Here is a 45,883-nt window from a genome sequence, read left to right as displayed (position 1 = left end):
TTAACGCTTTCGGCTCCGGCCGTTCGTCTTTTACAGGAGTTTATTCGTCATAAAGGGCGCGACCTGAGCCGGGAGGAGTTGATCACTCGCGTGTGGGAGGAGTTCGGCTTTACGCCGTCGGGAAATAACCTCAATAAGGCGGTAAGTGAATTACGCAAAAGCTTCCACGCCCTGGGCGACAGCCACGACTATATCGTGACCGTGCCCCGGTTTGGATTCCGCTTTGACGCCGACGTTATTTTTAAGCCCGCAGAGAGCGTTACGCCCGAAGTATCTCAGCCGTCCGTTGAGCAGCCGTCAGGATATAAGCGTTTATCCAAAAAGTGGTGGCTGGTTTTAGCGGTATTAACGACGTCAGTCGTGGGGTTTAGCCTGTTTTTTAGCCGACAGCTTGAGATAACCGTACCCGCAACACTCAAACCCGTTAAGGAAAAAATAGCTGGCTGTCGGCTCTGGGTGATCAACGATCATGGCCGACCGCTGGTGTTATCAAAATTGGCCGAGCTGCTGAAGAAAAATAACGTCGCGTGCGAGCGCGAGGAGTACAACATTTATTATTTCAGCGCCCGCTTTTCGCTTGCCGCCGCCGATGAGGTTTTCATCGGCGCCTGCCCGGTGAGTGAAGCCAGCCTGTGTAAAACTATTCGCTATAAAAGCGGGGCGGAAGAATGAAAAACAGACTTCTGTTCGGACTGGGTGGCGCAGTCGTTGGCGGGGCGTTTGCGCTCTTTATCTACACCGGCGGAGCCTATAAGCGCGATGCGCTGGCCTGCAGCACCGAGTTTAATTTTACGCGCAATCAAGGAAAGGCAAATGAAGTGAAGGTCAATGCCGTTGCCCAGTTCTATTTTCATCGTAACGGCACCGGCCTGACCACCTACAAAGGCGCTGCAAAGGCTGAAGGTAAGAGCCTGATCGTTGACAGGGACGTGGATTTTACGTGGGAGCGACGGGACGATGATAAGGTAATTGTCCTGAGCTACACCAAGACCTGGCGTCGACACAATGACAACACCCCTGATGCCCAGTGGGGAAGCTTTGCCAGCCCGACCGCACGCTACTATCTCACGATCTCTGAACTCTCGCCTTCCGTATGGCTGATTCAGGACCGGCGTTACCCCACCTATATTTGCCGGGGTGATTAAGGCATAAAAAAAGGAGAATGCCGGGGGCATTCTCCTTTTTGTTTCAGCAGGTCAGCTTAGTCGCGGCTGGCGAAGCCCAGGATGCTCAGCAGGCTGACGAAGATGTTGTACAGCGAAACATACAGGCTCACGGTGGCGCGGATATAGTTCGTCTCACCGCCGCGAATGATGTTGCTGGTTTCAAACAGGATCGCGCCGGAAGAGATCAGAATAAATACGGCGCTGATCGCCAGGTGCAGAGCAGGCAGCTGCAGGAAGATGTTGGCCACCATACCCACCAGCACCACCACAACACCCGCCATCAGCATGCCGCCGAGGAAGGACATGTCCTTACGCGTGGTCAGCACGTAGGCCGAGCAGCAGAAGAACACCAGCGCGGTGCCGCCCAGCGCCATACCAATCACATCGCCCATTCCGGCGGACAGATACGCGTTCAGGATTGGCCCCAGGATGTAGCCCAGGAAGCCGGTGAAGGCAAACGCGGACAGAATACCGACCGGTTTGTCAGCGGTTTTGTAAGTCAGGAACATCAAACCATACATACCCACCAGGGTCAGGATCAGTCCCGGAGACGGCAGCATCAGCACGGTGCTGGCGGTGGCGGTGATCGCCGAAAACGCCAGCGTCAGGCTGAGCATGAAATAGGTATTGCGCAGCACCTTGTGGGTGCTGAGTAGCGATGTGCGGTCGCGTGAGGAAGTAATTATACGATCCATGAGTCACTCTCTTATGACAGATGTAATTAACGGAAAGAATAGGAAACGGCGCGTCACTCTCAAAGTGGTTTTACCCATCTTTACTCAGCAGGTTAGCGCGGGACCTGGTTGTTTCTTCTGCATAAATACGTTTCACCAGTATGAACAGCGGTTTGACGCGATTAATCAGATCAACCTCTTATAGGTTACTGAAAATTATTGCGTTATTACCATAAGGCCGCTAAGAGTTATTTCCGGATCGTCACAAAAACAGACAATAAGGCGAAGGACATGAAACCACAAACACGCACGCGCTTTACGCTCTCTTTACTTACCGCCGGGATCCTGTGCGCCAGCACGGCGACCTGGGCGGCTAACGTGCCGGCAGGAACCGCGCTGGCCGATAAACAGGAACTGGTCAGGAATAATGGCAGTGAACCGGCTTCGCTCGACCCGCATAAAGTCGAAAGCGACATCGAATTCAATATTATCAGTGATTTATTCGAAGGTCTGGTGAGCGTTTCCCCGTCGGGTGACGTCCAGCCCCGGCTGGCGGAAAAATGGGAGAACAAGGACAACACCGTCTGGACGTTCCATCTGCGTCCGGGCATTACCTGGAGCGACGGCACTGCAATCACCGCGGAAGATGTGGTCTGGAGCTGGCAGCGTCTGGTTGATCCTAAAACCGCTTCACCGTATGCCAGCTATCCGGGCAACATGCATATCGCCAACGCGGCCGATATCGCTCAGGGGAAAAAAGCGCCCGATACGCTGGGCGTGAAAGCCATTAACGACACCACCCTGGAAGTGACGCTCACCCAGCCAAACGCGGCGTTCCTCGCCATGCTGGCGCACCCGTCGCTTGTGCCGGTGGATAAAGTGCTGATTGGCCGTTTCGGCGAAAAGTGGACCAAGCCTGAGCACTTCGTCAGCAGCGGGGCGTATAAGCTGTCGCAGTGGGTGGTCAACGAACGCATCGTGGCGGAGCGCAACCCGCGCTACTGGGATAACGCGCACACCGTGATTAACAAGGTGACCTACCTGCCCATCACGTCCGAGGCCTCGGATGTGAACCGCTATAAAGCGGGCGAAATCGATATTGTCTACACGGTGCCGATTAACCAGTTCGCTCAGCTCAAGAAAACCCTGGGCAGCCAGCTGGATGTCTCTCCGCAGCTGGCGACCTATTACTACGAATTCAATACCACCCGACCGCCTTTCAACGACGCGCGGGTGCGTAAGGCGCTGAACATGGCGCTCGACAAAGACATCATTGCCGGAAAAGTATTGGGGCAGGGGCAGCGCCCGGCGTGGCTCATCAGCCAGCCGGACATCGGCGGCGTTAAGCTCCAGAACCCGGATTACGCCAGCTGGCCGCTGGACAAGCGCATCGCCGAGGCGAAAAAACTGCTGAACGAGGCCGGATATAACGAAAGCCATCCTCTGAGCTTCAACCTGCTCTATAACACTTCTGAATCGCACCAGCGCATCGCGATTGCCGCCAGCTCCATGTGGAAGAAAAACCTCGGCGTGGACGCGAAGCTGCAAAATCAGGAGTGGAAAACCATGCTGGATACCATGCACACCCACAACTTTGACGCGGTGCGTTACGCCTGGATTGCCGACTACGACGACGCGGCGACGTTCCTGAACAACTTCCGCACCGGCGACAGCGAAAACACCAGCCAGTACAGCAATCCGGAATACGACCAGGCGCTGGTGAATGCCGCAAAAGCCAAAACAACGGAAGAGCGGGGTAAGTTCTACCAGCAGGCGGAAGATCTGCTGGGACGCGATGTGCCCGCCATTCCGGTGTATCACTACGTCCGTACGCACCTGGTTAAACCGTGGGTGGGCGGCTTTACGCCGGATAAGCTGGGGTACTATTACACGAAAGACATGTACATCAAGAAACACTAGGCCTGTGCTGATAAAATCGTCGATGTGTTGTCAGTTCAACCGATTAAACACGTTTTGACTATTTTTACAGCGAACGATTGCTGGCACTCTTTACAGCACGCGGTGAGGTGTTTATAGTTCGCCTCACTCAGGAAGTGTGGCCGAGCGGTTGAAGGCACCGGTCTTGAAAACCGGCGACCCGAAAGGGTTCCAGAGTTCGAATCTCTGCGCTTCCGCCAGATATAAACCCCAGGTTACTCGTTGACCTGGGGTTTTTCTTTTGGATTAGCCGATCCGCCTCACATTTTTAAGACCCGGTTATTTCCCTGTAAAACCCCGGCGTTATCATTCACCCCCTAAATACCTTTTCATCGCTTACCGAGGCTTTGATGCTGGAGAATGTTTTCATCAGATAATCAGCTTCCCGCCCTTTTCAGGACGGACTGGTTATCGCTGCGCTTAAACCTTACGCACGCACCTGCGGGTGTGGGCTCGTTTTTACGCATGATGATTACACAGGTTTTCCAGTATGAATTTATCCCGTCAGGAACAACGTACCTTACACGTTCTCGCCAAAGGTGGGCGTATCGTGCACGTCCGCGACAGTTCCGGCCGCGTTACGTCCGTAGAGTGCTATACCCGTGAAGGGCTGATACTGAGCGACTGCACGCTGAACGTCTTCAAAAAACTCCGCGCCAAAAAGCTGATCCGATCCGTGAACGGGCAGCCTTACCGCATCAACACCACCGGGCTGAACAACGTTCGCGCCCAGCTGGATAATCGCTAAGCGGAATAAACAACGCCACCCTCGGGTGGCGTTCATGCATTGAGCGGGATATCGTGGCGTAGGCAGGGTAAGCGCAGCGCCACCCGGCAAGAAAAGCGGCGTTATGAGCGAATAAAGGCCAGTATGTCCGCGTTGATAGTATCCGCATGGGTGGTATGCATCCCGTGCGGGAAGCCCGGATAAATTTTCAGCACGCTGTTCGCCAGCAGCTTGTCCTGGAGAAGGGCGGCATTTTTATACGGCACAACCTGATCGTCATCGCCCTGCAGCACCAGAACGGGAACGGTGATGGTTTTCAAATCTTCCGTCTGGTCGGTCTCTGAAAACGCCTTAATCCCCTCATAGTGGGCTTTGGCGCTTCCAATCATACCCTGTCGCCACCAGTTCTGGATCGTACCCTGCGAAACGTCGGCACCATCGCGATTAAAACCGTAGAAAGGACCGCTGGCAACGTCGAGATAAAACTGGGCGCGGTTAGCCGCCAGCGCTTTGCGGAAGCCGTCGAAGACCTCGATCGGCGTTCCGCCGGGATTCGTCTCCGTTTTGACCATCAGAGGCGGGACGGCGCTGACGAGCACCGCTTTGGCGACGCGCCCCTGCGGCTGGCCGTACTTCGCAACATAGCGGGCGACCTGGCCGCCGCCGGTGGAGTGACCGACGTGCACGGCATTGTGCAGATCAAGGCTTTCAACCACGGCTGACGCATCGGCCGCATAATGATCCATGTCGTGGCCTTCACTCACCTGATCCGATCGTCCATGTCCGCGGCGATCGATAGCGATAACGCGATAGCCTTCTGCCAGGAAGAAGAGCATCTGGTTATCCCAGTCATCGGCACTCAACGGCCAGCCGTGGTGGAAGACAATAGGCTGAGCCTCTTTCGGACCCCAGTCTTTGTAGTAAATGTTGACGCCGTCTTTCGTGGTTACGAATGCCATACCGCAGACTCCTCTGTTAAGAACAACACGACCCCTAAAGTGTAGGAGAAATCCCAAAAGCGGTTGGTTTAATTCCGGTGAAGGATATTCATTTTGCGTCTGGGCTCTGGCGCGATGCGCCAGAGCCTTCAGGACAGGATTAACAGCAGGGGCGTTTAGCGGTTTTCTTCAATATAGCGGGCCAGGTCCGCCGGGGTTTTCAGCACCGTCGCCACGTCTGTCGGCGGGATCATGCAGCCGTAAACGTCCTGCACTTCCAGCACCATATCGACCGCCAGGATGGAGTCGAGAATGTCGGATTCAATCAGCTCATCGTGAAAGCCCACCTTACGGGATAACACTTTTTCGAACAGGGCGAGAATTTCTTGTTCCATAATTTTTCCTGGAGTCATTAATTTGTGCGGGCGTAAGCGTCCAGCAGCTTGCGGTCAATTTTGCCGTTAGGATTCAGCGGCAAAGCGTCTTTTACGATAATTTGTGACGGCACCATGTAGTGGGGGACTACCTTCGAGAGCGAGGTTTTGATGGTATCCGGCGCCAGTTCCGTCACGCAGAACGCGGCAATGCGCAGCACGCTGCCGCAGGGTTTCATCAGTGGCATCACCACCGCTTCGTTAATCCCGGACATCGCCAGCAGGCGGTTTTCAATTTCGTTGATTTCAATACGGTAGCCATTCAGTTTGACCTGGCTGTCGTTGCGTCCCTGGCAGTAGATAAGCCCCGCTTCATAGCCCAGATCGCCGGTCCGGTAGCCGCGAAATGCTTCATTTTCCCGACGGAGTAATTTTTCTGCGTTCTCCTGCGGCAGGCCGAGGTAGCCGCGCATGACGTTTTTACCCCAGATAATCAGCTCGCCCTCGGCGGAAATTTCCATTCTGCTCTCAGGCATCATGACCCCCACCGGCAGCACGGCGCTGTCGCTGTTCATGATCGCATCCGTGATCTCGACCACGGTGGTCGCGATGGTCGCTTCCGTTGGGCCATAGGAGTTAATAATTTTGGCCTGCGGGAAGCGGCGGCGAAGCTGTTTAACCAGCGCTTTATTCAACACTTCACCAATGAAGATAAAGACGTTGAGTTCAGGTAAATACTCGCTGTTGAACTGCGGGGAAAGCAGCTGCTGGTAAGCAAAAGAGGGGGTGGAAACCCAGGCGGAGACGGCGTTGCTTTTCAGTCGCTCCAGCCAGTTCGCTTTCTGAATATCGTCTTTGGCGTTCAGCACGATGTGTCCACCCATCGCCAGATTCGCCAGCAAAGGGATCAGGGAGAGGTCAAAACTGAACACCGCGTGGTTCATCAGGACCGGTTTTTCCGGCAGCGAAAAGTCCTGGCTGACCCATTTCATGAAGTGCCACACGCTTTCACGCCCAATCTGCACCCCTTTAGGCTTGCCGGTGCTGCCGGAGGTAAACATGATGTAGGCCAGATCCTGCTCCTCCAGCACCTTGCCCGGTTCACCCGTGGCGATGAACTGCCGGGTCGCGACGTCGTAATAGTAAGGGGCGCTGGCCAGGTGGCAGATCTCCCGCAGGCGCTCCTGCGGGTAAATGCAGTCCACCGGAATGTACGGAATGTTGTGCAGCAGGCAGCTATAGATCGCCACGGCGAACTCGGCCTGCTGGTGTCCGTACAAGACGACCGGCGTACCGGCAACAGGCTGGCTACGCTGATAGCGCTGCGCCCAGTCCGTCACGGCAGCGGAAAGCTGCAGCCAGCTTAAGGCTTCGTCGCTGCCGCTGATGGCCAGCTGCTGCGGGGAGGCGGGATCGCATAATGCCGCACGCAAGAAATCCTGCAGTTCCTGAAGATCGGAGAGATTTTTCATAGAGGTGACATTCCACTAAAGATGTAAAGGGCGCCCGCGGCGCTTCCCAGCGTCAGAATGCGTCCCAAAAACGCAACAGCCGGATACTGCAACCCGCGGTGTAACGCCGGGCTGCGTTTGGCTGACCACAGCAGCATGTTGTGCGCGACAGAAATGGCGCCAAACAGCGCGCCGCTGATGACGTAATGGCGTTCCAGGCCATTCCATGCCCCCATGCAAAACAGGGTGCAGAAAATACCGATATTTTGCGCCAGCGTTTTGTTCTGACGGAAAAAGTTAAACTTCATCAGGTTCATATAAACGGGCATAAAGACCACATCGCGCAGCCATTCAGACAGGCTGATGTGGAAGCGGCGCCAGAAATCCTGCGGGTTCTTTGCCAGAAGCGGCATATTGAAGTTTGCCGGGATGTTGAGCCCAAACAGGCGGCCCGCACCGATGGCCATATTGCTGTAGCCCGCAAAATCAAAGTAGAGGTAGGCGCTGTAGGCTATCGACATTACCACGCCCACGGTCAGCGTAAACGGCTTATGGCTCCAGGGCTGCACGACCAGCGAATCAACCAGCATGGCAAACAGGAACTTCTGGATAATGCCGGTAATGATTTGCTCCAGCGCCACTAAAAACTGTTCGCGGTTAAGGGCAAAGACGGGCTTGCTGACGTCGTTCATCCATGTCCGCCAGCGGTACATTGGGCCTGCCAGAATAATAAAGGGCATAAACAGATAGCAGAAATAGTGCAGGAAATTCTGCCCTTCTTTTTTACTGCGATAGAGCAGCACGTCCACCGCGCGGAATGTCATAAAAGAGAGGCCGATCATGCCGAGATGATGATTAAGGTGCAATTTCACCAAAAATAAAGGAAGCAGCGTTAACACAATCGCCTGCCAGGTTTTTAACCATCCTTTTTCTTTTAACGTGGCGACAAGGTAAAAACTGAAAAAAACGACCGCGGGAACACGGTAATCACCCTGAAAAATATAGCCCCAGCCTAATGCAGCGAGGACGGATAACGCCGATAAATACGTCAGGCGATGACGTAATAGGCGATTGACCAGCGCAAACGCCAGGGCGGATGAAAACAAACAGACAAAAAACATTCCTGAGCTATACATCATTCGGCCTCAGAACTTTTGATATTCAAAATGCAGTTGCAAACTCATACTGTCATCGACAGAGGTCCACGCGACGATGGTGATCGCCAGCAGGAGATAAAGGAAAAAAAGACGGATCGCGATTTTCATTATTTAAAGCTCTGTGCAATAAAGCGAATCATAGGAACCCAGGCCAGTTCGGAAGGGTGCAGACGATCCCAGTTCCAGCCATTCTGATAAGGCATGGCGTACATATCTAAATACGGGATCTGGTTCTTTTCCAGAATGGTTTTAATTTGCTTATCCACCGGGCGGAAGGTATCGGTGTTGTAAAGCGCCCAGGGGTTAACCGGGTCGACGATAGCAATCACCTGCACGTGGTGTTCTTTAAGCAGCTGGACGGTTTTACTGAAGGCAGCGATTTGCGCAGGCACGACCGGCGTGTCATCCCACTGCTGCCGCGTACCGTCCTCCTCGTAAATCGTTTTGTCCATCCACAGGGTGGCCGCGCTCTGCTGGCGTTTTTTATTTAACTCGCGGGCATTCGCCAGCTCTTTATCCCAGTCAGGGGCAATGTGGGTGGTTGGCTGTGGCGGCCACGGCTGTTCCGTCCGGGGCGTGACGTGAAGCAGCGCCAGCCAGTCGTTTTTTATCAGGGTGCAGACGTTGGCAAACTGGAAACTCACCTCGTCCCATATCAGATCGGGGTGCCAGCCAAAGACACGCATTTGACCAAAGGTTAAATGGCTTATTTCTTTACTCTCAATATGTTTTAAATAATTAACCAATATTGGGCGTGCCTGCGGATCCTTCATCAAAGGAGTAAAAACAGAACCCGGGAAATTATCGGCATAGATAGCGGGAGGCAGGCCTTTTGAGTAAAAGCTGTCAGGTGCCAGCAGCAAAACAACTTTACTGTTTGCGTTAAGGCTATTTTTAAAACGTGAGAACAGTAAAAACTGCGTTTCGTCATCGACAAACGCATCGCCATACGCCACGACGGGTTTGTGCAATTGCTTATTAAAGTAATTATAGACAGCGTAATGTTCATCTTCTGAGGTCGCCACCTCAGACGCACCAATGAAGAATATCGCATTCCCTTCTAAGGCATGAGAAATAGTGGCAATTTTTTCCGCCTGTTCTTTAGGCGTGCCCGCCATTGATTTAATCAGCGGCTGGAAGGTAAGCGGCGGATCGAAGCTCGCCACCAGCGGGTGAATACAAAGAAACAAAATGGCCAGAAACGCCATCAGAAAATGTAAGCAAAGCGTATTTTTGATTTTCATCATCAACCAGTAACACTGCATGGCAGTAATGTCTTAAATCTGCGGAAATTCAGATTTATAACAATTACACAACAAATGGCCGTCTATTTTTGTGGCATTCTATACCAGAGCGATTTAAAAGGATGAGCGTTGCTATGTTACGGTATGTACAAGGTCGCGGAGAGTGAGTGGATATCAGCGTTTGGGTGACTTTTTGCGCAGTCAAACGCCCGTGGGGAAAAATCGAAAAATTCCTGCTTTACAAGGCGCTAATAGATGTTTATAGTGCGCCTCACTTTGGAAGCGTGGCCGAGCGGTTGAAGGCACCGGTCTTGAAAACCGGCGACCCGAAAGGGTTCTAGAGTTCGAATCTCTACGCTTCCGCCAAATTCGAAAACCCTGCGATAGCAATATCGCAGGGTTTTTTCGTTTTACAGCCCAATCACCAGCTCCCCGGAATAGCTTCGCGAACAGCACAGCGCCACCTGCTGGTCCGTTGCGTCTTTTTCCGCCTCCGACTGCACGCTATCCCGGTGATCCACCACACCGTCAATCACCGGCGTCAGGCAGGCGCCGCAGATCCCCATCTCACAGGAAAGCGGGACCGCCACGCCATTTTCCTGCAGCACCTGGGCGATGGTTTTATCCGCAGGCACCGGCCAGCGCTCCCCGGTGGAGGCCAGTTTGACCGTGAAGATCTCCCCGGCTTCACCGCCTGCGGCGGGCGCAACGGGCTGAAACGCCTCGCGGTGAAGATGGGCGTCATCCCATCCCTTTGCCGTGGCGACCTCACGCACTTTTTCCATAAAACCCGCTGGACCACAGACCCAGGCGTGAAGGCCCGATTCGGCCGCGGGGAGATGTGCCGCCAGCGCTGTGCGCGGGCTGGCGGTATGAATGAGGCACTCACCGAGCCGGGAGAGTTCGCGCTCAAACGCCGCGCTTTCCCGGTTTCTGACATAATAATGCAGCGTGAACGGCGTTCCGGTCGCCTTCAGCTGCAGGGCCATCGCATACAGCGGCGTAATGCCAATTCCCGCCGCCAGGAGCAAAACCCGCTCTGCCTGCTGCAGCGGAAACAGGTTGCGTGGAGCCGATATCATCAGCTTCTGCCCGGGACGCAGCGTCTCGTGAACGTAGCGCGACCCGCCGCGCGAGGCGGTTTCACGCCCCACGCAAATAAGATAGCTCTCGTCCCCACATGCTCCGGTCAGGGAATACGGGCGCACCACGCCGCAGGGCAGGTGGACATCAACGTGCGCCCCGGGCTGCCACGGCGGCAGCGCTTCGCCGTTATCAGCCACCAGCCTGACGGCGAGGCTTTTGTCGCCCTCGCGCCACAGCCCGTCAACAATTACGCTCAGCATATTGGCCTCCGTCATACCAGGAAAAACTCGCCAAAGCCCATTTTCTTCAGCCCCCGACGATAGGCAATCGAGCTTTTATCCGCGGGGATATGCGCTTCCAGCGTCAGGTCCAGCGGCAGGTTTTCCGGGCGCTGGGTTTCCACCATCAGGCGATCCTCTTCAAAAATCCGCAGGTTAAAGGCATGCACATCCTCCACCGGAATATGCAGGTCAAAGTTGCGGGCAATAGGGGCGAACATGCGGGTCACGCGCGATGACACCGGCGACGCGGCGTTCATGATCACCAGCCGCGATTCACCCGGAAAATGAATCGTCAGGGTGGCGGTGAACGGCAGGTGCATTTCAAAATGGCGCAACCACTGGAACCCTTCTGGCGCCTGCACGGGGGAACTGGCGGGATAGTTGCTCACGGCGCTCCAGTAATCCGCCACGAAGCCGAACGGCGTCTCCTGTGGCTGATAGGCAGGCACAAGCTGATTATTGGGATCGGCAAAGGTTTCGGTGTGGATCCACGCAAAGTGCGCCACGTCCAGAAAACCCTCTACCTGACGTCCGGCAAAGCCGTTCACCTCAAACGCCGGGCAGTTAATCTGCTGAAATCCGTCGTCATCCCAGTGCGGCATGGTGGGCAGCGGCGCAGGGTTATCCGGATCAAAGGCCAGGCAGGTCCAGATCAGCCCGAACCGCTCTTCGACCGCGTAGTTAATCAGGTTCAGCTTCGCCGGAACGGGCTGGTCGGGGCTGGACGGAATACGGTTGCAGCGACCGTCTTCCCCAAAGCGTAAGCCATGATAGGGGCAGATAATCCCGTGCTCGTCGTGAAAGCCGAGCGTCAGCGGCACGCCGCGGTGCGGGCAAACGTCACGGGCGACCACGACCTGGTCGTTAATGCGGTAAATCACCAGCTGTTCATCCAGCAGCGTCGCTTTGACCGGCGCCGGACCGACGTCGCAGGCGCGCGCGACCGGATGCCAGCATTTCGCCAGACGCAGCCAGTCCTCTGGCTCAAACGTACAGTGGGCGGGTGGGGTCGGTTCTCTTTTCATCGTTGTCCCTCTTGCGTTCAGCCTAACGGGCCGCCCTGAATGGTCTCGCACAGACCGTTGATGATGCGCTCTCCGGTCTCCTCTTTGAGCTCCTGATACCAGGCCTGCGTCAACGCCATATCTTTGCCGTGGGTGACGTCGCAGCGCTTGCGCGCCTTCAGCACCAGGTCGCGTACGCGGTCGCAGCGCAGCGCCTCGTACTGCCGCAGCGCCAGCGTGGTGTTGTGGTTTTCACGCAGGCATTCCCCCAGCACCACGGCATCTTCCATCGCCGCGCAGCCGCCCTGGCCGATATCCGGCGTGGTGCTGTGCCCGGCATCGCCCAGCAGCGCGACGTTGCCGCGCACCAGGTTGTCGAACGGCTCAATGTCGTGGATTTCAATCCGATTGGTCGTTTCAGGATCCAGCGCCGCGATAAGCTTCTGCACCGGCGGCGCCCAGCCGCGGAAGTAGCCCGTGAGATCGGCGCGCAGGGTGGTGCGATCCTCCGCCAGGCCTGCGGGCAGCGGCACGTCAAAAAAGAAATAGAAGCGTCCGCCGGAGACGGGCATCAGCGACACGCGTTTGCCTTCGCCAACGAAGGTGGTCCACTGGTGCGCCGGGGCGATCTCTTCGTCAATCTTCACCAGCCCGTTCCAGTTCACATAGCCCGCGTAGCGGCGCTCCGGGGTGTATCCCAGCACGTACGGGCGAACCGCCGAGTGGCTGCCGTCGGCGGCAATCAGGAAATCCCCGGCGGCGGTGGTGCCATCGGTGAAGGTCACGCTCACGCCCGCGTCGTCTTCATGGACGCCTTCGACGCGCTTGCCGAACTGCACCTTGTCGCGACCCCAGAAGTCCAGCATTTCGCGCTGAAGCTCAGCGCGCGAGACGGGGCAGGGGCGTCCGCCGGTACGCTCAACCAGCGGGGCAAGGCTAAAGCGGGTCAGGGTATCGCCGCGCCGGTAATCCTTGTAGGCCATAAAACGCATCGGCCCGCCCCAGGTCTCGATGATGTCGCCCATGCCGAGGTGCTGCATGCATTTCACGCCGTTAGGCCAGATGGAGATGGCCGCCCCGACGGGCCTGATCTCCTTTACGGCTTCAAACACGGTACAGTCGATGCCCGCTTTCTTCAGCGCGACGGCGGCGCTCAGGCCGCCAATACCCGCGCCAATAACGATTGCTTTCATGCTTCTCTCCTTTTGCAGGGTGTAAAGACAGTCAGCAATTTGCGTACCAGGCTGCAGCATGGCGAAAACGGCGTTGTAAGGGAGACGTTTGCACTGCTAAGGTGCGTAAACGCGGTGAGCGTGCCTTTTTATGAATCAAAAATTTCCTGGTCGACTTTGTGGAATCGACTGTTTCACGCCTGTGCTCAGGGTGGCGTGGTTTGTGCAATAGCCAGGAGAAGGACAATAAAGGAGACACTATGATCGCACTGCACGACTTCAATCATCTTCCCCATGAACAGGCGTTAGCGCTGATTCACCCCTGCGTGGCGCTTCCCTGCTGGGCCGATGCGCTGGTTCACGGGCGGCCTTACGCCAGCCGGGACGAATTGTTCAGTACGGCGAAATCGCTGATGCAAAACTGGGACGAAGCGGCGCTGGCGCAAGCCCTGAGCGCCCATCCGCGCATCGGGGAAAAGCCAGCGGGTACAGCGGCGGAGGCGGCGCTGTCGCGCCAGGAGCAGGGGGCGGTGAATGACCGCGATGATGCTCTTGCCCGGGCGATGCGTGAAGGCAACGCCCGCTACGAAGCCCGCTTTGGACGTGTCTTTCTGATCCGCGCGAAGGGCCGCAGCGGCGAGGAGATATTACAGGCCCTGCACGCGCGGCTGGAGAACAGCGACGCGCAGGAAATCCGTGCCGCGCTGGAACAGCTGCGGGAAATTACGCTGCTGCGTCTGGAAGGAGTCATTCACGAATGAGCACACTCAGCACCCATATTCTCGATATTTCGACGGGCAAGCCCGCGGAGGGCGTGACGGTTCATCTGCAACAGGACGGGAAGACGCTGGCCACGGGCGTGACCAACGCCCAGGGGCGCATCGCCGCGTTCGTTCCCTCTCTGCCCGCGGGCCGCTATCGGCTGGTGGCGGAGATCGGGGCGTGGTTTAGCGATACTGGCCGGAAGACGATCTATCCCTGCGCGCACATTGAGTTTGTCACGGGAGAAACGGCAGACGAACACTTCCATCTGCCGTTTGTGATTGCCCCCGGCGGATGGTCAACCTACCGGGGCAGTTGACCACACCCGCTCGCCGTTGACCCAGGTCTCGCTGATGTTGCGCTCGTCGCCGAGGGTTATCAGCACGAAAAGCTGCTCGTAGATATCCTGACAGCGCCGATTGCGCAGGCGCTGCAGCGGCGTGACGTTGGGGTCGATAACCACGAAATCCGCCTCTTTGCCTGCCGCGAAGTTGCCAATCTTGTCATCCAGCCGGAGGGCGTGCGCGCCGCCCAGCGTGGCGTGATAAAACGCCTCGCTGGCGCGCAGGCGATAGCTCTGAAGCTGGCCGACCTTGTAGGCCTCTCCCAGGGTGCGCAGCATGCTGAAGGTGGTGCCCGCGCCGACGTCGGTGCCGATGCCCATCCGCACCCTGTGCTGCCAGCAGGCGGGCAGGCGAAACAGCCCGCTGCCGAGAAACAGGTTTGAGGTGGGGCAAAACGCCACCGCCGAGCCGGTGTCATGCAGGCACTGCCACTCGCTGTGGTGCAGATGGATCGCGTGGGCAAACACGCTGCGCTCGCCGGTCAGGCCGTAGTGGTGATACACGTCCAGATAGCGCTCATGCTCCGGCCAGAGATCGCTCACCCAGGCCACTTCGTTGGGGTTTTCGCTCAGGTGGGTCTGCAGCCAGGTATCCGGGAACTCCTCTCTGAGCAGGCTGACCGCCGCAAGCAGCTCGGGTGATGAGGTCGGGGCAAAGCGCGGCGTTATCGCATAGCCCAGCCGCCCACGGTGATGCCAGCGCTGGATCAGCGCCCGCGTCTGCCGGTAGCTCTGCTTCGCGTCTTCGCTCAGGTAGTCCGGCGCGTGCCTGTCCATCATCACCTTGCCGGCGATAAGGCGCATGTTCAGGCGCAGGGCCTCGGTAAACAGCGCCTCAACCGATTCCGGATGCAGCGTGCAAAACACCAGCGCGGTGGTGGTGCCGTTGCTCACCAGCTGCTGTATGAAAAATTCGGCGATCTCTTTCGCGTAGGCCTCATCGGCAAACTGGCTCTCCACCGGGAAGGTGTAGGTGGTCAGCCACTCCAGCAGCTGTTCGCCAAAGGCGCCGATCATCTCCGTTTGCGGATAATGGACGTGGGTGTCGACAAAGCCGGGCAGCAGCAGCCTGCCGCGCAGGTCGGTATAGCCTTTGTGCGGATCAAGATACTGCTCGCCCTCCTGCCACGGCATGTGCGCCAGAATTTTTCCGTTCTGTATAAACAGCAGGCCGTCCTCAAGGTAGCGCGCGTGCCGGGCAATGGCGTCTGCGCTGTCGCAGACCCGGGCAATATCAAAAAATGCACCGCGTATCGCAGTCTGGTATTCCATCATGGTTCCTGCCTTCGTGTGTGCGTAGCGGGGTGGGAAAGCTCAGCAAGAACGGTGCCAGAATGAACGGGCCGCAGATACGCTGCGGCCAGAGAGGAGGGGTTACTCTTTTTGCGTCGCCACGCGGGAGCCAAACGACGTCGCGCCTGCCGTCTCGCGCTCTTCCCGCGCCAGCCAGCGGTAGGTCACGCCGCCGAGGAAGACGCCGATAAACCAGCTGAAGTTTGCCACCTCATGCAGGGCCGGGATAAAGCTGATGACCAGGCCCACGGCAACGGACGGGATCAGGGCGCCAATGGCTTTCGGGTTAAAGCCGTTGCGGTACCAGTATTTGCCCTTTGGCGTGTCGTCGAACAGATCGTCAACCGACACCTTGCCGCGCTTAATCAGGTAGAAATCGGCAATCAGGATGCCGAACAGCGGGCCGATAAACGCCCCGAGCACGTCCAGGGTGTAGTGGATAAGCTCCGGCGAGTTGAACAGGTTCCACGGGGTGAGCAGGATCGAACCGACGGCGGCGATCATGCCCCCGGTGCGGAAGCTGATTTTCTGCGGCGAGCAGTTAGAGAAATCAAACGCCGGTGAGACGAAGTTCGCCACGATGTTGATCCCGATGGTGGCGGTGATCATCGTCAGCAGGCCAATCGCCACGGCCAGATCGTTACCCACGCGGCTGACGGTTTCGATCGGATCGGTGATCATGCGGCCAAACAGCGACTGGGTGCCGGAGACAATGACCACGGTGACGATGGAGAACAGCAGGAAGTTAAACGGCAGCCCCCAGCGGTTGCCGCGGCGGATCTCACCCATGCTTTTGCCGTAGCGGGAGAAGTCGCCAAAGTTGAGCAGCGGGCCGGAGAAGTAGGAGACCACCAGCGCCGTGGCGGTGATCATCTGCCAGGTCTGCTCGCCCGCGCTCAGGGATTTGCTGGCGAGGGTAAAGGAGATCCCGTCAAAACCGGTCTTGTATACAATCCAGCCGGCGAGGGCCAGCATCACCACATAGACCGCCGGACCGGCGATATCAATAAAGCGCTTGATGGCGCTCATGCCGTGCCAGAAGACCATCGCCTGCAGGACCCACATAATGGCAAAGCAGATCCAGCCCAGATGCGACAGGCCCAGGAATGCGCCGGTAGTGAGTGAAGAGAGCGATGGCCAGAACTTCAGCGCCACCAGCATCAGGGCGTTGGCGGCGAGATAGGTCTGAATCCCGTACCACGCGAAGGCAATCAGCCCGCGGATCACCGCCGGAATATTGGCCCCGAACACGCCGAACGCCTGACGACTGATCACCGCATAGGGCACGCCCGCCATCTGGCTCGGTTTGGCCACCAGGTTGGCGCACAGCTGCACGATGCAAATCCCCACCAGCAGGCAGAGCAGCACCTGCCAGCTTGCCAGCCCGAGCGTAAAGAAGCTCGCGGCGACCACATAACCCCCCATGCTGTGAACGTCCGACATCCAGAACGAAAAGATGTTGTACCAGCTCCAGTTCTGGTCACGCGTCGGTGCCAGATCCTCATTGCAAAGACGTGGGCTGTAAACCGCACCGGAATCAGCGGCCGTACCCTGCTGCGCGTTTTGACTGTTTGGCATGAAACCTGCTCCTGTGAATGAAAACCCGTTGAGTGGGAGTGCAAACGGTGTTGCAGGATCCAGGCCAAAATAATAAATCTTGTATGCAATATTTTATTTTTATGTATACGATTCGATAACGGAAAGTAAATTCGGAGTGGTGAATGAACAACATAAACGCCCTGCAGACCGCGTCAGACCTGCATGACAAAGACGAAACCATCTTCCAGGCATTGATGACCGCGATTGTCGAACACCAGCTGCTGCCGGGGAGCAAATTGCCGGAAGAGGCGCTGGCAGAGGTATTTGGCGTGAGCCGCACGGGCATCCGCAAGGTGCTTCAACGACTCGCCGCTGTGCAAATGGTCACCCTGACGCCCAAGCGTGGTGCACACGTCGCCAGCCCGACGGTGGAAGAGGCGCGGCACATCTTCCGCACCCGCGCGCTGCTGGAGGTCGCTAACCTGCCGGACGTGCTGGCGCACTGTCAGCCGCCGCACCTTGCCGCGCTGGAGGCCATTATTCGCCAGGAGCAGCAGGCGCACGAGGCCTATGACGGTCCGGCGGCAATTCGCCACTCCGCCAATTTCCACATTCAGCTGCAGGCTATCTCCGGCAACCAGGTGCTCACGGAGATGGTGACCGGCCTGAGCCAGCGTTCTTCGCTGGTGATCGCCACCTGGGGCGCGCCGTGGCGTCAGGGATGCCGCTGCAACGATCACGAACAGCTGGTGGATCTGCTGCGCCAGAAGGCGCTTGAGCCACTAAGCGATGCCCTCATGGACCATTTTGAACATATCGTCGCCAGCCTCTGCTTCGAGCGGGCGGGCGAGTGCCTGCCTGATTTTGCCCGGCTGTTTGCCGGCCACAAGGAGTCGTAATGTCTGTCTGTATACAAGTGATCAACCCCAACACCAGCCTCGCCATGACGGAAACCATCGGCGCGGCGGCCCGCGCGGTGGCGGCGCCGGGGACGGAGATCCTCGCGGTCTGTCCGAGCGCGGGCGTGCCGTCTATAGAAGGCCACTTCGATGAGGCCATCGCCGCCGTCGGTGTCCTGGAACAGATCAAAAAAGGCAGGGAGCAGGGCGTGGATGGTCACGTCATCGCCTGCTTTGGCGATCCGGGCCTGCTGGCGGCGCGCGAGCTGGCGCAGGGGCCGGTAGTCGGCATTGCGGAAGCCGCCATGCATATGGCGACGCTGGTGGCGACGCGCTTTTCGGTGGTTACCACGCTGCCGCGCACGCTGATCATTGCCCGTCATCTGCTGCACCAGTATGGCTTTCAGGACCACTGCGCGGCGCTGCACGCTATCGATCTCCCGGTGCTGGCGCTGGAAGACGGCAGCGGTCTGGCGCAGGAGAAAGTGCGCGCGCGCTGTATACAGGCGCTGCAAGAGGATGGCTGCGGCGCCATCGTGCTGGGCTGCGGCGGCATGGCGACCCTGGCGCAGGAGCTGACCCGCGAACTGCGCGTGCCGGTGATCGACGGCGTCAGCGCGGCGGTGAAGATGGTGGAATCGCTGGTGGCGCTGGGGCTGTCGACCAGCAAGCACGGGGACCTGGCGTTCCCGGAGAACAAAGCGTTAAGCGGGCATTTTCAGGCATTGAATCCATTTTAATTTTTGGGGGTGGCAATGGGGCTTTTCGAACAGGATTATCCGCGGGATCTGCGCGGCTACGCGGGCAACCCGCCGCACGCGCGGTGGCCGAATCAGGCACGCATCGCCGTGCAGTTTGTGCTCAACTATGAGGAAGGGGCGGAAAACCACGTTCTGCACGGCGATGCCGGATCCGAGCAGTTCCTGTCGGACATCATCGGCGCGGCCAGCTACCCGGACAAACACATGTCGATGGACTCCCTCTACGAATACGGCAGCCGCGCCGGGTTCTGGCGGATCCACAATGAATTTCAGAAACGCGGCCTGCCGCTGACGGTCTTTGGCGTGGCGATGGCGCTGGCGCGTCACCCGGAGATTGTTGAGGCGATCAAAGCCGCGGATTACGACGTGGTCAGCCACGGCTGGCGCTGGATCCACTATCAGAATATGGACATCAGCCAGGAGCGCGAACACCTGCACAAGGCGGTGCACGTTCTGACCGACCTGTTCGGCAAGCCGCCAACCGGCTGGTACACCGGGCGCGACAGCCCCAACACGCGCCAGCTGGTGGTGGAGCATGGCGGCTTCGACTACGACAGCGACTACTACGGCGACGACTTACCCTTCTGGACGGAAGTGGCCTGCAGCGACGGCACCCGCAAACCGCACCTGATTGTGCCCTATACGCTGGATGCGAACGACATGCGCTTTGCCACCGCGCAGGGGTTTAATACCGCCGAGCAGTTTTATACCTATCTGAAGGACAGTTTTGACGTGCTGTACGAAGAGGGAGAAAGCGCGCCGAAGATGATGTCCATCGGCATGCACTGTCGCCTGCTCGGGCGACCGGGGCGTTTTCGCGCGCTGCAGCGGTTCCTGGATTATGTGCAGCAGCACGAGCGGGTGTGGGTCTGTACCCGCCAGCAGATTGCCGACCACTGGCGGGAGGTGCATCCGTTTCAGAAATAACTGAGCCGTGTTTAGCCGGGTGGCGGCTGCGCCTTACCCGGCCTACAGGACCCGCAGAGCATACGGGACATCGTAGGCCCGGTAAGCGCAGCGCCACCGGGCAGGTTTTTCAGCGTTACACCATCAAACTCACCTGCGCCGCCACGATGCGCCACCCGTAGGCAAACCGCACCCACGTCTGCTGCTGGCGGCCAATGCGTTCTGTATTCTCGCGGGTAAACTCGGTGCTGCACACGGCATAATCCTCCCCGAAGGTGGTGATGACGGTGTGGCGCAACGTCCGCTGCAGCCCGGCGGCGGCGCGCGCCGCACGAAAAGCGCGGATTTCATCAATCCCGTAAAGGTTTTCACCGGCCCCCAGCCGCACCGTGTTTTTGTCGTGCCAGAACAGCTCGTCCAGCACCGCAACGTTGTTGCTCACCAGCGCGTCCTCATAGCGGTAAAACGCGGCCGTCACCTCGGCAACCACCCACGGGAGGTTAATGTCATCGTGATTCATCATGCTGCTATCTCCGCCGGGCGGGCATCGGTGATGCCGCTCTCTTCCAGAACCCGCGCGACGCGCAGGCAGGCCTGCTCGTTAAACGGCGCGGCAATCAGCTGCAGGCCAATGGGCGCGCCCTGCGCGGTGCGCAGCGGAACGGTGGTCACGGGCAGGCCTAAAAACGAAATCGGCTGGGTCAGCATCCCCATGCTGGCGCGGATGGGAAGCGGCTGACCGTTAATCACCATGGTTTGCTCGCCGATCCGCGTGGCGCTGCGCGGCGTTGCCGGGGCAATCAGCACGTCGGCCCGTGCAAACAGCGCGTGAAACGCCTGCCGTGCCTGCGCGCGAAACCGCTGGGCCTGAATGTACCAGGCAGAGGGGATCATCGCCCCGGCCAGCAGGCGTTCGCGGGAGTGCGGCTCAAAACGCTCGGGCTCCCGGCGAAGCGCGGGCAGGTACTGATTTCCCCCTTCGGAGGCGCTGATGATAAACGCCGCGGAACGCGCCAGATCGGCGTCAGGAAACTGAAGCTCATCCTGCACGTCGAGCGCCTTCGCCACCCGCGCCACGGCGTCTCTGGCGTCCGCGTCGCACCAGGTGGTGAAGTAGCCGCCGAGCACCGCGCAGCGCAGGCCGTCAAGCCCGCGGTCAAGCAGGGGGCGCGTCTGTTCCCGCGAGCTCTCTGCCTGAAAACCGTCGCTGGTGTCCCGGCCCTGCAGCGCGTCGTACACGGACGCCAGGTCGCATACGCGGCGCGCAAAGGGCCCGATATGATCCAGGCTCGCGACAAACGGATGGCTGCCGGATCGCGACAGGCGGCCAAAGGTGGGCTTCAGGCCGTAGATGCCGCACAGGGAGGCCGGAACGCGAATTGAGCCGTTGGTGTCGGTGCCGAGCGAAAAGTGCACCAGCCCGGCGGCAACCGCGGCGGCTGAACCGCCGGACGACCCGCCCGCAATACGCGTCAGATCGTGCGGGTTACGCGTCGCGCCGTAGTGGCTGTTCTCGGTGGTAAAGCCGTAGGCGTAGGCGTCCATATTGACCATCCCGGTCAGCAGCCCGCCCGCGCTGCGCAGCTGGCGCACGGCGAAGCTGTCGGCGGCCGCGGCTGGGCGCTGGCTGAACAGCTCTGCCCCCGCGAGGGTGGTGTGACCGGCAACGTCGAACAGATTTTTTACCGCGTAGGGCACGCCCGCCAGCGGCGGCAGGGGGCGCTTTTCCCGTCGCAGGGTATCGATATTGTCGGCCTCGGCGAGCATGCGTGCTTCCGTCACGGCGGTCCAGGCGCCGATCTGCGGGTTAACGCGCGCAATCCCCTCCAGCGTCTGGCGGGCAATCTCGCGAGCGCTCAGCTCGCCCGCGCTCAGCGCCTGCTGAATAGCGCTGATACTCATCTCGTGTAGCGTCATGCTTTATACACTCCTGCAATCTCCAGACGGTCGTCGAGCGGCAGCGCCATCAGCGGGGCGGCCATGCTGGCAATGCGGCCGAACTGCAGCTGCAGCTCGGCGCGGCGGGCGTCATCCAGCGTCACGCCGAGTACGGTTTCCATCTGCGCCAGGTACGCCTGCCAGTCGGGTTGGTGTGTCGTCATTATTTTCTCCTCAGAATCCGGCGGCCGCGCCGTTGCTGCGCGGGTCAAATGCCCCTTCAAACAGCCCGTTGGGGTGGCGAACAATGGCGCCCGCGTGGCCCATGGCTTCACTAAAGTCAGGGAATAGCTCCACCTCGTGACCGAGTGCCCGCAGGCGCGCGACCGTCTCGGGTGAAAAACGCCCTTCAAGCTTTAAGGTGTCTGAGGTTTGCCCCCAGGTGCGCCCCAGCAGCCAGCGTGGGCGGGTGATGCTCTCCTGCAGAGGGACGCCCTGGACAACGTAGCGGGTAAAGAGCGCGGCCTGGGTTTGCGGCTGTCCGTCGCCGCCCATCGATCCGTACACCATCACGCGCCCGTCCTTCAGACGCGCCGCCGCCGGGTTCAGGGTGTGGAACGGCTGTTTGCCCGGCGCGAGGGCCAGAAGATGGGCAGGATCGAGGCTGAAGGATGCGCCGCGGTTCTGCCAGACGATGCCGGTATCGGGCAGCACCACGCCGCTGCCGAACTCGTGATAAAGGCTCTGGATAAACGAGACGGCAAGCCCGCTGCTGTCCATCACCCCCATCCACACCGTATCGCCGGGACCTTTTCCGGTTCCCCACGGCGCGGCGCGGCCGTCGTCAACCCTGTCGGCAAGCGCCTGCAGGGCGGCGGGATCCAGCAGCTGCTGAACATCGGTTTTCAGCGCGCGCGGGTCGGTGATGTGGGCATCGCGCAGGCCAAAGGCCAGCTTGGTGGCTTCCACGATGCGGTGAAGGGTTTCGGCGTCGTCGGCCTCAGCCATGTTCAGGCGGCCGGTGATGCCGAGTATCGCCAGCGAGACCAGCCCCTGCGTTGGCGGGGCGTGGTTAAAGATCTCTCCCTGCTGATGCTCCAGCTTCAGCGGCGTGGTGCGCCGGGCCGCGTGGGCGTTGAGATCGGCCAGCGTCACGGGGAGACCCAGCGTCTCCATGCCGTGCGCCAGTACGTTCGCCAGCGGGCCGCGATAAAAGCTGTCGAGACCCTCTTCCGCCAGACGCGTCAGGGTCGTGGCCATGGCGGGCTGGTAAAAGCGGCTCCCGACCTGCGGCGGCTTACCGTCCACCAGCCAGGTTTCCGCGAAGCCGGGGATGGCCTTCAGCTCGTCGAACTTGCTGGCCGTGGCGTGGGCCTGAGAGGCCGTGACCGGGGTGCCGTTCTGCGCATAGTCAATGGCGTCGGCCAGCAGGCGGGCCAGCGGCAGCGTTTTGCCGGTCATTTCGCGCGAGACCTTCAGCGCCTCGTCCCAGCCGCTTATCGTGCCGGCGACGGTCAGCGCCGCCTGCGGTCCGCGATGGGGGATCTGCGTGAGCCCATCGTAGGCGGCCAGCGTCGCGCGCGATCCCGCCGCGCCGCTGGCGTCAATGGCGATGGGGTCGCCTTCCGGCGGGACGATAAGCCAGAAGCCATCGCCGCCCAGCCCGTTCATATGCGGGTAAACCACGGCGATGGTGGCCGCTGCCGCGACCATCGCCTCTATCGCGCTGCCGCCTTCGCGCAGCACCGCCAGCGCGCTCTGGCTGGCAAGATTGTGGGGCGCAACGGCCATGCCGTGCGTGGAGACATTACTTTGCATGAAGCGTCCTCGTAACCCTGAAAGTCACAAGGTGCTGCAAAAGCTGTTCCAGTTCTGAAAGAAAAGTTTCAGTAAACTGGCACGTATAATGAATACATACAAAAAAGGTACAATGTAATGAAACAAAAGTTACAGAGGCGCTATGGAACAGTTAGATGAACGTCTGAAAGCACAATACCCGTCGCTGTCGCCGCAGGAGCAGCGGGTGGCGGACTTTATATTCGACCATTTTGACGATCTGATTAGCTACAACAGCGCCGAGCTTGCGCAGCTGAGCGGGGTGTCGAAAGCCACGGTGAGCCGTCTGTTTAAGCGGCTGGGCTATGAGAAATATAAGGACATGCGCGACGAGCTGCGCACCCTGCGCCAGAGCGGAATGCCGCTCACCGATAATCGCGACGCGGTGCAGGGCAACACGCTGCTGGCGCGCCACTATAAGCAGGAGATGGCGAACCTGACCCAGTGGGTCAATGCCCTCGACGCGCAGCAGTTTGCCGACGCCATAGCCTGCATGGTGAAGGCGCGGCGCATCGTCATTATCGGCATGCGTAACGCTTATCCGGCGGCGCTTCATCTGCGCCAGCAGCTGCTGCAGGCGCGCGGTCAGGTGCTGGTCCTGCCGCAGCCGGGGCAGAGCCTGAGCGAGGAGCTGGTGGACTTAACGCCGGACGATCTGGTGGTGATGATGGCCTTTCGCCGTCGCCCGCGCATCATCCGCCCGCTGCTGCTGCAGCTTCAGAGTAGCGGTATTCCGGTGCTGCTGATGTGCGAGCCGCAGGCCCACAGCCTGTTCCCGCTGGCGAGCTGGCAGCTCTGCACCCCGCTGGACAGCGTCTCCGCCTATGACAGCTATTCGTCGGTCAACAGTCTGATCAACCTGCTGGCGAACGCCTTCCTGCATGAGATCCTCGATAAAGGCCGTCCGCGCATTCACGAGATCGCCTCCCTCTACCAGCAGCTGGACGAACTCGAACAGCGATAATGGGGCGTCAGGCTGGTGCTTTGCATTAAAATGGTGCATAACGGCGGGGCGAAAATGGAGAGCGTTTTCGCCCCGACCGCGTTTTATCAGGCTTTATTAGAAAAATCCCCGCTTCGCCTTATCTGGCACATTAGTTGCAAAATCACCTTCAAAGAATCTTTTGTTTCATGTTAACGTTACGGGGAAGCACCATGAAAAAACTGTTAATTGCACTGGCCGGGGCCGCATGCCTCTTCACGCAGCTGCCGGCAAAGGCTGACCAGCTTCAGGATATCGAGAAGCGCGGCACCATTCGCATTGCCGTTCCGCAGGATTTCCCGCCGTTTGGCTCGGTGGGAACCGATCTGCAGCCGCAGGGCTACGACATCGACATGGCGCGCTATCTCGCCAAACAGATGAAGCTCAAGCTGCAGCTGGTTCCGGTGACCAGCGCCAACCGCGTGCCGTACCTGCAAACCGACAAGGTGGACCTGGTCATTTCCAGCCTCGGTAAAAACCCGGAGCGCGAGAAGGTGATCGACTTCAGCCGCGCCTACGCGCCGTTCTTCCTCGGCGTGTTTGGTCCGAAAGGGGCTGAACTGAAGGACGCCGCCGCGCTGAGCGGAAAAACCATCGGCGTGACGCGCGGGGCGGTGGAGGACATGGTGCTGACCGGCCTGGCGCCGAAAGACGCGGACGTGAAGCGCTACGAAGACAATAACACCACGCTCTCCGCCTACCTCTCCGGCCAGGTGCAGTACGTGGCGACCGGCAACCTCGTGGTGGCGGCTATTTCGCGCCAGAACGCGGCGAAAGCACCGGTGCCGAGCTTTATGCTGAAAGACTCACCGTGCTTCATTGGCCTGAAGAAAAACGAACCGGCCCTGAAGGCAAAAGTGGACGCGCTGATTGAGCAGGGCATTAAGGACGGCACGCTGAACGGCCTGTCCGAGCAGTGGCTGAAGGCCCCGCTGCCGGCAAACCTTGGCGCCTGAGCCGATGACGGAGCAACTTGATTTTTCAGCCCTCTGGCCGCACTGGCCGGCGCTGCTGGCGGGATTGTGGGTCACCATTCAGCTGACGGTAATGGCCACCGTCGGCGGGCTGGCAACAGGGATTGTCGGGGCGGCGATCCGCAGCGGACGCACCACCTGGTTTAGCCGGATCTGGGGCGCATACGTGGAAATCATCCGCAACACGCCGTTTGTGGTGCAGCTGTTTTTCATCGTCTTCGGTCTGCCGAATCTGGGCCTGAAGATGACGGCGGGGGAAGCGGCGCTGCTGGCCATGGTGGTGAACCTGGGCGCCTACAGCACCGAGATTATCCGCGCCGGCATCCAGGTCACGCCGAAAGGGCAGTGGGAGGCCGGGCGCGTGCTGGGGCTGACCCGGCTGCAGACCTTTATCCGCGTGGTGCTGCCGCCCGCGCTGCAGCGCATTTACCCGGCGCTGGTGAGCCAGTGCATCATCGTGATGCTCGGCTCGTCGGTGGTGTCGCAGGTCTCGTATGAAGAGCTGACCTTCGCCGCCAACCTGATCCAGTCCAGAACGTTTTTGAGCTTTGAGGTCTATCTGGTGACAACCGGCATTTACCTGGCGCTATCGATTACCCTGCGCCAGCTGATGATGGCGGCAGGACGCAAATGGCTGGGGGTGCAGGCATGATGACCACCTTTACCGACTGGGACATTATTCGCAACCTGCTGCTGGCCGGACGCTGGACGGTGCTGCTGTCGCTGGTGGCGTTTGCCGGCGGGGCGGTGGTGACGCTGCCGCTCCTGCTGCTGCGCCTCACCGGCGGGCGCACGGTGAAGCGCATCATCCGCGGCTATATTGAGCTGTTTCAGGGCACGCCGCTGCTGATGCAGCTGTTCCTGGCCTTCTTCGGCGTGGCGCTGTTCGGCATCGACGTCTCGCCGTGGACCGCCGCCTCGCTGGCGCTGACGTTTTACACCAGCGCGTTTCTGCTCGATATCTGGTACGGCAGCATTCGCGCGCTGCCGAAGGGGCAGTGGGAAGCGTCGCGCTGTCTGGGGCTGACCTTTGGCCAGACCCTGTTCCGCGTGGTCGCCCCGCAGGCGCTGCGCATCGGCATTGCGCCGACGGTCGGCTTTGCCGTGCAGGTGATCAAGGGGACCGCGCTGGCATCGATTATCGGCTTTATCGAGCTGACCAAGGCCGGGACCATGCTGACCAACGTAACCTATCAGCCGTTTAAGGTCTTTGCGCTGGTGGCGCTCGGTTACTTTATTCTGTGTTATCCGCTGTCGCGTTACAGCCGCTATCTGGAGACGAAATTCAATGCCTCTCATCACCATTAATCAGGTGCAGAAGTACTACGGTAATAACCACGTGCTCAAGGGCGTCGATCTGGATATCGACATGGGCCAGGTGATCTCCATCATCGGGCGCAGCGGATCGGGCAAAAGCACGCTGCTGCGCTGCATCAACGGCCTGGAAGGCTATCAGGACGGCAGCATCAAGCTGGGCGGCATGACCATTACCGACCGGGATTCCCAGGCGCGTGAAATCAGCCGCTCGGTGGGGATGGTGTTCCAGAGCTTTAACCTGTTCCCGCACATGACGGCGCTGGAAAACGTGATGCTCGCCCCGCGTCGGGTGCTGAAGAAAAGCGCCGCCGAATGCCGCGAATTGGCCCAGCGCATGCTGGAGAAAGTGGGGCTTGGCGATCGTCTGGATTACTACCCGTCGAGCCTCTCCGGCGGCCAGCAGCAGCGCGTGGCCATTGCCCGGGCGCTGGCCATGTCGCCGAAAGTATTACTCTGCGACGAGATCACCTCCGCCCTCGACCCGGAGCTGGTGGGCGAAGTGCTCAAGGTGCTGGAGCAGCTGGCGGCCGAGGGGATGACGCTCATACTGGTTACCCATGAAATGAATTTTGCCCGCGAAGTGGGCGACCGCGTGGTGTTTATGCACCAGGGGAAAGTCTGGGAGCAGGGCGACAGCAAAACGCTGTTCGCCAACCCGCAGACCACGGAACTGAAGCAGTTCATCTCCTCCGTGCGCGGCCTCAACTGATAAGGACTGAACAATGGATATCGCACACTTTCCGCAAATCAACCCGCCGCAGCGCCTGCTGATGGGGCCGGGCCCGATCAACGCCGACCCGCGCGTGCTGCGCGCCATGTCGAGCCAGCTGATCGGCCAGTACGATCCGGCCATGACACACTACATGAACGAGGTGATGGCGCTCTATCGCGGCGTGTTCCGCACCGAAAACCGCTGGACGATGCTGGTGGACGGCACCTCCCGCGCGGGGATTGAAGCCATTCTGGTCTCCGCCATTCGCCCGGGCGATAAGGTGCTGGTGCCGGTCTTTGGCCGCTTTGGTCACCTGCTGTGCGAAATTGCCCGCCGCTGCCGCGCGGAGGTGCATACCATCGAAGTACCGTGGGGCGAGGTGTTTACCCCGGACCAGGTGGAGGATGCGATTAAGCGTATTCGTCCGCGCCTGCTGCTGACCGTGCAGGGCGACACCTCAACCACCATGCTGCAGCCGCTCGCCGAGCTTGGCGCTATCTGCCGCCGCTACGACGTGCTGTTTTACACCGATGCCACCGCGTCGCTCGGCGGTAACGCGCTGGAGACCGACGCCTGGGGGCTGGATGCCGTCTCGGCCGGGATGCAGAAGTGCCTCGGCGGCCCGTCCGGCACGTCGCCGATCACCCTGAGCGCGCGGATGGAAGAGGCAATCCGTCGCCGCAAGTGCGTGGAGGAGGGCATTCGCACCGACGCCCACCGCGACGGCGACGAGGAGATGATCTACTCCAACTACTTCGATCTCGGCATGGTGATGGACTACTGGGGGCCGGAGCGGCTGAACCACCACACCGAAGCAACTACCGCGCTGTTTGGCGCTCGCGAATGCGCGCGGCTGATCCTGCAGGAGGGGCTGGATAACGGCATCGCCCGCCACAGGCTGCACGGCGATGCGCTGCTGAAGGGCATTCAGGCGATGGGGCTGGAGACCTTCGGCGACCTGAAGCACAAGATGAACAACGTGCTGGGCGTGGTCATCCCGCAGGGGATCAACGGCGACCAGGTGCGCAAGCTGATGCTGGAGGATTTCGGGATTGAAATCGGCACCTCGTTTGGCCCGCTGCACGGCAGGGTGTGGCGCATTGGCACCATGGGCTACAACGCGCGCAAAGACTGCGTGATGACTACCCTGAGCGCGCTGGAGTCGGTGCTGAACTACCTGAAGTTCACCACCACGCAGGGGGCCGCCATGCAGGCCGCGTGGGACCACTATCGTCGCGAGACGCCGCAATGAGCCCGGCGGCAGAGCGGGTGATGGCGCGCGCCGACGCGCTGGCCGCCATCAGCGAAACCCCGGACGGCCTGACGCGGGTCTATCTCTCCACGCAGCATCTCCAGGCCAACCAGCTGGTTGGGGAGTGGATGCGCCAGGCGGGCATGACCGTCTGGCAGGACAGCGTGGGCAATATCTGTGGACGCTACGAGGGCGCGCAGGAGGGGGCGCAGGCGATGCTGCTCGGCTCGCATCTGGACACCGTACGCAACGCCGGGCGCTACGACGGCATGCTCGGGGTGCTCACCGCCATCGAAGTGGTGGACAACCTGCACCAGCAGGGGCGGCATCTGGCGCAGGCCATCGAGATTGTCGGCTTTGGCGACGAAGAGGGGACCCGTTTTGGCATCACCCTGCTGGGCAGCCGTGGTCTGACGGGAACCTGGCCGCAGGGCTGGCTGGAGACGTGCGATGCCCAGGGCATCAGCGTGGCGCAGGCGATGGTGCAGGCAGGACTCGATCCCACTCGCGTGGCGCTCGCGGCACGGCATCAGGAGGATTTCAGCGCCTGTCTGGAACTGCATATCGAACAGGGACCGTGTCTGGAGCAGGAAGGGCTGGCGCTGGGCGTGGTGGAAGCCATCAACGGCGCGCGCCGCCTCAACTGCCGCTTCACCGGCGAGGCCGGGCACGCCGGTACCGTGCCGATGAACCATCGTAAGGATGCTCTGGCCGCCGCCGCCGAGTGGATGGTGCTGATTGAAAACACCACCCGGCAGCAGGGCGGCAACCGGGTGGCAACGGTCGGGGAACTGCGCTGCCTGCCCGGCGCGGTGAACGTCATCCCCGGCGAGGTTGCGCTCTCGCTGGATATTCGCGGCCCGCAGGATGCCCCGCTGGACGCGCTGCTCGCTGAACTGCTGGCGCAGGCGCAGGCGATCGCCGCCCGTCGCGGGCTGAGCTTCAGCGCCGAGGAGTTTTACCGGATCGCCGCCACGCCGTGCGATGCGCGTTTGCAGCGCCTGCTGGGCGACGCGGTTGAATCGGTGCAGGGGCGCTCGTTATCTCTGCCCAGCGGCGCCGGGCATGACACCATCGCCCTGGCGGAACGCTGGCCGGTGGGGATGCTGTTTGTGCGCTGTAAGGGCGGGATAAGCCACCACCCGGCGGAATCGGTGATGGCTGAGGATGTTGCCCTGGCGATTGAGGCATTTGGGCAGGCGGTGAGAGCGCTTGGTGCGATCTGATTGTTGCCCGGCGGCGCTGCGCTTGCACGGGCCTACGGGATGGGTAGGCCGGGTAAGCGGCAGCGCCACCCGGCAAGGAATCACATCACTCCAGCCCCAGCGTATATTGCGCGATCTTAAAGTAGATGATCAGCCCGGTACCGTCGATCAGCGTCGCGATAAACGGCGCGGAGACGACCGCCGGGTCAATGCCGCAGCGCTTGAGCACCATTGGAATGACGGACGAGACAATCGCGCTCCAGAGCGTAATGCACACCAGCGTCAGGCTGACGATGAGCGTAATCTCCAGCCCGATCCCCATCATCCAGGCGCGGATACACCCGGCAATGCCGAGCGTCACGGCAATCATCAGCGAGGTGGTCATCTCTTTGCGCAGCACGCGGCCCACGTCGCGCAGATGAACTTCACCCAGCGCCATGGCGCGCACCAGCGTGGAGGTGATCTGCGTCCCGCTGTTGCCGCCCGTGCCGATCAGCAGCGGAATAAAGAATGCCAGCGCGATGGCGGACTCCAGCGCCTCTTCAAAATGCTGAATGACCGAGCTGGTGTAGGCTTCGGCGACAAACAGCAGCAGCAGCCAGACGGAGCGTTTCTTCCACAGGCTGAAGGCGCTGGTTTCCAGATAGGGCTTCTCCAGCGGCAGCGTCGCCCCCTGAAGCTGGGCATCTTCGGTGACGTCATCTTCCAGCAGATGGGCAATTTCCCGCTCGGTCAGGCAGCCGACGAGTTTGCCGTGGGTCACCACGGGCACGACATCTGCGTCGCCGTGCGCCAGCAGCCCTGCAACATCGGCACGTTCATCCTCCGGTTTGACCTGCAAAAACTGCGAAATCATCAGGCTTTTAATTGGCTGTACGGTATCTGTGGTCTGTAGCAGCTTGCGCACGGCAACCATCCCCGCAAGGCGGCCATTGTCTTCAATAAAAATATGCGACGGAATATCATCGTCTTTTAATTTTTTGAAGAATTGCTCGCGTGCCAGCGCCACGCATAATGCAATATCGAGGACGACAAAATCGGTATTCATATATTGCGCGACCGCGCTGTCATTGAATGCCAGGTTTTGGTTGTGAATAGCGTAAGACATAGTGAATTCCCTTTGAATAATAACATCTCTCAGGGGCGAGCAAGACAGGGCATGTCGAAGAGGAGATCCCCACGTCCTGGGTTCAGCACTGTACACCGTATCCCGCAAGGGAAGTTATACTGACAAAGCCTTGATTCGACAGTGCCTGTTTTACCCTGTGCCGGTTCTCTCGAACCTACCAGAGCGATAACGTGTATTTGTACAGGAGCCTCGCCATAACGAGATCGTTGTAAAACGAGAGGGATAATACGCCTGTTTAAATTTAGCGCTCAGAAAATTAAATAATGTTTAAGAACGGTTTAGATAAATTTTATTAATAAAATGTTGAGGCTTTATTTAAGGTTATTCATTTTAAATGGAGAATTAAATAATTAACGGGGGAGAGGAAAATGGCGTGGCTTGATAATCTGCTGAATCATTTTGCGCTGTATCCGGCACATCTGTTCGCGCTGTTATTTGTGATGGCGCTGAGCAAGTCCACGGTGCTGATCTCCTCCGTGCTGCCGCCCGCCTCGGTGATGCTGCTGGCGGGCATCGGCGTCAGCCAGGGGAGCATGCATCCGGCGCTGGCGTGGCTCGCCGTGGTGCTGGGGGCAACGGCGGGATCGGTGCTAAACTACCATATCGGCCAGCTGATGGGGCACACCCGGCTGGTCACGCGCTTCACGTCAAAGCATGCCGCTACGTTTTTACGGATCCAGCATCAGCTACAAAAGAACGGCGTCATCGCCCTGTTTACGTCGCGCTTTCTGGCGGTGTTGCGCTATGTCGTGCCGCTGGCGGCGGGTATGCTCAGGCTGAACGCCGTCAAAGTCTACGCCGTCAGCCTGCTTTCCGCCTGCGCGTGGGCGGCGCTGTATGTCGGCGCGGTCACCGGCATCAGCGCCTTTTGAATTACAGACTTCCCATGCCGCCGTCCACCAGCAGCTCCGTTCCCACCGTGTAGCTCGACTCGTCGGAGGCCAGATAGAGCGCGGCTTTTGCCAGCTCCGTCGTCGAGCCCATTCTGCCGAGCGGCACCAGCTTGATGATTTCCGCCATCATCGCGTTAAGCGCCTCGTCGCTTAAGCCCGTTTTCGTAAACGCCGGGGTCTCCACCGGACCGGGGCTCAGGCCGTTGACGCGGATCCCGCGCGGCAGCAGCTCTGCCGACAGCGTGCGCGCCAGCGACAGCAGGGCGGCCTTGCTCGCGGCATACACGCTGCTGGTGGGCAGGCCGATGCGCGCGCTCACGGAGCCGCAGAGGATCACCGAGGACGGGTTGTTCAGCAGCGGCAGCAGCGCCTGGATTAAAAAGAACGGCCCCTTCAGGTTGATGTTCATCAGACGGTCCCAGGCCTCTTCCTGCCAGGCTTCCAGCGGCGCGTGCGTCACGTCGCCGGCGTTGAGAAACACCGCGTCCAGGCGCGGCCAGCGGGCGGCGAGGGTTTCCGCCAGCGCTTTTTGCGAGGTGATATCGCCCGCATCGGTCGGGATCACCCAGGCCTTATCGCCCAGAATGCGCTCAGCTTCGGCGAGGGTGTCCGGGTTGCGTCCGGTCACGGCGACGCGGGCGCCTTCGGCGATAAACGCCTGCGCGGTGGCAAGACCGATGCCGCTGGTGCCGCCGGTAATCAACGTATACTTATCGGTTAAACGACCCATGTTCTTCTCCTGAAATGTCACTGGAGAAAGCACTATAGAAACGTTAGTATCGAAAGGAAACCAGGTACCAAATGGATACTAACGAGGCAAGAGGTGTGCTATGGCAGAAATGCTGGGTGAGTGCTGTGAAAAAAAATCTGAGGCCTATACCTGCCCGATGACGCAGTTTGTAAACCTGATTTCCGGCAAATGGGCAATCCCGATCCTTTATCGTCTTATTGTGATTAACACGCCTGTCCGCTTTGGCGATCTGCTACGGGCGGCTGCACCCATCACCCAGAAAGAGCTGACGAAGCAGCTGCGCCTGTTTGAACAGCGCGGGCTGGTGACGCGGACGGTCTACCCGGAGATCCCGCCGCGCGTGGAGTATCAGATTACCGGGCTGGGGTTAACCCTGCAGGATGCGCTCTCGCCGCTGGCCGCCTGGATGAGCGAGTACGGCGACCAGCTGGAGCGTTAGGCTACTGCTTTACGTAGCGCGGAGCCGGGATGCCGGTGCGCGCGCTGTTAAACAGCTCGAGGCGTGCCGCTTCGTAGCGGTCCCACAGGCTGACGTCATGCATCGGCGGGATGGTGATCGGTTCGCCCTGATCCAGACCCGCCAGCGACGCATCCACCATATCGTCGGTGGTCATCACCGATCCTTCCGGCAGATCGTTCACCGTAACACCTGAATGGCTCCAGATCTCCGTCGCGGTCGCGGCGGGCAGCACGGCCTGAATGCGCACGTTGCTGTCGGCAAATTCTTCCTGCAGTCCGCGGGTAAAGCTCAGTACCCAGGCCTTGGTGGCGCTGTAGAGCGCGCTGCCCGCACGGACATGGAGCGATAACACCGAGGCGATATTGATCAGCGTGCCGCGATTGTTCCGCGCCAGTCGCGGGAGAATGGCGTAGGTCAGCCGCATCAGCGCCGTGGTGTTCAGGGTATTGATGGCCTGATGCTGCGCCACCTCGCCCGCGAGGAACGGCGCCATCTGCGCGGTGCCCGCGTTGTTAACCAGCGTATCAATGGCGGTATTGCTGCGCAGTTCCTCTTCCACCGCGCGGATCCCGGCTTCATCGGTGAGATCGGCCACCAGAATATCGACGGCCACGCCGTAGCGCGCGCGCAGGTCGGCGGCGAGGGTTTTCAGGCGATCCTCGCGGCGGGCGACCAGGACCAGGTTGGCACCGCGCGCGGCAAGGCGATCGGCATAGACGGCACCGATCCCGGAAGAGGCACCCGTGATCAGGGCGGTGGTGATTTGCGTAGTCATAATGCATTACCTCAGGCAAAGTGGGTTATTTGGTTTCAATATGAAACTGAATTAACTCTCTGCCATTTGGTTTTATAATGCAACCACATTGGCGAGATTTTTTTGCTTTTGCCTGGCGGGTGGGCTCAGGAGGGGAGTTTGGCCACGATCTCTTCAGGCGTCAGTTCGCGCCCGTCATCGGCGATAAGCATCAGTTTTCGCAGCGGTTTGCGCTGTTCGCTATCGACGAGAACGGTGCCGCATTCGTTTTCCGCGAACAAAAATTCATTGCCCCACTGGGACAAGGCAACCAGCACGGTTTGCAGGGCGCGTCCCTTGTCGGTCAGGACATATTCCTGCCAGGCGCTGCCGTCGGAGGCGGGCTGAAGCCGGAGGATGCCTTCGTCCACCAGCAGCTTGAGCCGCGTGGTCAGCATGTTTTTCGCGATACCGAGGCTTTTCTGAAACTCGCCGAAGCGTTTAATACCGCGAAGCGCGTCTCGAACGATCAGCAGCGACCACCAGTCGCCGATGATATCCAGCGAACGGGCGACGGGGCAGGTGCTCTCTTCAAGGCGGGTACGTTTCACAGCGAATTCTCCGGTGGGGTGTGGTTTTATTATAAAACTAATTGGCACACTCCGTAAGCACGTTAATCATCAGTTTGAGAAATGCTTCCCGGAAAATTGTGACGAACCTGTCACACTGAACGCGACATTTTAAAACGAGTGAGGAATTAGGGATGAGAAAAGCACTACTCGCGCTGGCAGTCGCCGGTTCCATTTCAGCAACGTTTGGCGTACAGGCGCAAGAGACGCCGGAAGGGTATCAGCTGGAGCAAGTTTTAATCATGAGCCGTCACAACCTGCGCGCGCCGCTGGCCAATAACGGCAGCGTGCTGGAGCAGTCCACGCCGAAGCAGTGGCCGGAGTGGGAAGTGCCGGGCGGCCAGCTCACCACCAAAGGTGGCGTGCTGGAGGTGTATATGGGGCACTACATGCGCGAGTGGCTGGCGCAGCAGGGGATGGTGAAGACGGGAGAATGTCCACCGGCGGATAGCGTTTATGCTTACGCCAACAGCCTGCAGCGCACCGTCGCCACCGCGCAGTTCTTCATTACCGGCGCGTTCCCGGGCTGCGATGTGCCCGTGCACCATCAGGAAAAAATGGGCACCATGGACCCGACATTCAATCCGGTGATTACCGATAACTCGCCGGAATTCCGCGAAAAAGCGCTCAAGGCGATGGAGTCCGAGCGGCAGAAAATGCAGCTTGGTGAAAGCTACAAGCTGCTGGAGCAGATGACCAACTACGCCGACTCGCCGTCCTGCAAAGAGAAAAAGGTCTGCTCGCTGGCGGACGCGAAAGATACCTTCAGCGCCGACTATGAAAAAGAGCCTGGCGTATCCGGGCCGCTGAAGGTGGGTAACTCGCTGGTGGACGCTTTCACGCTGCAGTATTACGAAGGCTTCCCGGCCGACCAGGTGGCCTGGGGCGAAATCAAAACCGACCAGCAGTGGCGCGTGCTGTCGAAGCTGAAAAACGGCTATCAGGACTCGCTGTTTACCTCTACCGAGGTGGCGCAAAACGTGGCGAAACCGCTGGTGAAGTATATCGATAAAACGCTGGTCACCGAGCAGGCGAAAGCGCCTAAGATCACCCTGCTGGTGGGGCATGATTCGAACATTGCTTCCCTGCTCACCGCCCTCGATTTCAAACCGTACCAGCTGCACGACCAGCAGGAGCGCACCCCGATTGGCGGCAAGATTGTCTTCCAGCGCTGGCATGACAAAAATGCCAACCAGGAGCTGATGAAAATTGAGTATGTCTATCAGAGCTCAGAGCAGCTGCGCAACGCCAGCGTGCTGTCGCTGCAGTCTCCGGCGCAGCGCGTGACGCTGGAGCTGAAGGGCTGCCCGGTGGATGCGAACGGCTTCTGTCCTGTTGATAAATTCAATGCGGTGATGAATAACGCGGCGAAGTAAAGGAGAACCCCCCGCGTGATGGCGGGGGGAAACGCTTAAACGTTTTTACGTTCGATGGTTTGCTCACCCCAGAAGAGCGAGTCTTTGTCCGTTTTTTCGAAGGCGCGCACCAGCACTTCATCGTTGCCTTCTTCCCAAATCTGCTCTGCCAGCTTTTCATCGTATTTCGCGACTTCAAAGATAGCTTCGGCAATCTCCGGAGAGGTGTTGCGTAAACTTGCCCATTCGCCCACGTGGTGAGCTTTGGATTCTTGAGTTGGCATGCTTGTCCTCCTGTTGGGTGTTAGCCGTTGAGTTTTTTGGCCAGACCCGCGACGTATTCACCCTGATAGCGGGCGATAGACAGTTCTTCATTGCTTGGCTGGCGTGAACCATCCCCACCGGCAATGGTGGTTGCACCGTACGGCGTACCGCCGCGCACCTGGGAAATATCAAACAGCTCCTGCGCGCCGTAGCCAATTGGCACAATCACCATCCCGTGATGAGCAAGGGTAGTCCAGGTTGAGGTAATCGTCTGCTCCTGACCGCCGCCGGTCCCGGTAGAGCTGAATACGCTGGCGAGTTTGCCGTAGAGCGCCCCGGATGCCCAAAGTCCGCCGGTTTGATCGAGGAAGGTGCGCATCTGGCCTGACATATTGCCGAAGCGGGTTGGGGTGCCGAAGATAATGGCATCATAATCCGCCAGCTCCTGCGGGGTGGCGACCGGGGCGTTTTGTGTTTTTCCCCCGGCTTTCGCGAAGGCTTCTGCCTGCATGGTTTCCGGTACGCGTTTCACCACAACCTCAACGCCGTCAACCCTGTTTGCACCTTCTGCTACCGCGTGAGCCATGGTTTCAATGTGTCCATACATGGAATAATAGAGCACCAGAACTTTTGCCATTTTGCTTCACTCCTCGTTGGTTTCTCTGACAGCGGATCGCTGCGCTCTTTTAAAGATATGTCATCACAGCCAGACTGCAAAAATGAACGCCATTTATTTGATTTATAACAACATGAGGAGAAAAATGGCTTTGTAGCAAAATGATACAACTTTCCCGGTGCGGATTTTTAAAATGATAAGAAAGGCTTATGAATTACCGCCGCGTCATCTCACCCGAAAGACTGAGATCATGTTGCAGGATATTACCTTCGGCTTGCCGGATAACCTCATTCCACTAAGCTTAGTTTCACGCGGCACAGATAAAGGCGTTGTCTTTGAGCCGCGAGGTGAAAGAATCCTCTTTTACTGAATGCAATATGATGTCTAATGTTTCACACTCTGGAGGTTAGAGATGGCAAACCATCGTGGTGGTTCAGGTAATTTCGCAGAAGACCGTGAAAGAGCATCAGAAGCAGGCCGTAAAGGTGGCCAGCATAGCGGGGGGAATTTTAAAAATGACCCTCAGCGCGCATCTGAGGCTGGCAAGAAAGGGGGGAAAAACAGCCATGGCGGTAATAAGTAATTCGCCGGGTTGACTCCCTGCCGCCGGGTTTCCCCCGGCGGTTTTTTTTATTTCTGCAACATTGAACTGTAACCAAAGGCAACGCACACTACAGAATTGTTCTCATTTCCTGGTGCCGCATGTCTGTCTCACGCTTTAAATTCTCCGTAAAACCACAGGAAGCCATCCTCATTCTCATCACCATGTTTTGGGGCGGGACGTTTCTGGCCGTTCAGTACGCGGTGACCCTCAGCGATCCGTTCTTCTTTGTCGGCCTTCGCTTTGCGACGGCGGCGTTAGCCGTGGGGCTAATATCCCTTAAAACGCTGCGGGGTCTGACGCTGAAAGAGCTTAAGGCGGGCGTGGCGATTGGGGTGGCGATAGCCATGGGCTACAGCCTGCAGACGTGGGGATTGCAGACCATCTCCAGCAGCAAATCCGCGTTTATCACTGCCATGTATGTGCCGCTGGTGCCGCTACTGCAATGGCTGTGCCTGGGGCGGCTGCCGGGTCTGATGTCCTGTATTGGCATCGTGCTGGCGTTTATCGGTCTGATCTTACTGGCCGGGCCGGAAAACAATCTTCTGGCGCTGGGGCCGGGCGAGATCATTACCCTGATTGGGGCGATTGCCATTGCGGCGGAGATTATTCTCATCAGCGCGTGGGCGGGCAAGGTCGACGTCAAACGGGTGACGGTGGTGCAGCTCGCCACGGCCTCGCTGGTGGCCTTTGCGACGATGGTGCCGGCAGGGGAGTCCGTGCCGCCGATGTCCACGGGCCTGGTCGTGGTGGCGCTGGGGCTGGGGATTTTCAGCGCCATTATCCAGGTCACCATGAACTGGGCGCAGCGCAGCGTATCGCCAACGCGAGCAACGGTCATCTACACCGGCGAGCCGGTCTGGGCAGGGATTTTTGGGCGACTCGCCGGGGAACGTCTGCCGCTGCTGGCCCTGGTGGGCGCGGCGTTTATTGTCGCCGGGGTGCTGGTGAGCGAGTTGAAGCTCAGAAAGCGTCGGAACCCGGTGAGCGACATGACTGCTGAAGAAGGTTTAGATTGAAAAAATAGACGGGTTTATCTACGATGTGTACGGATAAATACCGTACACGGTGAAGTAAACCATGCCAGCACTGAAAAAACAGCGTATCGATCTTCGCTTAACGGACGAAGACAAAACAATGATTGAAGAAGCGGCAGCGATGACGAATCAAACGATCACCCAGTTTATGGTGAACAGTGCGTCAGAGCGGGCAGCGGAAGTCATCGAGCAGCACCGCCGTCTCGTATTAAACGAAGCATCCTGGAATGCGGTGATGGATGCCATCGACAATCCACCAGAGCCAAATGAACGCCTGAAGCGAGCGGCGAAACGTCTTCGAAACATGGAGTGAAGCGTCGTGGACAATCTCACGATCGAAATGTTTTCAGAGGGAAAAGACTATGATTTCAGGGACTTCGATTGTGGTGAACCCTCGCTAAATGTCTTCCTCACAGAACATCTGTTGCGTCAGCACAATGGGCGTATTTTACGAGGCTATTTGCTTAAAGATCGCGATGGTCCGCGAGTCCTGGGCTATTACACGTTGTCTGGTAGTTGCTTTGAAAAAGCGATGCTGCCTTCTAAGACTCAGCAGCGTCGGATCCCTTATAGCAACGTACCGAGCGTAACGCTGGGGCGCCTGGCGATACATAAAGACTTACAGGGGCTGGAGTGGGGAACGACGCTCGTCACGCATGCCATGCGAGTTGTCTATCTGGCATCGCAGGCGGTGGGTGTACACGGAATATTTGTTGATGCACTCAACGACCAGGCAAAACAATTTTATCTGAAGCAGGGCTTTATTCCGCTGACGGGTGAAAACAGCCATTCTCTTTTCTTTCCTACAAAATCTATCGAACGACTGTTTGAGCAGGCGTGATTGCCTGACATAAAGGTGTTCTTAGCGAACATAAAGGTCGGGTAAGGCGTCGCCGTCACCCGACATTGAGATTTCACGACTCCTGACGCACCACCTCGCCCTGCGGCGCAGCGGCCATCCGGCGGCTCAGCAGGGCGTTAAGCAGGATCGCGCCGAAGGTCGCCGTGCCAATCCCGCCGATCGTAAACCCGCCCAGCGTCAGGGCAAAATCGCCCGCGCCCAGCACCAGCGTAACGGCCACCATAATCAGGTTGCCGTTCTGGCTGAGATCGACCCGATGCTGCACCCAGATCCGCGCGCCAGCCACGGCGATCAGTCCAAACACCACGATTGATGCTCCGCCGATGACCGGTGACGGAATGGTATGGATCAGCGCGCCGAATTTCGGCGAGAAGCCGAGCAGCATCGCCATCACTGCCGCCGCCACGAAGACCAGCGTCGAATAGACTTTGGTCACCGCCATCACGCCGATATTCTCGGCATAGGTGGTAACGCCGCTGCCGCCCACGGAACCGGAGAGCATGGTCGCCAGCCCGTCGCCGACGAACGCGCGGCCCATGTACGGGTCCATGCTGCGTCCGGTCATTCCCGCGACCGCCTTCAGGTGGCCCAGATTTTCCGCCACCAGGATAACGGCGACGGGGGCGATAAGCATCATCGCCTGGGTGTTAAAGGTGGGGGAGGTGATCTGCGGCAGGCCGAACCAGGCGGCCTGATGCAGCAGCGTAAAATCAACCGGCTTGCCGAGACCAAAAACGTTCGCCAGCAGGGCATATACCAGACAGGCGACAATCAACCCGACCAGGATCAGCAGCCGCTGGATCATGCCCCGCGTGAAGACCGCCACCAGACCGATGCACAGCACGGTCACGACGGCCATCCAGCTTTCAAAGGGCGAGCCGGAGACGCTTTTCACCGCAATCGGCGCAAGGTTCAGACCGATCGCCATTACTACCGCGCCGGTGACGACGGGGGGCATCATGCGTTCGATCCAGCGCGTGCCGATCTTCATCACCACCAGACCAATCAGGGTATACACCAGACCGCAGGCGATGATGCCGCCGAGGGCCACGCTCAGGTTGGGGTTGATTCCCTGGCCGTTAAACCCGGTGGTGGCGATGACCACCCCGACAAAGGCGGCGCTGGAGCCGAGATAGCTGGGCACGCGCCCGCCGGTGACAAAAAAGAACAGCAGGGTGCCGATACCGGACATCAGAATCGAGAGGTTGGGATCGAGTCCCATCAGCATCGGCATTAGCACCGTGGCGCCAAACATGGCGACCGCGTGCTGGACGCCCATCACCATCGTCTGCCCGAGCGGGAGGCGTTCATCCGGCGCGACCACGCCAGCTTCTGTGGAGGTCGATTTCAACTGCCAGTGGGGAAATCCGAACATGGTCTGTCTCCTTAGAGCGCCTTAACAGGCGGGTCGCATTAGCGCGTGGTAGCCGCGGTCAAACCACACCAGCCCTTGCGGCGCCGGGTGGCGAATAATCGAAACGATGTCGCAGAACAAAATGTCATGGGTGCCGACGCTCACCACCTGGCTGATGCGGCAGTCAAACGAGGCCAGCGCATCCTCCAGACGCGGACATCCGGTGTCGCCCGTTTGCCAGCGGGCGGCGGCGAAGCGTTCTTCCATTGGCGTTTTGCCGCCAAACAGGTTTGAGAGCGGCTCCTGTCCGGCGCTGAGGGTATTCACGCAAAGGGTGCGGTTTTCGCTGAACGTCGGCCAGACGGACGCGCCGCGGTTCAGGCACACCAGCAGGGTGGGTGGTGAATCCGTAACGCTGCACACCGCGCTGGCGGTGAAGCCTGCCAGCCCCGCCGGGCCGTCGGTGGTGATGATGTTCACCGCCGCGCCAACGCAGGCCATGGCGTCGCGAAAGGTTTGCTTATCCGGTGTCGTCATGATCGCTCCTTACGCCAGCCCGCAGGCATCGTCGAAGGTCAGGCGCGGCAGGCGCCCGTAAAGTTTGCCCGGGTCGCCGTAGCCAATGTTGATCAGAAGATTGCTTTTAAGCGTCGTGCCGGTGAAAAAGGCCTCGTCGACCTTTTGGCGGTCAAAGCCCGACATCGGGCCGGTGTCCAGCCCCAGCGCGCGACAGGCGAAAATCATGTACGCGGCCTGCAGCGAGCTGTTGCGAAAGGCGGTCTCTTCCGCCAGCGCGGGGCTTGCGGTAAACCAGCTTCTGGCATCGCCGTGCGGGAACAGTTCAGGCAGGCGCTCGTAGAATTCACCGTCCCAGGCCACAATCGCCGTGACCGGGGCGGTGAGCGTTTTCTCCAGGTTGCCGCTGGAGAGCGCCGGGCGCAGCTTCTCTTTTCCCTCCGCGCTTCGCACAAACACAATGCGCGCAGGGGAGCAGTTGGCCGAGGTTGGCCCCCATTTCATCAGGTCGTAGATTTCGCGCAGCGTCTCGTCGCTGACGGCAATATCCTGCCAGCCGTTATGGGTGCGGGCGCCGGTGAACAGCGTTTCCAGCGCGGTGGGATTAATGGCTTCGCTCATTACAGCTCCTTATAAAGCGGGTTCATGACTGTGCAGCAGGCTGGCCAGCCCGTTAAGCAGCAGGGTGTTAAAGGTGTCCGGCTCGGTGACGTTGCAGGCATGGCCGCCCTGACGCATCACCGCGCTGTGGCTGTGCGGGATGGCCGCCTGCAGCTCAGACGAGCAGACAGAGGGCACCAGCATGTCGTCGGCGGAACAAATGATCTGGACCGGGCAGCGGATGCGCGCGGCGTGGCGGCTGAAGTCGGCCTTTTTCAGGGCGCTGAGCCGGTGCAGCAGGTTGGCTTTTCCCTGAAAGTGGGCCAGCGCCAGCGCTTCTTCGGCCTCCAGACGGGGGGCGCGAGCGGCCATCCAGTCTGCCGGGTAGAGAAACAGCGGCTGCGCCTCAACCCATGCCTGCGGGCCGCCGTAATGCAGCAGGCGCTCGCGGATCTGAAAGCAGCGGCGGGTATGCGCGCTGAGGGTCAACCAGCCGTTGACGCATACCAGCGCGGTGAGGGCGTCGGGGTGGTCGAGGGCCAGCTGCAGGCCGACCAGTGCCCCCAGCGCATGGCCGACGACGCTGTAGCGGGCAATCCCGGCCTCAGCCAGCGCCTGGGCCAGTTCGTCCGCCATCTGTGCCAGGCTGTATCCTTCCGGCAGGGCGTCGGGGTTAGTGCCCGTTCCGCGCTGGTCATAGCACACCACCTGATACTCGGGTTCCAGCGCGGCCAGCTGGGGCAGCCAGTAGCTGCCGCTGCCGCCGAGACCGGCAATAAGGACCACCACGGGCGCACCCTCATACGGGGGCGGTGAGACGGAGAGTTTCATGGCCGCCTCACTTCGCGATGTGCGCAACGGTGGCGATCTCAACCAGCGCGTCTGGCTTCACCAGCCCGCACTGAATGCAGAACCGGGCCGGCTTATCGCCGGGGAAGAACTCCGCGTAGATTTCATTAATCGCGGCGTAGTTTTTCCAGTCGGTGATAAAGATGCTGTTGAAGGTCACGTCTTCCATCGTGCCACCCGCCGTTTCGATCACGGTTTTGATCGTCTCCAGCACGTGGCGGGTTTGCGCCTTTGGGTCGTTGATAAACACCACGTTGTTGTCTTTATCAAACGGCAGCGTGCCGGAGACATACACCACGCCGTCGGCGAGGGTGCCGGGGACAAACGGGGCGATGGGCGTGCTGGTGCCCGGCGGGATGATTACGGATTTCGGCATCGTGTGTCTCCTCAGGCGATACGGGCGAGCGGAGGATTCAGGGCGTCGCAGAACTCCGCAACGTTACTGACCCAGCCAAAAAAGGTTTCGATATTGAACAGGGCCGCCTTCTGGGCGAATTCCGGCCCGGCCTGATGGGTCGCGTCTTCCAGCACCACGCCGAAATACTCCAGGAAAAAGCCGTCGCGCAGGGTCGACTCCACGCAGACGTTGGTGGCAATGCCGGTGAAGACCAGGTGGCGAATGCCCCGGCTGCGCAGCAGGCTGTCGAGCGGGGTGTTGAAAAAGCCGCTGTAGCGCGGTTTCGGCAGGACGATATCGTCCGCCTGCGGGACCAGCTCATCCACCAGCTGATAATCCCAGCCGCCTTTCGCCAGCAGCTTGCCCTGCAGTTCGGGCCGCTTGCGCATGGTTTTCAGGGCGTTCGACTTGTGGAAGTTGGGCGAGCCGGGGCCACCGGCCTCAACGTACTGGTCATCCCAGCCGTTCTGGAACCATATGATAAGCATGCCCGCAGCGCGCGCGGCGGCGACGGCGGTTTTGATATTCGCTACCACAGGCTGCGTAGCGGAGACGTCGAAGCCCGCCAGATCAAGATAACCACCGGGGCTGGCGTAGGCGTTTTGCATGTCCACCACGATCAGCGCGCTCTGCTGTGGCGCGAAGGTAATGGCTTCCGGGCGTGCGTTAAGGGTTGTCATTACGCTACCTCCTTCGTGAAGGCAGGGATGTGGGCGCGGCACTGCATCAGCGGCTGGATGCGCTCGCCGAAGGTCTCCACGCCGGTGAGGAAGTCATCGAAGGTCAGCAGGACGCCTTCTGCACCGGGAACGGCCGCCACTTCGTCCAGCATCCTGGCGACGCTGGCGTACGAGCCGACCAGCGTGCCCATGTTGATATTGACCGCGGAGGTCGGGTCGGCCATCTGGCGAACGTTGGTATCCGCCCCGGAGCGGGTGTCCTTCTGGCTCTGCTCGGTAAGCCAGTTCAGGGCCTCCTCGTCGGCGCCCTCCTTATAGCGCTGCCATTTGGCGCGTGCGGCCTCGTCGGTTTCGTCGGCAATGACCATAAACAGCACGTAGGAGCCCACGTCGCGCCCGGTCCTGTCGGCGGCCTCTTTCATGCGCGCAGCGGTCGGGGCGAAGGCGGCAGGCGTGTTAACGCCTTTACCGAAGCAGAAGTTAAAGTCCGCGTATTTCGCCGAGAACTCCATTCCCGCGTCGCTCTGCCCGGCGCAAATCACCTTCATCGGCACCGACGGCTGCGGGCTGACGCGGCAGTCGTTCATGGTGAAGAAGTCGCCCTTGAAATCGCTTTTGCCGGTACCCCACAGATCGCGCAGGACCTGCACGTACTCGGTCAGGTAGTCGTAGCGACGCGAGAAGTAATCGTCACCCGGCCAGAGCCCCATCTGCTCGTACTCGGGTTTTTGCCAGCCGGTCACCAGGTTGACGCCAAAGCGTCCGCCGGAGATGGAGTCGATGGTGGAGGCCATGCGCGCCACGATCGCCGGGGGCAGGGTGAGGGTGGCTGCGGTGGCGTAGATCTGGATCCGCGAGGTGACCGCCGCCAGGCCCGCCATCAGGGTAAAGGACTCCAGGTTGTGGTCCCAGAATTCGGTTTTGCCGCCGAAGCCGCGCAGCTTGATCATCGAAAGCGCAAAGTCGAAATGGTAGTGCTCCGCTTTCTGCACGATGGCTTTATTCAGCTCAAAGGTCGGCATGTATTGCGGTGCAGTGGTCGAGATAAGCCAGCCGTTGTTGCCGATGGGTACAAATACGCCAATTTTCATCACGAACCTCTCTTCATCTCTGTATAGGGTGAAAGTCAGACGTGGCGCTGCATCCTGCATATCCTGTTCAGCCTCGTGAAAAGAGTTTTGCAAAGGGGATGCCAGTTTTTAAAATGGCTTTGTTGTTAATGTGTTAACGCGAGGTTGGCGAATAGAGTGCAAATAAAGTGGACTAAATGGTCAAAAGAAATGCACGCAAAGCAGGCAACGGTGCGCGATGGCGGTGCAGGGATTGGGGAGCGGGTCGTCCGCAGTGAGCGAAGAGCGGGCATGGACAGGAGGATGCTGATATTATTTCCAGCAGTGTATTACTGTTTCCACTAGAGGATACAAATGGAATACCAAGTGTCATTGCAGAAAATATTGTCAGATGACCCTGTAAGAATGAAGATCCTATATGCGGTTCGAGCACTGGAACTCAATGATGGTTGGATCGGTGCGGGATTTGTACGAGAACTTACATGGGTATGGGCTAAGTCCTGTATCTGGTGATGTTAATGTCGTTTGGTTTGACTGTGAACACTGTAGCGCAGAGCATGATAGCTACCTGGAAGACAGGCTTAGGCAACAATTACCTTCGTTAGACTGGTCGGTGAAGAATCAAGCCAGAATGCATCAACGGAATTGTGATCATCCCTATACCTCAACGGAAAATGCTTTATTGCACTGGCCTGAAACATCTACGGCCGTGGCTGTCAGATTGGGGAAGAGAGGCCTCGATATCACTGCGCCTTATGGATTTTCTGACTTATTTGAACTGCGTTTACGACCGACTCCTGCATTTGAACGTGAAAAGTTGGACTCTTTCAAACAACGGGTCACTACAAAGCAATGGTTGAAACGTTATCCCAGGTTACAGCTCATCGTCTCCTTATAACCACAATATACAAATATCCAAGCTCTTGCGGCTCGACCGTGTCATTGACAGTCCGCTCCTGGCACAAAGCTTACCCCGTCAGGGCTTTAAGAGCAGTTAAGAGCGAGAAGCGGGAGTTTACAGTTGTTCTCATTGCTGATGACGGCCGCACCCGTAGCAGGATAGGAGGTGTTGTCACTCAATCTATCCAGGGGACAGGTTCACCAATATACGTGTGTGTACAGCAGCGGCAAGTCACTTTAACGTCCTTTCTCGTAATTGAAGGGTTTACCTGTTGCAGAATTCCATTCTCATCAACAAACAAACCCGGGTAAAAAC

50 protein-coding genes, 2 tRNA genes, 2 pseudogenes and 1 riboswitch are annotated in these 45,883 nt (G+C 59.2%); of the genes and pseudogenes, 26 read left to right on the top strand and 28 right to left on the bottom strand.

The features are described from left to right. Together N6P30_RS20770 and N6P30_RS20765 are read left to right on the top strand one after the other, a co-directional pair. The coding region (locus N6P30_RS20770; protein ID WP_032676868.1) for a transcriptional regulator at nt 1-672 on the top strand (672 nt) is incomplete at its 5' end. Continuing rightward, nucleotides 669-1,145, top strand: coding sequence for a hypothetical protein (locus N6P30_RS20765; RefSeq protein ID WP_008499906.1), 477 nt, complete (start codon nt 669-671; stop codon nt 1,143-1,145). The genes N6P30_RS20770 and N6P30_RS20765, both read left to right, overlap by 4 nt. Before the next feature lie 56 nt (nt 1,146-1,201). Here the strand turns inward: N6P30_RS20765 and yccA are convergent, their stop codons facing one another. After that, nucleotides 1,202-1,861: an FtsH protease modulator YccA gene (yccA, locus tag N6P30_RS20760; protein ID WP_021240844.1), complete on the bottom strand. Its 660-nt coding sequence runs from the start codon at nt 1,859-1,861 to the stop codon at nt 1,202-1,204. Between the two features lie 270 nt (nt 1,862-2,131). On the opposite strand from yccA, the gene N6P30_RS20755 reads away from it, so the two are divergent. The 3 genes from N6P30_RS20755 (at nt 2,132) to N6P30_RS20745 (ending at nt 4,526) form a co-directional block, all read left to right on the top strand. Continuing rightward, nucleotides 2,132-3,760 carry an ABC transporter substrate-binding protein gene (locus N6P30_RS20755; protein WP_023292854.1) on the top strand — a complete coding sequence of 543 codons (1,629 nt, stop codon included), beginning with the start codon at nt 2,132-2,134 and terminating at the stop codon, nt 3,758-3,760. 130 nt (nt 3,761-3,890) lie between these two features. Further along, nucleotides 3,891-3,978, top strand: a tRNA-Ser gene (locus tag N6P30_RS20750). A gap of 290 nt (nt 3,979-4,268) precedes the next feature. Further along, nucleotides 4,269-4,526, top strand: a complete 258-nt coding sequence (locus N6P30_RS20745) for a YjhX family toxin (RefSeq protein ID WP_023292853.1) — start codon at nt 4,269-4,271, stop codon at nt 4,524-4,526. A 101-nt stretch (nt 4,527-4,627) separates the two neighbouring features. Here the strand turns inward: N6P30_RS20745 and N6P30_RS20740 are convergent, their stop codons facing one another. The 5 genes from N6P30_RS20740 to N6P30_RS20720 form a co-directional block, all read right to left on the bottom strand. Then, nucleotides 4,628-5,464: an alpha/beta fold hydrolase gene (locus N6P30_RS20740; protein WP_023292852.1), complete on the bottom strand. Its 837-nt coding sequence runs from the start codon at nt 5,462-5,464 to the stop codon at nt 4,628-4,630. A gap of 155 nt (nt 5,465-5,619) precedes the next feature. Beyond that, complete coding sequence (locus N6P30_RS20735) at nt 5,620-5,838, bottom strand: acyl carrier protein (protein ID WP_008499867.1); 219 nt, start codon at nt 5,836-5,838, stop codon at nt 5,620-5,622. A gap of 17 nt (nt 5,839-5,855) precedes the next feature. Further along, nucleotides 5,856-7,289, bottom strand: coding sequence for an AMP-binding protein (locus N6P30_RS20730; protein ID WP_023292851.1), 1,434 nt, complete (start codon nt 7,287-7,289; stop codon nt 5,856-5,858). After that, a complete protein-coding gene (locus tag N6P30_RS20725) occupies nt 7,286-8,404 on the bottom strand; it encodes an MBOAT family O-acyltransferase (protein ID WP_023292850.1) in 1,119 nt (372 codons plus the stop codon). The genes N6P30_RS20730 and N6P30_RS20725 overlap by 4 nt, the downstream gene beginning before the upstream one ends. 128 nt (nt 8,405-8,532) lie before the next feature. Continuing rightward, nucleotides 8,533-9,669: a D-alanyl-lipoteichoic acid biosynthesis protein DltD gene (locus N6P30_RS20720; protein ID WP_032664142.1), complete on the bottom strand. Its 1,137-nt coding sequence runs from the start codon at nt 9,667-9,669 to the stop codon at nt 8,533-8,535. A 278-nt stretch (nt 9,670-9,947) separates the two neighbouring features. Here N6P30_RS20720 and N6P30_RS20715 point away from each other — a divergent pair. Beyond that, nucleotides 9,948-10,035, top strand: a tRNA-Ser gene (locus N6P30_RS20715). 44 nt (nt 10,036-10,079) lie between these two features. Here the strand turns inward: N6P30_RS20715 and N6P30_RS20710 are convergent. From N6P30_RS20710 to hpxO, 3 genes are read right to left on the bottom strand one after another with little or no spacing between them, the layout of a single operon-like run. Then, nucleotides 10,080-11,015, bottom strand: coding sequence for a PDR/VanB family oxidoreductase (locus tag N6P30_RS20710; protein WP_023292848.1), 936 nt, complete (start codon nt 11,013-11,015; stop codon nt 10,080-10,082). Nucleotides 11,016-11,026: 11 nt separating this feature from the next. Next, entirely contained in the window at nt 11,027-12,061 is a 1,035-nt protein-coding gene (hpxD, locus tag N6P30_RS20705; RefSeq protein ID WP_023292847.1) for a molybdenum cofactor-independent xanthine hydroxylase subunit HpxD, read from the bottom strand. Between the two features lie 17 nt (nt 12,062-12,078). Then, entirely contained in the window at nt 12,079-13,233 is a 1,155-nt protein-coding gene (hpxO, locus tag N6P30_RS20700; protein WP_023292846.1) for an FAD-dependent urate hydroxylase HpxO, read from the bottom strand. Nucleotides 13,234-13,472: 239 nt separating this feature from the next. Between hpxO and uraD the strand changes: the two genes are divergently transcribed. Both uraD and uraH read left to right on the top strand, forming a co-directional pair. Continuing rightward, on the top strand, nt 13,473-13,973 hold the full coding sequence (uraD, locus tag N6P30_RS20695; protein ID WP_023292845.1) for a 2-oxo-4-hydroxy-4-carboxy-5-ureidoimidazoline decarboxylase: 501 nt from the start codon (nt 13,473-13,475) through the stop codon (nt 13,971-13,973). After that, complete coding sequence (uraH, locus tag N6P30_RS20690) at nt 13,970-14,293, top strand: hydroxyisourate hydrolase (protein ID WP_008499857.1); 324 nt, start codon at nt 13,970-13,972, stop codon at nt 14,291-14,293. Before uraD ends, uraH begins: the two co-directional genes overlap by 4 nt. Here the strand turns inward: uraH and guaD are convergent. Together guaD and N6P30_RS20680 are read right to left on the bottom strand one after the other, a co-directional pair. Then, a complete protein-coding gene (gene guaD, locus N6P30_RS20685; protein ID WP_023292844.1) occupies nt 14,273-15,589 on the bottom strand; it encodes a guanine deaminase in 1,317 nt (438 codons plus the stop codon). The genes uraH and guaD overlap by 21 nt on opposite strands. 102 nt (nt 15,590-15,691) lie before the next feature. After that, complete coding sequence (locus tag N6P30_RS20680; RefSeq protein ID WP_008499855.1) at nt 15,692-17,188, bottom strand: NCS1 family nucleobase:cation symporter-1; 1,497 nt, start codon at nt 17,186-17,188, stop codon at nt 15,692-15,694. A 143-nt stretch (nt 17,189-17,331) separates the two neighbouring features. Between N6P30_RS20680 and N6P30_RS20675 the strand changes: the two genes are divergently transcribed. The 3 genes and pseudogenes from N6P30_RS20675 (at nt 17,332) to puuE (ending at nt 19,736) form a co-directional block, all read left to right on the top strand. Next, the gene (locus N6P30_RS20675; RefSeq protein ID WP_023292842.1) at nt 17,332-18,048 is read left to right on the top strand and encodes a GntR family transcriptional regulator; all 717 of its coding nucleotides are present in this window, start codon (nt 17,332-17,334) and stop codon (nt 18,046-18,048) included. Next, a pseudogene (hpxA, locus tag N6P30_RS20670) lies at nt 18,048-18,919 on the top strand (allantoin racemase). The gene N6P30_RS20675 and the pseudogene hpxA overlap by 1 nt, the downstream one beginning before the upstream one ends. Further along, entirely contained in the window at nt 18,804-19,736 is a 933-nt protein-coding gene (gene puuE, locus N6P30_RS20665; RefSeq protein WP_023292841.1) for an allantoinase PuuE, read from the top strand. Before hpxA ends, puuE begins: the two are co-directional and overlap by 116 nt. A 115-nt stretch (nt 19,737-19,851) precedes the next feature. Here puuE and hpxZ read toward each other — a convergent pair whose 3' ends face one another. From hpxZ to hpxW, 4 genes are read right to left on the bottom strand one after another with little or no spacing between them, the layout of a single operon-like run. Further along, nucleotides 19,852-20,238 (bottom strand): oxalurate catabolism protein HpxZ, encoded by a 387-nt coding sequence (gene hpxZ / locus N6P30_RS20660; protein WP_023292840.1) that lies wholly within the window; start codon nt 20,236-20,238, stop codon nt 19,852-19,854. Further along, entirely contained in the window at nt 20,235-21,632 is a 1,398-nt protein-coding gene (locus N6P30_RS20655) for an AtzE family amidohydrolase (protein WP_023292839.1), read from the bottom strand. The genes hpxZ and N6P30_RS20655 overlap by 4 nt, the downstream gene beginning before the upstream one ends. Further along, nucleotides 21,629-21,817: an oxalurate catabolism protein HpxX gene (gene hpxX, locus N6P30_RS20650; protein WP_023292838.1), complete on the bottom strand. Its 189-nt coding sequence runs from the start codon at nt 21,815-21,817 to the stop codon at nt 21,629-21,631. The genes N6P30_RS20655 and hpxX overlap by 4 nt, the downstream gene beginning before the upstream one ends. A gap of 10 nt (nt 21,818-21,827) precedes the next feature. Then, complete coding sequence (gene hpxW / locus N6P30_RS20645) at nt 21,828-23,411, bottom strand: oxamate amidohydrolase (RefSeq protein ID WP_023292837.1); 1,584 nt, start codon at nt 23,409-23,411, stop codon at nt 21,828-21,830. A gap of 142 nt (nt 23,412-23,553) precedes the next feature. Between hpxW and hpxU the strand changes: the two genes are divergently transcribed. From hpxU to hpxK, 7 genes are all read left to right on the top strand, one after another. Continuing rightward, nucleotides 23,554-24,393 carry a MurR/RpiR family transcriptional regulator HpxU gene (hpxU, locus tag N6P30_RS20640; protein ID WP_023292836.1) on the top strand — a complete coding sequence of 280 codons (840 nt, stop codon included), beginning with the start codon at nt 23,554-23,556 and terminating at the stop codon, nt 24,391-24,393. A 191-nt stretch (nt 24,394-24,584) separates the two neighbouring features. Then, nucleotides 24,585-25,367: a transporter substrate-binding domain-containing protein gene (locus N6P30_RS20635; protein WP_008499846.1), complete on the top strand. Its 783-nt coding sequence runs from the start codon at nt 24,585-24,587 to the stop codon at nt 25,365-25,367. Nucleotides 25,368-25,371: 4 nt separating this feature from the next. Further along, nucleotides 25,372-26,037, top strand: a complete 666-nt coding sequence (locus N6P30_RS20630) for an amino acid ABC transporter permease (RefSeq protein ID WP_023292835.1) — start codon at nt 25,372-25,374, stop codon at nt 26,035-26,037. Then, entirely contained in the window at nt 26,037-26,693 is a 657-nt protein-coding gene (locus N6P30_RS20625; protein ID WP_071788882.1) for an amino acid ABC transporter permease, read from the top strand. Before N6P30_RS20630 ends, N6P30_RS20625 begins: the two co-directional genes overlap by 1 nt. Then, nucleotides 26,674-27,411 carry an amino acid ABC transporter ATP-binding protein gene (locus tag N6P30_RS20620; RefSeq protein ID WP_023292833.1) on the top strand — a complete coding sequence of 246 codons (738 nt, stop codon included), beginning with the start codon at nt 26,674-26,676 and terminating at the stop codon, nt 27,409-27,411. The genes N6P30_RS20625 and N6P30_RS20620 overlap by 20 nt, the downstream gene beginning before the upstream one ends. A 13-nt stretch (nt 27,412-27,424) precedes the next feature. After that, nucleotides 27,425-28,666 (top strand): pyridoxal-phosphate-dependent aminotransferase family protein, encoded by a 1,242-nt coding sequence (locus N6P30_RS20615; RefSeq protein WP_023292832.1) that lies wholly within the window; start codon nt 27,425-27,427, stop codon nt 28,664-28,666. Next, the gene (hpxK, locus tag N6P30_RS20610) at nt 28,663-29,892 is read left to right on the top strand and encodes an allantoate amidohydrolase (RefSeq protein ID WP_023292831.1); all 1,230 of its coding nucleotides are present in this window, start codon (nt 28,663-28,665) and stop codon (nt 29,890-29,892) included. Before N6P30_RS20615 ends, hpxK begins: the two co-directional genes overlap by 4 nt. Before the next feature lie 85 nt (nt 29,893-29,977). Here the strand turns inward: hpxK and N6P30_RS20605 are convergent, their stop codons facing one another. After that, nucleotides 29,978-30,979, bottom strand: a complete 1,002-nt coding sequence (locus tag N6P30_RS20605) for a magnesium transporter (RefSeq protein WP_023292830.1) — start codon at nt 30,977-30,979, stop codon at nt 29,978-29,980. Nucleotides 30,980-31,039: 60 nt separating this feature from the next. Next, nucleotides 31,040-31,209: riboswitch (M-box (ykoK) riboswitch) on the bottom strand. A gap of 159 nt (nt 31,210-31,368) precedes the next feature. Between N6P30_RS20605 and N6P30_RS20600 the strand changes: the two genes are divergently transcribed. After that, on the top strand, nt 31,369-31,872 hold the full coding sequence (locus tag N6P30_RS20600) for a DedA family protein (RefSeq protein WP_023292829.1): 504 nt from the start codon (nt 31,369-31,371) through the stop codon (nt 31,870-31,872). 1 nt (nt 31,873) lies between these two features. Here the strand turns inward: N6P30_RS20600 and N6P30_RS20595 are convergent, their stop codons facing one another. Next, the gene (locus tag N6P30_RS20595; RefSeq protein ID WP_023292828.1) at nt 31,874-32,623 is read right to left on the bottom strand and encodes an SDR family oxidoreductase; all 750 of its coding nucleotides are present in this window, start codon (nt 32,621-32,623) and stop codon (nt 31,874-31,876) included. A 100-nt stretch (nt 32,624-32,723) separates the two neighbouring features. Here N6P30_RS20595 and N6P30_RS20590 point away from each other — a divergent pair, with 100 nt between their 5' ends. Continuing rightward, nucleotides 32,724-33,083: a winged helix-turn-helix transcriptional regulator gene (locus tag N6P30_RS20590; RefSeq protein ID WP_008499836.1), complete on the top strand. Its 360-nt coding sequence runs from the start codon at nt 32,724-32,726 to the stop codon at nt 33,081-33,083. Between the two features lies 1 nt (nt 33,084). Here the strand turns inward: N6P30_RS20590 and N6P30_RS20585 are convergent, their stop codons facing one another. Next, a complete protein-coding gene (locus N6P30_RS20585; protein WP_023292827.1) occupies nt 33,085-33,879 on the bottom strand; it encodes an SDR family NAD(P)-dependent oxidoreductase in 795 nt (264 codons plus the stop codon). A 125-nt stretch (nt 33,880-34,004) separates the two neighbouring features. Next, on the bottom strand, nt 34,005-34,448 hold the full coding sequence (locus tag N6P30_RS20580) for a winged helix-turn-helix transcriptional regulator (protein WP_008499834.1): 444 nt from the start codon (nt 34,446-34,448) through the stop codon (nt 34,005-34,007). 152 nt (nt 34,449-34,600) lie between these two features. On the opposite strand from N6P30_RS20580, the gene agp reads away from it, so the two are divergent. Further along, nucleotides 34,601-35,842 carry a bifunctional glucose-1-phosphatase/inositol phosphatase gene (gene agp / locus N6P30_RS20575; protein ID WP_008499833.1) on the top strand — a complete coding sequence of 414 codons (1,242 nt, stop codon included), beginning with the start codon at nt 34,601-34,603 and terminating at the stop codon, nt 35,840-35,842. A 35-nt stretch (nt 35,843-35,877) separates the two neighbouring features. Here the strand turns inward: agp and N6P30_RS20570 are convergent, their stop codons facing one another. Continuing rightward, the gene (locus N6P30_RS20570) at nt 35,878-36,105 is read right to left on the bottom strand and encodes a YccJ family protein (RefSeq protein WP_008499832.1); all 228 of its coding nucleotides are present in this window, start codon (nt 36,103-36,105) and stop codon (nt 35,878-35,880) included. 20 nt (nt 36,106-36,125) lie between these two features. Continuing rightward, nucleotides 36,126-36,722: an NAD(P)H:quinone oxidoreductase gene (gene wrbA / locus N6P30_RS20565; protein ID WP_008499831.1), complete on the bottom strand. Its 597-nt coding sequence runs from the start codon at nt 36,720-36,722 to the stop codon at nt 36,126-36,128. 391 nt (nt 36,723-37,113) lie between these two features. Between wrbA and N6P30_RS20560 the strand changes: the two genes are divergently transcribed. From N6P30_RS20560 to N6P30_RS20545, 4 genes are all read left to right on the top strand, one after another. Continuing rightward, a complete protein-coding gene (locus N6P30_RS20560) occupies nt 37,114-37,284 on the top strand; it encodes a general stress protein (protein WP_013097201.1) in 171 nt (56 codons plus the stop codon). A gap of 119 nt (nt 37,285-37,403) precedes the next feature. Next, on the top strand, nt 37,404-38,321 hold the full coding sequence (locus N6P30_RS20555) for a DMT family transporter (RefSeq protein WP_023292825.1): 918 nt from the start codon (nt 37,404-37,406) through the stop codon (nt 38,319-38,321). Nucleotides 38,322-38,382: 61 nt separating this feature from the next. Beyond that, nucleotides 38,383-38,652, top strand: a complete 270-nt coding sequence (locus N6P30_RS20550; RefSeq protein ID WP_008499829.1) for a DUF1778 domain-containing protein — start codon at nt 38,383-38,385, stop codon at nt 38,650-38,652. Nucleotides 38,653-38,658: 6 nt separating this feature from the next. Then, nucleotides 38,659-39,180, top strand: a complete 522-nt coding sequence (locus N6P30_RS20545; protein ID WP_023292824.1) for a GNAT family N-acetyltransferase — start codon at nt 38,659-38,661, stop codon at nt 39,178-39,180. Between the two features lie 73 nt (nt 39,181-39,253). On the opposite strand, the gene rutG is transcribed toward N6P30_RS20545, so the two are convergent. From rutG to rutA, 7 genes are read right to left on the bottom strand one after another with little or no spacing between them, the layout of a single operon-like run. Further along, complete coding sequence (gene rutG / locus N6P30_RS20540) at nt 39,254-40,576, bottom strand: pyrimidine utilization transport protein G (protein WP_008499826.1); 1,323 nt, start codon at nt 40,574-40,576, stop codon at nt 39,254-39,256. Between the two features lie 21 nt (nt 40,577-40,597). Then, nucleotides 40,598-41,092: an NADH-dependent FMN reductase RutF gene (rutF, locus tag N6P30_RS20535; RefSeq protein WP_023292823.1), complete on the bottom strand. Its 495-nt coding sequence runs from the start codon at nt 41,090-41,092 to the stop codon at nt 40,598-40,600. 9 nt (nt 41,093-41,101) lie between these two features. Next, nucleotides 41,102-41,692: a malonic semialdehyde reductase gene (locus N6P30_RS20530; RefSeq protein WP_023292822.1), complete on the bottom strand. Its 591-nt coding sequence runs from the start codon at nt 41,690-41,692 to the stop codon at nt 41,102-41,104. A 9-nt stretch (nt 41,693-41,701) separates the two neighbouring features. Continuing rightward, nucleotides 41,702-42,502: a pyrimidine utilization protein D gene (gene rutD / locus N6P30_RS20525; RefSeq protein WP_023292821.1), complete on the bottom strand. Its 801-nt coding sequence runs from the start codon at nt 42,500-42,502 to the stop codon at nt 41,702-41,704. Nucleotides 42,503-42,509: 7 nt separating this feature from the next. Then, on the bottom strand, nt 42,510-42,896 hold the full coding sequence (gene rutC / locus N6P30_RS20520; protein WP_008499822.1) for a pyrimidine utilization protein C: 387 nt from the start codon (nt 42,894-42,896) through the stop codon (nt 42,510-42,512). An 11-nt stretch (nt 42,897-42,907) separates the two neighbouring features. Next, complete coding sequence (gene rutB, locus N6P30_RS20515; RefSeq protein WP_023292820.1) at nt 42,908-43,597, bottom strand: pyrimidine utilization protein B; 690 nt, start codon at nt 43,595-43,597, stop codon at nt 42,908-42,910. Next, nucleotides 43,597-44,688 carry a pyrimidine utilization protein A gene (gene rutA, locus N6P30_RS20510; RefSeq protein ID WP_023292819.1) on the bottom strand — a complete coding sequence of 364 codons (1,092 nt, stop codon included), beginning with the start codon at nt 44,686-44,688 and terminating at the stop codon, nt 43,597-43,599. The genes rutB and rutA overlap by 1 nt, the downstream gene beginning before the upstream one ends. A 333-nt stretch (nt 44,689-45,021) precedes the next feature. Between rutA and N6P30_RS20505 the strand changes: the two are divergent. Then, a pseudogene (locus N6P30_RS20505) lies at nt 45,022-45,565 on the top strand (nucleotidyltransferase family protein). The last annotated feature ends 318 nt before the right edge of the window (nt 45,566-45,883 follow it).

This window comes from Enterobacter sp. PL1, from assembly GCF_945957325.1.
GTDB lineage: Bacteria > Pseudomonadota > Gammaproteobacteria > Enterobacterales > Enterobacteriaceae > Enterobacter > Enterobacter roggenkampii.
Note: the sequence above shows the minus strand (reverse complement) of the source record. Positions and strands in the feature narration are given on the sequence as shown.

Coding starts and splice junctions, on each gene's coding strand:
- hpxO (WP_023292846.1), bottom strand. CDS start 13,233: ATGAAAGCAATCGTTATTGGCGCGGGTATTGGCGGCCTGAGCGCCGCC.
- N6P30_RS20720 (WP_032664142.1), bottom strand. CDS start 9,669: ATGAAAATCAAAAATACGCTTTGCTTACATTTTCTGATGGCGTTTCTG.
- wrbA (WP_008499831.1), bottom strand. CDS start 36,722: ATGGCAAAAGTTCTGGTGCTCTATTATTCCATGTATGGACACATTGAA.
- rutF (WP_023292823.1), bottom strand. CDS start 41,092: ATGACGACACCGGATAAGCAAACCTTTCGCGACGCCATGGCCTGCGTT.
- N6P30_RS20570 (WP_008499832.1), bottom strand. CDS start 36,105: ATGCCAACTCAAGAATCCAAAGCTCACCACGTGGGCGAATGGGCAAGT.
- N6P30_RS20635 (WP_008499846.1), top strand. CDS start 24,585: ATGAAAAAACTGTTAATTGCACTGGCCGGGGCCGCATGCCTCTTCACG.
- guaD (WP_023292844.1), bottom strand. CDS start 15,589: ATGGAATACCAGACTGCGATACGCGGTGCATTTTTTGATATTGCCCGG.
- N6P30_RS20605 (WP_023292830.1), bottom strand. CDS start 30,979: ATGTCTTACGCTATTCACAACCAAAACCTGGCATTCAATGACAGCGCG.
- N6P30_RS20600 (WP_023292829.1), top strand. CDS start 31,369: ATGGCGTGGCTTGATAATCTGCTGAATCATTTTGCGCTGTATCCGGCA.
- N6P30_RS20615 (WP_023292832.1), top strand. CDS start 27,425: ATGGATATCGCACACTTTCCGCAAATCAACCCGCCGCAGCGCCTGCTG.
- rutD (WP_023292821.1), bottom strand. CDS start 42,502: ATGAAACTCTCCGTCTCACCGCCCCCGTATGAGGGTGCGCCCGTGGTG.
- hpxZ (WP_023292840.1), bottom strand. CDS start 20,238: ATGATGAATCACGATGACATTAACCTCCCGTGGGTGGTTGCCGAGGTG.
- yccA (WP_021240844.1), bottom strand. CDS start 1,861: ATGGATCGTATAATTACTTCCTCACGCGACCGCACATCGCTACTCAGC.
- N6P30_RS20755 (WP_023292854.1), top strand. CDS start 2,132: ATGAAACCACAAACACGCACGCGCTTTACGCTCTCTTTACTTACCGCC.
- N6P30_RS20620 (WP_023292833.1), top strand. CDS start 26,674: ATGCCTCTCATCACCATTAATCAGGTGCAGAAGTACTACGGTAATAAC.
- N6P30_RS20590 (WP_008499836.1), top strand. CDS start 32,724: ATGGCAGAAATGCTGGGTGAGTGCTGTGAAAAAAAATCTGAGGCCTAT.
- N6P30_RS20555 (WP_023292825.1), top strand. CDS start 37,404: ATGTCTGTCTCACGCTTTAAATTCTCCGTAAAACCACAGGAAGCCATC.
- uraH (WP_008499857.1), top strand. CDS start 13,970: ATGAGCACACTCAGCACCCATATTCTCGATATTTCGACGGGCAAGCCC.
- N6P30_RS20740 (WP_023292852.1), bottom strand. CDS start 5,464: ATGGCATTCGTAACCACGAAAGACGGCGTCAACATTTACTACAAAGAC.
- rutA (WP_023292819.1), bottom strand. CDS start 44,688: ATGAAAATTGGCGTATTTGTACCCATCGGCAACAACGGCTGGCTTATC.
- hpxD (WP_023292847.1), bottom strand. CDS start 12,061: ATGAAAAGAGAACCGACCCCACCCGCCCACTGTACGTTTGAGCCAGAG.
- N6P30_RS20630 (WP_023292835.1), top strand. CDS start 25,372: ATGACGGAGCAACTTGATTTTTCAGCCCTCTGGCCGCACTGGCCGGCG.
- N6P30_RS20655 (WP_023292839.1), bottom strand. CDS start 21,632: ATGACGCTACACGAGATGAGTATCAGCGCTATTCAGCAGGCGCTGAGC.
- agp (WP_008499833.1), top strand. CDS start 34,601: ATGAGAAAAGCACTACTCGCGCTGGCAGTCGCCGGTTCCATTTCAGCA.
- rutC (WP_008499822.1), bottom strand. CDS start 42,896: ATGCCGAAATCCGTAATCATCCCGCCGGGCACCAGCACGCCCATCGCC.
- hpxU (WP_023292836.1), top strand. CDS start 23,554: ATGGAACAGTTAGATGAACGTCTGAAAGCACAATACCCGTCGCTGTCG.
- N6P30_RS20560 (WP_013097201.1), top strand. CDS start 37,114: ATGGCAAACCATCGTGGTGGTTCAGGTAATTTCGCAGAAGACCGTGAA.
- N6P30_RS20730 (WP_023292851.1), bottom strand. CDS start 7,289: ATGAAAAATCTCTCCGATCTTCAGGAACTGCAGGATTTCTTGCGTGCG.
- N6P30_RS20595 (WP_023292828.1), bottom strand. CDS start 32,623: ATGGGTCGTTTAACCGATAAGTATACGTTGATTACCGGCGGCACCAGC.
- puuE (WP_023292841.1), top strand. CDS start 18,804: ATGGGGCTTTTCGAACAGGATTATCCGCGGGATCTGCGCGGCTACGCG.
- N6P30_RS20550 (WP_008499829.1), top strand. CDS start 38,383: ATGCCAGCACTGAAAAAACAGCGTATCGATCTTCGCTTAACGGACGAA.
- hpxK (WP_023292831.1), top strand. CDS start 28,663: ATGAGCCCGGCGGCAGAGCGGGTGATGGCGCGCGCCGACGCGCTGGCC.
- rutB (WP_023292820.1), bottom strand. CDS start 43,597: ATGACAACCCTTAACGCACGCCCGGAAGCCATTACCTTCGCGCCACAG.
- N6P30_RS20725 (WP_023292850.1), bottom strand. CDS start 8,404: ATGTATAGCTCAGGAATGTTTTTTGTCTGTTTGTTTTCATCCGCCCTG.
- N6P30_RS20765 (WP_008499906.1), top strand. CDS start 669: ATGAAAAACAGACTTCTGTTCGGACTGGGTGGCGCAGTCGTTGGCGGG.
- uraD (WP_023292845.1), top strand. CDS start 13,473: ATGATCGCACTGCACGACTTCAATCATCTTCCCCATGAACAGGCGTTA.
- rutG (WP_008499826.1), bottom strand. CDS start 40,576: ATGTTCGGATTTCCCCACTGGCAGTTGAAATCGACCTCCACAGAAGCT.
- N6P30_RS20745 (WP_023292853.1), top strand. CDS start 4,269: ATGAATTTATCCCGTCAGGAACAACGTACCTTACACGTTCTCGCCAAA.
- N6P30_RS20585 (WP_023292827.1), bottom strand. CDS start 33,879: ATGACTACGCAAATCACCACCGCCCTGATCACGGGTGCCTCTTCCGGG.
- hpxW (WP_023292837.1), bottom strand. CDS start 23,411: ATGCAAAGTAATGTCTCCACGCACGGCATGGCCGTTGCGCCCCACAAT.
- N6P30_RS20675 (WP_023292842.1), top strand. CDS start 17,332: ATGAACAACATAAACGCCCTGCAGACCGCGTCAGACCTGCATGACAAA.
- N6P30_RS20710 (WP_023292848.1), bottom strand. CDS start 11,015: ATGCTGAGCGTAATTGTTGACGGGCTGTGGCGCGAGGGCGACAAAAGC.
- N6P30_RS20530 (WP_023292822.1), bottom strand. CDS start 41,692: ATGAGCGAAGCCATTAATCCCACCGCGCTGGAAACGCTGTTCACCGGC.
- hpxX (WP_023292838.1), bottom strand. CDS start 21,817: ATGACGACACACCAACCCGACTGGCAGGCGTACCTGGCGCAGATGGAA.
- N6P30_RS20680 (WP_008499855.1), bottom strand. CDS start 17,188: ATGCCAAACAGTCAAAACGCGCAGCAGGGTACGGCCGCTGATTCCGGT.
- N6P30_RS20735 (WP_008499867.1), bottom strand. CDS start 5,838: ATGGAACAAGAAATTCTCGCCCTGTTCGAAAAAGTGTTATCCCGTAAG.
- N6P30_RS20625 (WP_071788882.1), top strand. CDS start 26,037: ATGACCACCTTTACCGACTGGGACATTATTCGCAACCTGCTGCTGGCC.